55 protein-coding genes, 1 tRNA gene and 1 pseudogene (2 of these 57 only partly in view) are annotated in these 55,680 nt (G+C 62.1%); 46 read left to right on the forward strand and 11 right to left on the reverse strand.

Annotated elements, in window-relative coordinates; all coding sequences use genetic code 11:
• The 8 genes from ilvN to ACRHIG_RS12260 all read left to right on the forward strand — a co-directional run.
• Positions 1–469, forward strand: partial view of an acetolactate synthase small subunit gene (ilvN, locus tag ACRHIG_RS12225; RefSeq protein WP_010399754.1) — the 3' portion only. Its footprint begins 23 nt before the window's first position; the window shows 469 of its 492 coding nt (coding positions 24–492); its start codon lies beyond the left edge, outside the window; the stop codon is at positions 467–469.
• Between the two features lie 74 nt (positions 470–543).
• On the forward strand, positions 544–1,560 hold the full coding sequence (gene ilvC / locus ACRHIG_RS12230; RefSeq protein ID WP_034750044.1) for a ketol-acid reductoisomerase: 1,017 nt from the start codon (positions 544–546) through the stop codon (positions 1,558–1,560).
• A complete protein-coding gene (locus tag ACRHIG_RS12235) occupies positions 1,518–2,120 on the forward strand; it encodes a hypothetical protein (RefSeq protein WP_489630302.1) in 603 nt (200 codons plus the stop codon). Before ilvC ends, ACRHIG_RS12235 begins: the two co-directional genes overlap by 43 nt.
• A 164-nt stretch (positions 2,121–2,284) precedes the next feature.
• On the forward strand, positions 2,285–3,523 hold the full coding sequence (locus ACRHIG_RS12240) for an MFS transporter (protein WP_489630303.1): 1,239 nt from the start codon (positions 2,285–2,287) through the stop codon (positions 3,521–3,523).
• 205 nt (positions 3,524–3,728) lie between these two features.
• Positions 3,729–4,496 carry an SIMPL domain-containing protein gene (locus tag ACRHIG_RS12245; protein WP_489630304.1) on the forward strand — a complete coding sequence of 256 codons (768 nt, stop codon included), beginning with the start codon at positions 3,729–3,731 and terminating at the stop codon, positions 4,494–4,496.
• Between the two features lie 133 nt (positions 4,497–4,629).
• On the forward strand, positions 4,630–5,385 hold the full coding sequence (locus tag ACRHIG_RS12250; protein WP_489630305.1) for an SIMPL domain-containing protein: 756 nt from the start codon (positions 4,630–4,632) through the stop codon (positions 5,383–5,385).
• A 157-nt stretch (positions 5,386–5,542) separates the two neighbouring features.
• Positions 5,543–6,394 carry a CDP-diacylglycerol--serine O-phosphatidyltransferase gene (gene pssA, locus ACRHIG_RS12255; protein ID WP_086136413.1) on the forward strand — a complete coding sequence of 284 codons (852 nt, stop codon included), beginning with the start codon at positions 5,543–5,545 and terminating at the stop codon, positions 6,392–6,394.
• Between the two features lie 48 nt (positions 6,395–6,442).
• Positions 6,443–7,987, forward strand: coding sequence for a 2-isopropylmalate synthase (locus tag ACRHIG_RS12260; protein ID WP_489630306.1), 1,545 nt, complete (start codon positions 6,443–6,445; stop codon positions 7,985–7,987).
• A gap of 76 nt (positions 7,988–8,063) precedes the next feature.
• On the opposite strand, the gene bamE is transcribed toward ACRHIG_RS12260, so the two are convergent.
• Positions 8,064–8,561: an outer membrane protein assembly factor BamE domain-containing protein gene (bamE, locus tag ACRHIG_RS12265; RefSeq protein ID WP_489630307.1), complete on the reverse strand. Its 498-nt coding sequence runs from the start codon at positions 8,559–8,561 to the stop codon at positions 8,064–8,066.
• Positions 8,562–8,746: 185 nt separating this feature from the next.
• On the opposite strand from bamE, the gene rpsO reads away from it, so the two are divergent.
• The 34 genes and pseudogenes from rpsO to ACRHIG_RS12435 all read left to right on the forward strand — a co-directional run bounded on the left by rpsO (position 8,747) and on the right by ACRHIG_RS12435 (position 40,675).
• Positions 8,747–9,016, forward strand: coding sequence for a 30S ribosomal protein S15 (rpsO, locus tag ACRHIG_RS12270; protein ID WP_010399743.1), 270 nt, complete (start codon positions 8,747–8,749; stop codon positions 9,014–9,016).
• A 220-nt stretch (positions 9,017–9,236) separates the two neighbouring features.
• The gene (gene pnp / locus ACRHIG_RS12275) at positions 9,237–11,354 is read left to right on the forward strand and encodes a polyribonucleotide nucleotidyltransferase (protein WP_071322777.1); all 2,118 of its coding nucleotides are present in this window, start codon (positions 9,237–9,239) and stop codon (positions 11,352–11,354) included.
• A 206-nt stretch (positions 11,355–11,560) separates the two neighbouring features.
• On the forward strand, positions 11,561–12,256 hold the full coding sequence (locus tag ACRHIG_RS12280; protein WP_489630308.1) for a hypothetical protein: 696 nt from the start codon (positions 11,561–11,563) through the stop codon (positions 12,254–12,256).
• Positions 12,257–12,265: 9 nt separating this feature from the next.
• A complete protein-coding gene (locus tag ACRHIG_RS12285) occupies positions 12,266–12,562 on the forward strand; it encodes a hypothetical protein (protein WP_489630309.1) in 297 nt (98 codons plus the stop codon).
• 143 nt (positions 12,563–12,705) lie between these two features.
• Positions 12,706–14,652: a methyl-accepting chemotaxis protein gene (locus tag ACRHIG_RS12290; RefSeq protein ID WP_489630310.1), complete on the forward strand. Its 1,947-nt coding sequence runs from the start codon at positions 12,706–12,708 to the stop codon at positions 14,650–14,652.
• Between the two features lie 154 nt (positions 14,653–14,806).
• A complete protein-coding gene (locus ACRHIG_RS12295; RefSeq protein ID WP_489630311.1) occupies positions 14,807–15,016 on the forward strand; it encodes a hypothetical protein in 210 nt (69 codons plus the stop codon).
• A gap of 108 nt (positions 15,017–15,124) precedes the next feature.
• Positions 15,125–15,886: a GIN domain-containing protein gene (locus ACRHIG_RS12300; protein ID WP_475415388.1), complete on the forward strand. Its 762-nt coding sequence runs from the start codon at positions 15,125–15,127 to the stop codon at positions 15,884–15,886.
• A gap of 60 nt (positions 15,887–15,946) precedes the next feature.
• Positions 15,947–16,555: a tetratricopeptide repeat protein gene (locus ACRHIG_RS12305; RefSeq protein WP_475415387.1), complete on the forward strand. Its 609-nt coding sequence runs from the start codon at positions 15,947–15,949 to the stop codon at positions 16,553–16,555.
• Between the two features lie 69 nt (positions 16,556–16,624).
• On the forward strand, positions 16,625–17,605 hold the full coding sequence (locus ACRHIG_RS12310; RefSeq protein ID WP_489630312.1) for an NAD(P)H-quinone oxidoreductase: 981 nt from the start codon (positions 16,625–16,627) through the stop codon (positions 17,603–17,605).
• Positions 17,606–17,678: 73 nt separating this feature from the next.
• Positions 17,679–18,428, forward strand: coding sequence for a triose-phosphate isomerase (gene tpiA / locus ACRHIG_RS12315; RefSeq protein ID WP_489630313.1), 750 nt, complete (start codon positions 17,679–17,681; stop codon positions 18,426–18,428).
• Positions 18,429–18,456: 28 nt separating this feature from the next.
• A complete protein-coding gene (gene secG, locus ACRHIG_RS12320) occupies positions 18,457–18,861 on the forward strand; it encodes a preprotein translocase subunit SecG (protein WP_034749996.1) in 405 nt (134 codons plus the stop codon).
• A gap of 191 nt (positions 18,862–19,052) precedes the next feature.
• Positions 19,053–19,137 (forward strand) — tRNA-Leu (locus tag ACRHIG_RS12325).
• Positions 19,138–19,313: 176 nt separating this feature from the next.
• A complete protein-coding gene (locus tag ACRHIG_RS12330) occupies positions 19,314–19,673 on the forward strand; it encodes an NADH-quinone oxidoreductase subunit A (protein WP_010399734.1) in 360 nt (119 codons plus the stop codon).
• Positions 19,674–19,676: 3 nt separating this feature from the next.
• Positions 19,677–20,153 carry a NuoB/complex I 20 kDa subunit family protein gene (locus ACRHIG_RS12335; protein WP_010399733.1) on the forward strand — a complete coding sequence of 159 codons (477 nt, stop codon included), beginning with the start codon at positions 19,677–19,679 and terminating at the stop codon, positions 20,151–20,153.
• A 17-nt stretch (positions 20,154–20,170) separates the two neighbouring features.
• Positions 20,171–20,764: an NADH-quinone oxidoreductase subunit C gene (locus ACRHIG_RS12340; RefSeq protein ID WP_489630314.1), complete on the forward strand. Its 594-nt coding sequence runs from the start codon at positions 20,171–20,173 to the stop codon at positions 20,762–20,764.
• The gene (locus ACRHIG_RS12345; RefSeq protein ID WP_010399731.1) at positions 20,764–22,017 is read left to right on the forward strand and encodes an NADH-quinone oxidoreductase subunit D; all 1,254 of its coding nucleotides are present in this window, start codon (positions 20,764–20,766) and stop codon (positions 22,015–22,017) included. The genes ACRHIG_RS12340 and ACRHIG_RS12345 overlap by 1 nt, the downstream gene beginning before the upstream one ends.
• A gap of 12 nt (positions 22,018–22,029) precedes the next feature.
• Positions 22,030–22,509 (forward strand): NADH-quinone oxidoreductase subunit NuoE, encoded by a 480-nt coding sequence (gene nuoE / locus ACRHIG_RS12350; protein WP_035820520.1) that lies wholly within the window; start codon positions 22,030–22,032, stop codon positions 22,507–22,509.
• Positions 22,506–23,801 (forward strand): NADH-quinone oxidoreductase subunit NuoF, encoded by a 1,296-nt coding sequence (nuoF, locus tag ACRHIG_RS12355; RefSeq protein ID WP_010399729.1) that lies wholly within the window; start codon positions 22,506–22,508, stop codon positions 23,799–23,801. Before nuoE ends, nuoF begins: the two co-directional genes overlap by 4 nt.
• Positions 23,802–23,823: 22 nt before the next feature.
• Positions 23,824–26,157: an NADH-quinone oxidoreductase subunit NuoG gene (nuoG, locus tag ACRHIG_RS12360; protein ID WP_489630315.1), complete on the forward strand. Its 2,334-nt coding sequence runs from the start codon at positions 23,824–23,826 to the stop codon at positions 26,155–26,157.
• Positions 26,157–27,239 carry an NADH-quinone oxidoreductase subunit NuoH gene (gene nuoH, locus ACRHIG_RS12365; RefSeq protein WP_475415382.1) on the forward strand — a complete coding sequence of 361 codons (1,083 nt, stop codon included), beginning with the start codon at positions 26,157–26,159 and terminating at the stop codon, positions 27,237–27,239. Before nuoG ends, nuoH begins: the two co-directional genes overlap by 1 nt.
• A gap of 14 nt (positions 27,240–27,253) precedes the next feature.
• Positions 27,254–27,742, forward strand: a complete 489-nt coding sequence (gene nuoI, locus ACRHIG_RS12370; protein ID WP_010399726.1) for an NADH-quinone oxidoreductase subunit NuoI — start codon at positions 27,254–27,256, stop codon at positions 27,740–27,742.
• Positions 27,743–27,808: 66 nt separating this feature from the next.
• The gene (locus ACRHIG_RS12375; RefSeq protein WP_034779507.1) at positions 27,809–28,441 is read left to right on the forward strand and encodes an NADH-quinone oxidoreductase subunit J; all 633 of its coding nucleotides are present in this window, start codon (positions 27,809–27,811) and stop codon (positions 28,439–28,441) included.
• A complete protein-coding gene (gene nuoK, locus ACRHIG_RS12380; RefSeq protein WP_010399724.1) occupies positions 28,438–28,746 on the forward strand; it encodes an NADH-quinone oxidoreductase subunit NuoK in 309 nt (102 codons plus the stop codon). The genes ACRHIG_RS12375 and nuoK overlap by 4 nt, the downstream gene beginning before the upstream one ends.
• Positions 28,747–28,792: 46 nt before the next feature.
• Complete coding sequence (nuoL, locus tag ACRHIG_RS12385) at positions 28,793–30,886, forward strand: NADH-quinone oxidoreductase subunit L (protein ID WP_489630316.1); 2,094 nt, start codon at positions 28,793–28,795, stop codon at positions 30,884–30,886.
• A gap of 29 nt (positions 30,887–30,915) precedes the next feature.
• Positions 30,916–32,415 carry an NADH-quinone oxidoreductase subunit M gene (locus tag ACRHIG_RS12390; RefSeq protein ID WP_489630317.1) on the forward strand — a complete coding sequence of 500 codons (1,500 nt, stop codon included), beginning with the start codon at positions 30,916–30,918 and terminating at the stop codon, positions 32,413–32,415.
• Between the two features lie 16 nt (positions 32,416–32,431).
• Positions 32,432–33,934 (forward strand): NADH-quinone oxidoreductase subunit NuoN, encoded by a 1,503-nt coding sequence (gene nuoN, locus ACRHIG_RS12395; protein ID WP_475415379.1) that lies wholly within the window; start codon positions 32,432–32,434, stop codon positions 33,932–33,934.
• 3 nt (positions 33,935–33,937) lie between these two features.
• Entirely contained in the window at positions 33,938–34,267 is a 330-nt protein-coding gene (locus tag ACRHIG_RS12400) for a DUF2818 family protein (protein ID WP_475415378.1), read from the forward strand.
• 59 nt (positions 34,268–34,326) lie between these two features.
• Complete coding sequence (locus tag ACRHIG_RS12405; RefSeq protein ID WP_489630318.1) at positions 34,327–34,899, forward strand: NUDIX domain-containing protein; 573 nt, start codon at positions 34,327–34,329, stop codon at positions 34,897–34,899.
• An 8-nt stretch (positions 34,900–34,907) separates the two neighbouring features.
• Positions 34,908–35,603, forward strand: a complete 696-nt coding sequence (locus tag ACRHIG_RS12410) for a hypothetical protein (RefSeq protein WP_489630319.1) — start codon at positions 34,908–34,910, stop codon at positions 35,601–35,603.
• 12 nt (positions 35,604–35,615) lie between these two features.
• A pseudogene (ispD, locus tag ACRHIG_RS12415) lies at positions 35,616–36,327 on the forward strand (2-C-methyl-D-erythritol 4-phosphate cytidylyltransferase).
• Positions 36,328–36,344: 17 nt separating this feature from the next.
• Complete coding sequence (gene ispF / locus ACRHIG_RS12420) at positions 36,345–36,845, forward strand: 2-C-methyl-D-erythritol 2,4-cyclodiphosphate synthase (RefSeq protein ID WP_489630320.1); 501 nt, start codon at positions 36,345–36,347, stop codon at positions 36,843–36,845.
• 218 nt (positions 36,846–37,063) lie between these two features.
• Positions 37,064–39,025: a PKD domain-containing protein gene (locus ACRHIG_RS12425; RefSeq protein WP_489630321.1), complete on the forward strand. Its 1,962-nt coding sequence runs from the start codon at positions 37,064–37,066 to the stop codon at positions 39,023–39,025.
• Between the two features lie 114 nt (positions 39,026–39,139).
• Entirely contained in the window at positions 39,140–40,315 is a 1,176-nt protein-coding gene (locus ACRHIG_RS12430) for a PQQ-dependent sugar dehydrogenase (protein ID WP_489630322.1), read from the forward strand.
• 57 nt (positions 40,316–40,372) lie between these two features.
• A complete protein-coding gene (locus ACRHIG_RS12435; RefSeq protein WP_489630323.1) occupies positions 40,373–40,675 on the forward strand; it encodes a hypothetical protein in 303 nt (100 codons plus the stop codon).
• Positions 40,676–40,685: 10 nt separating this feature from the next.
• Here ACRHIG_RS12435 and ACRHIG_RS12440 read toward each other — a convergent pair whose 3' ends face one another.
• Positions 40,686–41,900 carry an MFS transporter gene (locus tag ACRHIG_RS12440; RefSeq protein ID WP_489630324.1) on the reverse strand — a complete coding sequence of 405 codons (1,215 nt, stop codon included), beginning with the start codon at positions 41,898–41,900 and terminating at the stop codon, positions 40,686–40,688.
• A gap of 90 nt (positions 41,901–41,990) precedes the next feature.
• On the opposite strand from ACRHIG_RS12440, the gene ACRHIG_RS12445 reads away from it, so the two are divergent.
• Positions 41,991–42,512, forward strand: a complete 522-nt coding sequence (locus tag ACRHIG_RS12445) for a TetR/AcrR family transcriptional regulator (RefSeq protein ID WP_489630325.1) — start codon at positions 41,991–41,993, stop codon at positions 42,510–42,512.
• A gap of 106 nt (positions 42,513–42,618) precedes the next feature.
• On the opposite strand, the gene ACRHIG_RS12450 is transcribed toward ACRHIG_RS12445, so the two are convergent.
• Positions 42,619–42,957, reverse strand: a complete 339-nt coding sequence (locus tag ACRHIG_RS12450) for an MmcQ/YjbR family DNA-binding protein (RefSeq protein ID WP_475415370.1) — start codon at positions 42,955–42,957, stop codon at positions 42,619–42,621.
• Between the two features lie 515 nt (positions 42,958–43,472).
• Between ACRHIG_RS12450 and ACRHIG_RS12455 the strand changes: the two genes are divergently transcribed.
• Positions 43,473–44,129, forward strand: a complete 657-nt coding sequence (locus ACRHIG_RS12455) for a CCXG family PEP-CTERM protein (RefSeq protein WP_475415369.1) — start codon at positions 43,473–43,475, stop codon at positions 44,127–44,129.
• A 92-nt stretch (positions 44,130–44,221) separates the two neighbouring features.
• Here the strand turns inward: ACRHIG_RS12455 and ACRHIG_RS12460 are convergent, their stop codons facing one another.
• From ACRHIG_RS12460 to ACRHIG_RS12485, 6 genes are all read right to left on the reverse strand, one after another.
• Positions 44,222–45,202, reverse strand: a complete 981-nt coding sequence (locus ACRHIG_RS12460; protein ID WP_475415368.1) for an FHA domain-containing protein — start codon at positions 45,200–45,202, stop codon at positions 44,222–44,224.
• The gene (locus ACRHIG_RS12465; RefSeq protein WP_489630326.1) at positions 45,199–46,551 is read right to left on the reverse strand and encodes a S1 family peptidase; all 1,353 of its coding nucleotides are present in this window, start codon (positions 46,549–46,551) and stop codon (positions 45,199–45,201) included. The genes ACRHIG_RS12460 and ACRHIG_RS12465 overlap by 4 nt, the downstream gene beginning before the upstream one ends.
• A 134-nt stretch (positions 46,552–46,685) precedes the next feature.
• Positions 46,686–47,339: a GTP cyclohydrolase II gene (gene ribA / locus ACRHIG_RS12470; protein ID WP_131687237.1), complete on the reverse strand. Its 654-nt coding sequence runs from the start codon at positions 47,337–47,339 to the stop codon at positions 46,686–46,688.
• Between the two features lie 221 nt (positions 47,340–47,560).
• Positions 47,561–49,804 (reverse strand): PhoX family protein, encoded by a 2,244-nt coding sequence (locus ACRHIG_RS12475; RefSeq protein WP_489630327.1) that lies wholly within the window; start codon positions 49,802–49,804, stop codon positions 47,561–47,563.
• A 156-nt stretch (positions 49,805–49,960) separates the two neighbouring features.
• A complete protein-coding gene (locus tag ACRHIG_RS12480) occupies positions 49,961–50,347 on the reverse strand; it encodes a DoxX family protein (RefSeq protein ID WP_489630328.1) in 387 nt (128 codons plus the stop codon).
• 27 nt (positions 50,348–50,374) lie between these two features.
• Positions 50,375–51,076 carry a pirin family protein gene (locus ACRHIG_RS12485; RefSeq protein WP_489630329.1) on the reverse strand — a complete coding sequence of 234 codons (702 nt, stop codon included), beginning with the start codon at positions 51,074–51,076 and terminating at the stop codon, positions 50,375–50,377.
• A 166-nt stretch (positions 51,077–51,242) separates the two neighbouring features.
• On the opposite strand from ACRHIG_RS12485, the gene ACRHIG_RS12490 reads away from it, so the two are divergent.
• Both ACRHIG_RS12490 and ACRHIG_RS12495 read left to right on the forward strand, forming a co-directional pair.
• Complete coding sequence (locus ACRHIG_RS12490; RefSeq protein ID WP_475415363.1) at positions 51,243–52,169, forward strand: LysR family transcriptional regulator; 927 nt, start codon at positions 51,243–51,245, stop codon at positions 52,167–52,169.
• Between the two features lie 153 nt (positions 52,170–52,322).
• Complete coding sequence (locus tag ACRHIG_RS12495; protein WP_475415362.1) at positions 52,323–54,479, forward strand: putative bifunctional diguanylate cyclase/phosphodiesterase; 2,157 nt, start codon at positions 52,323–52,325, stop codon at positions 54,477–54,479.
• 8 nt (positions 54,480–54,487) lie between these two features.
• Here the strand turns inward: ACRHIG_RS12495 and ACRHIG_RS12500 are convergent, their stop codons facing one another.
• Positions 54,488–55,021, reverse strand: a complete 534-nt coding sequence (locus ACRHIG_RS12500) for a DUF4256 domain-containing protein (RefSeq protein ID WP_489630330.1) — start codon at positions 55,019–55,021, stop codon at positions 54,488–54,490.
• A gap of 64 nt (positions 55,022–55,085) precedes the next feature.
• Positions 55,086–55,680: the 3' portion of a LysR family transcriptional regulator gene (locus ACRHIG_RS12505; RefSeq protein WP_489630331.1), read on the reverse strand. 314 nt of this gene lie beyond the right edge of the window; only the last 595 of its 909 coding nucleotides appear in the window; its start codon lies off the right edge, out of view — the gene reads right to left on this strand; it ends in the stop codon at positions 55,086–55,088.

The raw sequence follows: 55,680 nt of genomic DNA on the forward strand, positions 1-55,680 counted from the left end.
GCTGGAAAACGAAGCGGGCGCCCTGTCGCGCGTGGTGGGCCTGTTCTCGGCACGCGGCTACAACATCGAAACATTGACGGTGGCGCCGACGGAAGACTCGACCCTGTCGCGCATGACCATCGTCACCAGCGGTTCGGATGACATCATCGAGCAGATCACCAAGCACCTCAACCGCCTCATCGAGGTAGTCAAGGTGGTGGACCTGACCGAAGGCCAGCATATCGAACGCGAGTTGATGCTGATCAAGGTCCGTGCCGTGGGCAAGGAGCGCGAGGAAATGAAGCGCACCGCCGATATCTTCCGTGGCCGCATCATCGATGTCACGGAAAAGACGTACACGATCGAACTGACCGGCAACAAGGTCAAGCTCGACGCGTTCATCGATTCGATCGACCGCGCCGCCATCCTGGAAACCGTCCGCACGGGCGGTTCCGGCATCGGCCGCGGCGAACGCATCCTCAAAGTATAAAAATATAAGTAGCACTACGCGGCCCGCGGGCCGCATTTAAAACAACAACGCATCATCAAATTATAGGAAATACCATGAAAGTTTTTTACGACAAAGACGCTGACCTCTCCTTGATCAAAGGCAAAAACGTCGCCATCATCGGCTACGGTTCGCAAGGCCACGCGCACGCGCAAAACCTGAACGATTCGGGCGTCAACGTCACCGTCGGCCTGCGCAAGGGCGGCGCTTCGTGGACCAAGGTCGAGCAAGCGGGCCTGAAAGTGGCGGAAGTCAACGACGCCGTGAAAGCGGCCGACGTCATCATGATCTTGCTGCCGGATGAAAACATCGCCCAGGTCTACAACGAAAACATCGCGCCGTTCGCCAAGCAAGGCGCCGTGCTGGCCTTCGCCCACGGCTTCAACGTGCATTACGGTCAAGTCGTGCCACGCGCCGACCTGGACGTGATCATGGTCGCGCCGAAAGCGCCGGGCCACACCGTGCGCGCCACCTACACCCAGGGCGGCGGCGTGCCCCACCTGATCGCCGTGTACCAGGACAAATCGGGCATCGCCCGCGACATCGCCCTGTCGTACGCCTCGGCCAACGGCGGCGGCCGTGCCGGCATCATCGAAACGAATTTCCGTGAAGAAACCGAAACCGACTTGTTCGGCGAACAGGCCGTGCTGTGCGGCGGCGCCGTGGAACTGATCAAGGCCGGTTTCGAGACCCTGACGGAAGCGGGCTACGCGCCTGAAATGGCGTACTTCGAGTGCCTGCACGAATTGAAGCTGATCGTCGACCTGATCTATGAAGGCGGCATCGCCAACATGAACTACTCGATCTCGAACAACGCCGAATACGGCGAATACGTGACCGGTCCTAAGGTCGTGACGTCGGCCACCAAGGATGCGATGCGTCAATGCCTGAAAGACATTCAAACGGGCGAATACGCGAAGAGCTTCATCCTGGAAAACAAGGCAGGCGCACCGACCCTGATCTCGCGCCGCCGTCTGACGTCCGAGCACCAGATCGAAGAAGTGGGCGCGAAACTGCGCGCCATGATGCCTTGGATCGCGAAGAACAAGATGGTCGACCAGTCGAAGAACTAAGCATTTACCGTTCTTTACAGGAAGCCGGCGCAAGCCGGCTTTTTTATGTGCAGGCGTTTGGCCGCCAACATCCGTTACAATCAGGCCCATTCAACCATACCGTCAGCACCATGCTTGTTTTTTCTAAAGTTTTTGTAGGGAATCTTCATGCGGTCAAGCGCCCCATCTCGGTTGCCATCAGCTGCTGGTTTCTGATCCTCAGCTCGTTGTTATCGCTGGCCTCGGCTTACCTTGGCCGCAACGATCCCGCCATGCTGGCCGGGATGACACACGGCGCGATTCCCGTCGAGGCGCAATACGTGATGATGCTCTTCAGCCTGGGCCTGACCCTGGTGACAGCCCTGGCCATGCTGCAAAGGCAGCGTGGCGCGCGCACCGTCTATCTGGTGTGGGGCGTGATCGACATTGCGTTCTGTCTGGCGACCTTGCCGCTGAAGATGAACGTCTTGCCTGGTGCGCTCATGTTGGCCGTCACCTGCGCCTTCCTGTACAGTCCGAAATCGAATGCCTGGTTTTCGCCGCGCAAGGCGGCCAATGATGCCTGCATGACGCCAGCTTGAGGTGCGCACGCTTTTGCTGCGTTTGCTTTACAATTCCGCCCTTCCTTTGCAGTTTCCTGTGGACTGCATCTGTTTCGGTATCTGCCGACCGCAACGCGCATCACCGCTTTTGTAGCACGCCAGGCGCTGGTTGATCAGCCGCTTGCGCAATCTGAAGGACCCCTATGACCGACCGCATCACCGCCGCAGTGCCCATGCCGGGCACTGCCGAATCTTCCATTTCCGAACGGCTTCCCGTGCTGGCCTTGCTGGCCCTGGCCATGACGGCGTTTCTCGCCCTCCTGTCGGAAACCTTGCCGGCCGGCTTGCTGCCGCAGATTGCCAAGGACCTCAATATTTCCGAAGTCATGACGGGCCAGCTGGTCACCGTGTACGCCATCGGTTCCATATTGACGGCGATTCCCCTGACGGCGCTGACGAGCAGCTGGCGCCGGCGCAATGTCCTGTTGCTGGCCATCATCGGCTTTTTGATCTTCAATACGGCGACGGCCCTGGCGCCCAACTACCTCGTCGCCCTGGTGTCGCGCTTCGTGACGGGCATGGCCGCCGGTCTGGCCTGGGGCTTGATGGCCGGTTACGCGCGCCGCATGGTGTCCGTCGAGCAGCAGGGCAGGGCGATGGCCATCGCCATGATCGGCACGCCGCTGGCCCTGTCGCTGGGCGTGCCGCTGGGCACCCTGATGGGCGGCGTGCTGGGCTGGCGCAGCATCTTCGGCATCATGTCCGGCCTGGCCGTGGTGCTGGTCGCGTGGGTGTTGCTGGCCGTGCCCGATTATCCGGGGCAAAAGCAGGGCGAACGCCTGTCGATCCGCCAGGTGTTCATGACGCCGGGCGTGCGGCCGATTCTGGCGGTGATCGTCGCCTGGATGCTGGCGCATAACATTTTATATACGTATATCGCGCCGTTCCTGGCGCCGTCCGGCTTGCGCCCCCGCGTCGACCTGGTACTGCTCGTGTATGGCGTGGGCTCCTTGGCCGGCATCTGGCTGGTCAGCCAGCTGATCGACCGCTGGCTGCGCCCGCTCGTGCTGGGCTGCATCGCCGCCTTTGCCTTCGTGATGGTGGCGCTGGGCCTGGCGATGGACTCGCCCGCCGTGATCTATGTCAGCATGGCCATCTGGGGCATCACCTTTGGCGGCGCCGGCACCTTGCTGCAGACGGCGTCGGCGGACGCGGCCGGTGACGGCATGGACGTGGCGCAAGCGATGGTGGCGACCATCTGGAACGTGGCCATCGCGGGCGGCGGCCTGGCGGGCGGCATGCTGCTCGACGGCTATGGCGCGGCGTCGTTCCCGTGGGCCATGCTGGCCTTGCTGCTGGTGGCGTTGACCATCGCCTGGTGCGCGCACCGCCACAGTTTCAAGCCGGGCCGGCGCAGCGGCGGCGCGGTGCTGGGTCACTAATAACATTGTTATTTGAAATGGCAGTGTGTTGAAATGTGAGCAGATGTGACTGCCAAGCACATTTTGTGACGATTTGTTAATTTGCGCCACAGGAATGAATGAGGCGTTAGAATCTACACAGTTTGACAAGTTTCTCAGGCGAAAGGGATGGCAAAAGCCTCCCCTTCGCGGGCTGTCAGCCACATTAACTACCTAGGAGTACCCCATGACCGTGATGAAATCCGTCCTTGTTGCCGCCGCAGCCACCGTTGCCCTGAGCGCGCAAGCCCACGCACAAGCTCAAACCTTGCCGACTTCCGGCACCCTGGTGGTGGTCCCCGCATTTGGCGAAGTCAAGCATGTCAATGACCAGGTGGTCGCTACCCTGGCCGTCGAAGAACAGGACAAGGACAAGGCTGCCGCCGCGTCGAGAGTCAACCAGAAGATGAACAAGGGTATCGCCATCGTCAAGCAGGCCGATCCGTCGGCGGCCCTGAAATCGTACGGCTACTACACCTATCCCGTGTACCCGGAAGAGCGCCCATTGCCAGCCGGCGCCGTGGCCAAGCCGCGTTTGCCAACGGCCTGGCGCGTCGGCCAGTACCTGGAAGTGACGACGGCCAACCTGGCCTCCTTGCCAAAAACCGTGTCGGCGGCGCAAGGCGTGCTGACCCTGAATGGCTTGAATTTCGGCCTGAAGCCGGAAACCATCCGCTTGCTGGACGACCAGCGCATCGCCGCCACCTATAAAAACCTGAACGAGCGCGTGGCCGCCATCGCCAAGGCCATGGGCCGCAACGTCTCCGACGCCGTGCTCGATACGGTGGACTTCGAAGGTTCGGGCAACTACGCCACGGAAAGCCGTCCTGCCGCCGCGCCGATGATGATGCGTAGCGCCAAGATGGCCGAAGACAGCACCGTCGCCGAACCGAGCTTCGAGCCGGGCGAAACCACGCTCGACATGCGTGTCGTCGGCAAGGTCAAGTTCAAGTAAGCTGAAGTAAGCTGAAGTAAGCTGAAGTAAGCTGATCAATGCGGCGGGAAGATTGCCGCGTTAGCATGTTTTAAAAATCATGGGGCTGTTGGCCCCATGGTCGTTTTTGCCCCATTATTTTCAGGAGAACACCATGACCGTCATGAAATCGCTGCTGGCCGCAGCCGCCGCTGCCGTAGCCCTGGGCGCCCACGCCCAGACCTTGCCCACCGCCGGCACCCTCGTGGTGGTGCCGGCCAACGGCGAAGTGGTGCATGCGAACGACCAGGTGACCGTCACCCTGGCCATCGAAGAGCAGGACAAGGACAAGGCCGCCGCCGCCTCGCGCGTGAACCAGAAGATGAACCAGGGCACGGCCATCGTCAAGAAAGCCGACCCGCAAGCCGTGCTGAAGACCCAGGGCTATTACACGTATGCCGTGTACCCTGAAACGGCGCCCTTGCCGCCGGGCGTCTCCGCCAAGCCAAGGGTGCCGACGGGCTGGCGCGTGGGCCAGTACCTGCAGGTGACGACGACCAACCTGGCCGCCTTGCCGAAAACCGTTTCCGCAGCGCAAGGCGTGCTGACCCTGAACCGCCTGAATTTCGGCCTGGCACCCGCCACCGTGCGCAAGCTCGACGACCAGCGCATCGCCGCCGCGTACAAGAACCTCAATGAGCGCGTGGCCGCCATCGCCGGCGCCATGGGCCGCAACGTCAATGACGCCGTGATCGATACCATCGATTTCGAAGGTTCGGGCAACTATGCGCAGCGCGCCAACGTGGCAGGCGCGCGCGCCATGAGCGCCGATTCCATGGGCTATGGCGGCAGCCAGGTGGCCGAACCGAGCTTCGAACCGGGCGAAACGACCCTCAACATGGGCTTGGTGGCCAAGGTCAAGTTCAAATAAGGCTAGTATTGGTGTCAATATTGCCGGCTTGACGCCGCCGCGCTTTTCTTTGGCGGCGGCTCCTCTATAATGGCAACATCGGCAGGCGCACGCCGTGACAGTCTTGCGCCTGCCATCTGGCACCGAATCCCCTGCAGTACACAAGATATGGAACAACATGGCAAACTTCCCCCGTCGTAGAGGCAAGAACGGCACTCCCGCAGCATCCAAAGCGTCCCGCTTCAGTAAATTCGTGCGCCAGCCGGTGACCGATGGCACTGGCAAGAAAACCTTGCGCCGCCGCGGCATCTATCTGTTGCCGAACGCCTTCACGACGGCAGCCCTGTTTTGCGGCTTCTACGCCATCGTCATGGCCATGAACCAGAAGTTCGAACACGCGGCCTGGGCCATCTTCATCGCCATGATCCTCGACGGCCTAGATGGCCGCATCGCGCGCCTGACGAATACGCAGAGCGAATTCGGCGCCCAGTACGACAGCCTGTCCGACATGGTGTCGTTCGGCGCCGCGCCGGCGCTGGTGATCTACGAATGGTCGCTGCGCGGCATGGGTAAGCTGGGCTGGCTGGCCGCCTTCGTGTATTGCGCCGGCGCCGCCCTGCGCCTGGCCCGCTTCAACACGAACATCGCCGTGGTCGACAAGCGCTTCTTCCAGGGCTTGCCCAGCCCGGCGGCGGCCGCCATGGTGGCCGGTTTCATCCTGCTGATGAACGACCTGGAATTTGCCGGCAACCAGCTGGCCTGGGTGTCGTGGACGATCGCCCTGTTCTCCGGCCTGACCATGGTCACCAACGTGCCGTTCTACAGCTTCAAGGATGTGAATTTCCGCAAGTCCGTGCCTTTCATCGTGGTATTCCTGTTGGCATTGTTCTTCGCGCTCATTTCCATCGACCCGCCGAAAGTGCTGTTCCCGATTTTCGTCGCCTATGGCCTGTCCGGCTACGCCGTGTTTTTCTGGCGCATGGCGAAGGGCAAGCCCGTCAGCATCATCCAGACCGACCCCGAGCATTGATGCGCCGAGTCGGTAGCGTCGCCAGTCTTCAGCCAGCCAGGAGCAGCCATGAACACCAGCAACCGACTCATCATTTTTGACACCACCCTGCGCGACGGCGAGCAATCGCCGGGCGCTTCCATGACGCGCGAGGAAAAGCTGCGCATCGCCAAGCAGCTCGAGCGCATGAAGGTCGACGTGATCGAAGCGGGCTTTGCCGCCGCCTCGCAGGGCGACTTCGAGTCGATACGGGCGATTGCCGGCGCCGTGCGCGAATCGACCATCTGTTCGCTGTCGCGCGCCAACGACCGCGACATCGCCCGCGCCGCCGAAGCGCTGGCGCCAGCCGAACGCAAGCGCATCCACACCTTTATCGCCACCTCGCCGCTGCACATGCAGATGAAGCTGCGCATGACGCCCGAGGAAGTCTTGTTGCAGGCGCAGAACGCCGTGCGCTACGCGCGCCAGTTCACGGACGACATCGAATTCAGCCCCGAAGACGGCAGCCGCTCGGACGAGGATTTCCTCTGCCGCGTGCTGGAGGGCGTGATCGCCGAGGGCGCCACCACCATCAATTTCCCCGATACGGTGGGCTATGCCGTGCCTGAAATCTTCGGCAATACCATCAAGCGCTTGCGCGAACGCATACCGAACTCCGATAAAGCCATCTGGTCTGTCCATTGTCATAACGACCTGGGCCTGGCTGTGGCCAATTCGCTGGCCGGCGTCATGATCGGCGGCGCGCGGCAGATCGAGTGTACCGTCAATGGCCTGGGCGAGCGGGCCGGCAATACGGCGTTGGAAGAGGTGGTGATGGCGCTGCGCACGCGCGCCGCCTATTACAACCTGACGGTGGGTATCGATACGACGCAAATCGTGGCCGCCTCGAAAATGGTGTCGCAGATCACGGGCTTTGCCGTGCAGCCGAACAAGGCCGTCGTGGGCGCGAATGCCTTTGCGCACGCGTCCGGCATCCACCAGGACGGCATTTTAAAGGCGCGCGAGACGTATGAAATCATGCGCGCCGAAGACGTGGGCTGGACGGCCAACAAGATCGTCCTCGGTAAACTGTCGGGCCGCAACGCCTTCAAGCAGCGCCTGCACGAGCTGGGCATCGCGCTCGACTCCGAAGCAGAAGTCAACGCCGCCTTCCTGCGTTTCAAGGAGCTGGCGGACCGCAAATCCGAGATCTTCGACGAAGATATCATGGCCCTCGTCAGCGAGGAGCAGCAGGCGCAGGAGAGTGAGCACTACCGTTTCATTTCCCTGACGCAGCAATCGACGACGGGCGCCGTGCCCCATGCGCGCGTGGAATTTCTCGTCGGCGGCGAACAGCGCAGCTGCGAAGGGCGGGGCGACGGCCCCGTCGACGCCACCGTCAACGCCATCGAAAGCGCGGCCGCCAGCGGCGCGGAACTGGTCTTGTTCTCCGTCAATGCCATCAGCACGGGCACGCAGTCGCAGGGCGAAGTCACCATGCGCCTGTCGCGCGACGGGCGCATCGTCAACGGCGTGGGCGCCGACCCCGACATCATCGTCGCGTCGGCCAAGGCGTATTTGTCGGCGCTGAATAAATTACACGCGAAAGACGAGCGCATCGACCCGCAGCCGTAAGCCGGGGTCAGACCCGCCGGGTCTGACCCCAGAATTTGCATTTGGGATAGGCGCTAGTCTTGGTGCAAGACGCTCGTCACCAGAAAAAGCGGCGCTCTTCCTTGGCCGGATCGGGCCCGTTCATCATCATGCGCACGATGCCGTCGTGGTCGAAGTGCACGTGCATCATGGAATCCCACACGCCCGATTCCTTGTAGCGGTAGGACCAGACGTGGAGCTTGGGCAGCGGCAGGTAGGATGTTTCCGTCGGGCGCCCCAGGATGTGCAGCACGTCTTGCTGGGTCGATACGCCTACCTTGATGCGGGCAAAGCCTGGCGTGTCGAGCACCTGTTCGTAGGAAATCAACCTGTCGTCGGGACCGAAGCGGGCCATATATGTGTACTGGCCGTACGGCCCCGTCGCGTATTCGAGTTCCGGCCCCGTGGGCAGCTGATAGATATTCGTCGGACGGCCCAGGCGCGCTTCCACGGCGGCGCGCGGCTCACCCGGCTGCGGCGGCGGGACGTTCCAGCTGGCGCAGCCGGTCAGCGCGGCAAACAGCAGCGGCGTTGCTAATTTGAGCAGTTTTTTCATGTTTGACCTCCTGAAATGCAGGAAAACCCTATCATGCACCGAGAAAAGCGCGCACGGCAGGATACAGGCGGGCATTTTTCCGATATACTTGCGCGTCTGGTTGGAAGCCTAGGCCAGTATTTTAATAATCGTAGTTCACGGTGGATAGGGTTCAGACTCTGTGCACCGCATGTGAAAGGTTTATCATGACAGTAGAAAACATCAACAAAGCCGCTATCATCGCGGACAACGCACGTGGTCAAAACGACACCGGCTCCCCTGAAGTGCAAGTTGCACTGCTGACAGCTCGCATCAACGAACTGAACGGCCACTTCAAAGCCCACTCGAAAGATCACCACTCCCGCCGCGGCCTGATCATGATGGTCAACCGTCGTAAGAGCCTGTTGTCCTACCTGAAGGCTAAAGACGCTACCCGTTATCGCGACCTGATCGCTAAACTTGGTCTGCGCAAGTAATTTTTGCCGTACAAGGTTTATACAGAAATGCCTGCGCCAGTTCGCTGACGCGGGCATTTTGTCATTTGAATTCCGGATTTATGTCGAGAAGTACAGTATTCTCTACCGATATCATGTTTTAAAAGTAAAGTAGTAAAGGCGGCAACGGTGTTTCCGCCGCCTGTGGTGAGGTGAACGACAGCCCCTGAAAATCTGTCGGCAATTAGAAAAGGGATACCCCATGTTTAACAAAGTTACGAAAACCTTCCAGTACGGTCAACATCAAGTGACCCTGGAAACCGGCGAAATCGCTCGTCAGGCATCCGGCGCAGTGCTGGTGTCGATCGAAGATACCGTCGTTCTGGCAACGGTGGTGGCACGCAAAGATGCCAAGCCAGGCCAGGATTTCTTCCCTTTGACGGTTGATTATGTCGAGAAAACCTATGCTGCCGGTAAAATCCCGGGCGGTTTTTTCAAGCGCGAAGGCCGTCCTTCCGAAAAAGAAACACTGACATCGCGTCTGATCGACCGTCCTATCCGTCCGCTGTTCCCGGAAGGCTACCTGAATGAAGTGCAAGTCATCATTCACGTGCTGTCGGTCAACCCTGAAATCGATCCGGACATCGCCGCCATGATCGGCGCATCGGCCGCCCTGTGCGTGTCGGGCGTGCCTTTCAACGGTCCTATCGGCGCCGCGCGCGTCGGCTACGCCAACGGCCAGTACATCCTGAACCCGACCGTCCAGCAACTGAAAACGTCGGAAATGGACCTGGTTGTCGCCGGTACCGAAACGGCCGTGCTGATGGTCGAATCGGAAGCGAAACAGCTGTCCGAAGAAATCATGCTGGGCGCCGTGGTCTTCGGCCACGACCAGATGAAAGTCGTCATCGACGCGATTCACGACCTGGTGCGTGACGGCGGCAAGCCGGAAGTGGAATGGGCGCCTGCGCCGAAGAACGAAGCACTGATCGCCCGCGTCGCGCATTTCGCCAACGCCAAGATCAATGACGCGTATCAAACCAAGGACAAGCAGGAACGTACGGCCAAGCTGAAGGCGGCAACGTCGGAAGTGATCGCCGACCTGTCGGCCGAAGCGGCTGCCGCCGGCGGCGCGTCGATCGACAGCGCGGAAGTGAACAACATCCTGTTCGACATCGAAGCGAAAATCGTGCGTACGCAGATCCTGGATGGCGAGCCACGCATCGACGGCCGCGACACGCGCACCGTGCGTCCGATCTCGATCCGCACCAGCGTGCTGCCACGCACCCACGGTTCGGCCCTGTTCACGCGCGGCGAAACGCAGGCGCTGGTCGTGGCAACGTTGGGCACAGCCCGCGACAGCCAGAAGATCGACGCGCTGATGGGCGAGTTCACCGATTCGTTCATGCTGCATTACAACATGCCTCCGTTCGCCACCGGCGAAACGGGCCGTGTCGGTACGCCGAAACGCCGCGAAATCGGCCACGGCCGCCTGGCCAAGCGCGCGCTGATCGCCGCCCTGCCAGCCGCCGAAGAGTTCAGCTACTCGGTGCGCCTGGTATCGGAAATCACGGAATCGAACGGCTCCTCGTCGATGGCTTCCGTGTGCGGCGGCTGCCTGGCACTGATGGACGCCGGCGTGCCGATGAAAGAGCACGTGGCCGGTATCGCCATGGGCCTGATCAAGGAAGGCGGCAAGTTTGCCGTGCTGTCCGACATCCTGGGCGACGAAGATCACCTGGGCGACATGGACTTCAAGGTGGCCGGTACCCGCAACGGTATCACGGCGCTGCAGATGGACATCAAGATCATGGGCATCACCAAGGAAATCATGCAAGTGGCACTGGCGCAAGCCAAGGAAGGCCGTGAGCACATCCTGGGCGAAATGCAAAAAGCCATGCCGCACGTCAAAACCGAACTGTCCGATTTCGCACCGCGTCTGATCACCATCAAGATCAACCCGGAAAAAATCCGTGACGTGATCGGCAAGGGCGGCGCCGTGATCCGCGCGCTGACCGAAGAGACGGGCACCCAGATCGACATCAGCGACGAAGGCGTGGTCACCATCGCTTCCGTCGACGCGCAAGCCGGCCAGGAAGCCAAGCGCCGCATCGAAGAACTGACCGCTTCCGTCGAAGTGGGCAAGACCTACGAAGGCACCGTGCTGAAACTGCTGGACTTCGGCGCCATCGTGCAAGTCATGCCAGGCAAGGACGGCTTGCTGCACATCTCGCAGATCGCCAACGAGCGCGTCAACGCCGTTGCCGACTACCTGAAAGAAGGCCAGCTGGTGCGCGTCAAAGTGCTGGAAACGGACGACCGCGGCCGCTTGAAGCTGTCGATGAAAGCTGCAGAAGGCAACGAAGCGCCAGCCGCTTAAGTCAGACTGACTGCGGCCTCGGCCGCATGCTCAACAACCGCCGGTGCGCAAGCCCTGGCGGTTTTTTTATGCATATCGCTTGCGCTGTATCGAAGGTGTGTGCCGACGCATGCACCGGCCTTGATCCAGCGCGTATCGGCCGCCGTCGCGCCTTGTAGATTCGGAGTGGGACTTTCCCTCGAACGAGTCTTCCAAGGAGATGCAGCATGCGCACATTCTGCGGGCTGGCCGCCGCCTTTCTGCTTGCCGTCGCGCCCGGCGTCCGGGCACAGCTGGACAACGTACCCACGCCGGTGCCGTTGCCCATCCCCATCGCCGCCGCGTCCGCGTCCATGCCGGCGCAAGACCTTGACGCCTTGCGCGCCGTGCATGCGCGCGAAATCAATGACCTCAGCACGTTCAGGACGGCGGGCTTGCCGCGGGACGCAATCGACGCCTACCTCGAGAGCGGGCCGGGACAGCAGTTCCTGCGCGAGCTGCGCGCCGCCGATCCTGCCGCCTCGGCCGACACCATCTATGCGCGGGCGGTCGAGCAGCTCGCTTCCGGCAGCACCGTGCCCGACTTGCAAGCCATGTCAGCCGCATTGGTAAAAATCGTGCCGCATGGCCAGAATGTGTCGCCGTATTCGCCGTATTTCACTACCAGCGCGCAATTGCAGCTGGCTTCTGGCCGCTGCGCCACCCTGGCCGACTGTTTCGGCTTGCCCTTGAAGAGCGAGGCGCCGCTGTATGATGTGTATCAGATCATGCCCAAGGGCACCGTCAACGTATTCGTCAGCGAGGTGGCGCCGACGGAAGAGCTGGGCGGGCTGGTACGGCGCAAGGGTGGGGCGCAGCAGTATTTATTGCCCAACCGTAGTCTGTGGTCGGCACCCGTGCTGATCGGCACGATCAAGAATTGAGGAGAGATGATGGATCAGCAGCGTTTGCAAGCCCATGCCGCGGAACTGGAGCAGTTGCTGGCCCGCCTGGCGCCCGCCGACGGCGAGGTGGCCGACCTGCGCAGCGCGCTCGAGCCGCTGCTGGCCCTGGCTGGCAGCGGTGCCTTGAGCGCGCCGCTGCCGTGGGGCGATATCCCCGGCGGGCGCTATTTTACGGAAGGCGGCTTGCGCCGGTACCCCGAGCTGGAACAGGCATTTGCCCGCTTCCGCATCGAGGCGACGGGTGGCGAATCGCCGGCTCTGCGCAAGCTGCGCGGCGAGATATAGTTAATATTTTATTAATGTATAGTTAATATAAGGTATCAATTGTTGTTTATGGGTAATCGATAGTCGGTATTGCTTGACGACAAATTCTTATTCCCCGACCATGGCGCATCCCTCCCGATTTTCTCTTTTTTATTGGATGCACCATGTTGTCCTCCCTTAAGGCGCGGCTGATCGCCATCGCCGTTTCCATCGTCGTGCTGGCCATGCTGGCCGTCGCCATCGCCAATTTCTTCACCACGCGTTCAAGCACCCTGGCCGCGCTCGACACGCAGATGCTGCAGTTGTCGCACAGTCATGCGCAAGCCATCGCCGAATGGCTGCGTTCCAAGCAAGCCGTCGTGGGCTCGCTCAAGCAGGGCGCCACGGCGGCCGATCCGCTGCCGGCCCTGAAGGCGGCCGAGCAGGCAGGCACGTTCGACATGGCGTATATCGGCTTTGCCGACAAGCACGCCGTCTTCTCGCAGGAGCGCAAGCGCGCCGCCGACTACGATCCCACGGCGCGGCCCTGGTACAAGCTGGCGTCCGAAGTGGGCGGCCCCATCATTACGGCGCCGTATATCGGCGCCAGCACGGGCAAGCTGGTGGTGACGTTCGCCGAGCCGCTGGGCGGCAAGGGCAGCGTGACGGGCGTGATGGCGGCCGACGTGATGATGGATGCGGTGGTGCAAAACGTCGCCTCGATCAAGCCGACGGCGGCCAGCTATGCCTTCCTCGTCGATGGCGGCGGCAAGATCATCGCCCATCCGGACGGCAAGCTGACGCTGAAGCCGCTGGCCGAGCTCGATCCAGGCCTGAGCGCGCAGGCGCTGGCCGATATCGAAAAGAGCGGCGACGGCGCCGCCATCCGCCTGGACGGGCGCGACGGCATCTTGCATGTGAGTAAGGTTCCAGGCAGCGACTGGCTGCTGGCGACCGTGCTCGACCGTACGGAAGCGACGCAAGCCTTGAGCTCCATGCTGCGCGCCTCGGCACTGACGGCCTTGCTTGTGCTGGCCCTGGCCGCCACGGTACTGAGCGTGCTGGTGGCGCGCGCCTTGCGCCGCCTCGGCTTGGTGCGCGATGCGATGGAAGCGATCGCCACGGGTGACGGCGACCTGACCAGCCGCCTTGATGCGCAAGGCACGGACGAGCTGGCGCAGATCGCCAAGGCCTTTAACTTGTTCGTCGAAAAGATCGCCACCGTGCTGGTGCAGATCCGCAGCATCAGCACCCTGGTGCGAAGCGAGTCGGCCGATATTGCCGCCGGCAACGCCGACCTGTCCTCGCGCACGGAAGCGCAGGCGGGCGCGCTGGAAGAAACGGCCAGTTCGATGGATGAGCTGACCTCGACCGTCAAGCAGAACGCGGAAAACGCGCATGCGGCCAACGAATTGGCCGTGTCCGCTTCGGAAGTGGCGGCCAAGGGCGGGCGCGTGGTGCAGCAGGTGGTGGGCACCATGGCAGGCATCCAGGAAAGCTCGCGCAAGATCGTCGACATCATCGGCGTGATCGACGGCATCGCCTTCCAGACGAATATCCTGGCCCTGAACGCGGCCGTCGAGGCGGCGCGCGCGGGCGAGCAGGGCAGGGGCTTTGCCGTGGTGGCGTCCGAAGTGCGCAACCTGGCGCAACGCTCCGCTGGCGCGGCGAAGGAAATCAAGGAATTGATCGGCGACTCGGTGGAGAAGGTCGATGCGGGCGGCCGCCTCGTCGATGAGGCGGGTCAGACCATGGATCAGGTGGTGGCCTCGGTGCAGCAATTGACGACCATCATGAGCGAAATCACGGTGGCCAGCCGCGAACAGAGCGCCGGCATCGGCGAGATCAATACGGCCGTCACGCACATGGATACCATGACACAGCAGAATGCCGCCCTCGTCGAGCAGGCGGCGGCCGCGGCGGAAAGCCTGCAGGAGCAGGCCGTGGATCTGGCGCAAGCCGTCGGCATGTTCCGCCTGGGCGATGCCGGCCCTGCCGCCGCGCCCGCGCCCGTGACGCGCCTCAAGGCGAAGCCGGCTGCTCCGGCGCCACGCGCGCCGGCCCGCGCGCTGTCGCCGGTCAAGCCCGTCAAGGCGGCCAAGTCCGGCGCCGACGAGTGGGAAGAGTTTTAAGCTGCAAGCGTAGCGATCTGCGCGTTCATCCGCGTTTTTGTCAGGCCAGCCTGCCAAAAGCGCAGTTCGTCGCAATCGGCGTGCCGGCCGGGAGCGGTATGGCTATAGTGACACCATACCGCAAGCCCACTGCCAGACACCCGAGGAGAACAACATGAACGTCGCTAAAAACATGGAAATCATTGCCGTTGCCGCCGCCATCCTGCTCGGCGCCGGCTGTTACGCCATCGCTCCGGCCGCCCCGGCCCTGCAAGTGGCCAGTTCCACGGCCAGCCTGACCGCGCCAGCGAACAAGGCTGCCATGCAAGTGGTGGTGGTCAAGGCCAGGCGCCTGAGCGCCGCCGAGAAAGCCCGTTTCGCATAATCATTGCCAGTCATTTTCCGCGCTGCTAGAGTGCAAGGCGCGATGCAATGCCGGTCTCCCCAGGCGGACGACCAGATACATAAAAACAAGATACCGAGGATGCACTACATGAAAAAGATACTGCAACTGGCGCTGCTGTTCCTGGCGACACTGGGCCTGGTGCGCGGCGTGGCCGCCGAGACCCGCTTGCTGGAAATGCGCAACGTCGACGCCCGCGTGGTGCGCGTCAAGCTCGATGGCGTGATGGAAGTGCGCATTCGCCAGGGCAACGTGCCTTCGCTGAGCATCACTGCCGACAAGCGCTATATCGCCGATGTCAGCACGGCGCAAAGCGGTGACACGCTGCACATCGAAACGGAAGTGCGCGGCTTCAAGCTCGGCCCCACGTCGATCCGCGCCGACCTGGTCTTGCCGAACTTGCGCGAGCTGAGTTCGGAAGGCTTCGGCAGCACCGACATCACGGGTTTCAAGGGCGAGGAACTGACCCTGTCGCTGGAAGGGGCGGGCAGCATCAAGCTGGTGGGCGACTACCGCAAGCTCAATGCCAGCCTGGGCGGCGTGGGCAGCATGCAGCTCTGGATCGGCAACAATGAGCGCGCGGAGCTGGACTTGCAGGGCGCCGGTTCCGTGGTGCTGGGCGGACGCGGGCGCATGCTGAAGGCCAGCCTGGGCGGCCTGGGCAGCCTGAATGCGCAACAGTTCGAAGTCGATGCCGTCAACCTGGAATTGAGCGGCCTGGGCAATGCCACGGTGAATGCCCATACGAATGCCAAGCTGAACCTGAGCGGACTCGGTTCGGTGGTGGTGTACGGCAAGCCGGCCAACCGCGACGTCAGCGTCGAGGGCCTGGGCAAAGTTAGCTGGAAGTAAGGGGCTCCTGCCTTGGGCAGGATAGGAAAAGAAAAAGCAGTCAGACCACATCCCATTCCGATGAAAAAACTGATCATTACATTACTCATGCTGTTGACGATACAGCTACCCGCGCGGGCTGGCTTCGTCGAAGGCGCCAGCGCCTACAACAACAAGAATTACGCGCTGGCTTATAAGGAAATATTGCCCCTTGCGAAGACCGGCAATGCCGATGCCCAGCACTTGCTGGGCTTGATGTATTACATGGGACGGGGCTTGCCGCAGGATTACAAGCAAGCGATGTTCTGGCACCGCAAGGCGGCCGAGCAGGGCAAGGCCGACGCCCAGTACGTGGTGGGCGCCATGTATTACACGGGCAACGCCGTGCTGCAAGACCACAAGCAGGCCGTCAGCTGGTTCCGCAAGGCGGCCGAGCAGAACCATGCCGAGGCGCAGCAGGTGCTGGGCCTGATGTACCGCTATCACATGGGCGGCGTGCAGCAGGACAATGTCATCGCCTACATGCTGTGGAACCTGGCGGCCGCGAATGGCAACGCGAATGCGGCCGACCAGCGCGCCGCCGTGGTGCGCAAGATGACGCATGAGCAAGTCGAGGAAGGGCAGGCCCTGTCGGCGAAATGGAAGCCGGGCACGCCCTTGCCGCGCCAGTCGAAGACGGGCGGCGCTTAGGAGGGACCCTCCCTGCAAGGGTGGACGGCTTGGCGTACAATCGCCGTTTCCCCTTGAAAGAGTCCCGCCATGCGTGCAGTTGCCATCAGCCAGCCAGGTCCCGCCGACGTTTTGCAGATCGCCGAACGTCCCATGCCGCAATATAAGGCGGGCGAACTGCTGATCAAGGTGCACGCGGCCGGCATCAACCGCCCCGACGTGCTGCAGCGCCTGGGCAAATATGCGCCGCCAGCCGGCGCCTCGGACTTGCCTGGCCTGGAAGTGGCGGGCGAAGTCGTCGATGGCGACTTTGCCAATACCGGATTCAAGAAGGGCGACCTGGTCTGCGCGCTGGTGCAGGGCGGCGGCTATGCCGAATACTGCGCCGCACCCGCCGGCCAGTGCCTGCCCTTGCCCAAGGGCTTGACGGCGCTGGAAGGTGCGTCTTTGCCGGAAAACTTCTTTACCGTCTGGAGCAATGTGTTCGACCGCTGCGCGCTGGCGGACGGTGAAACGTTATTGGTGCAGGGCGGCACCTCGGGCATCGGCGTGGCGGCCATTCAATTGGCGGCCGCGCTCGGTCACCGCGTGTTTGCCACGGCCGGCAGCGACGAGAAGGCGCGCGCCTGCGAGGCGCTGGGCGCCGAACGGGGTATCAATTACCGCACGGAAGACTTCGTCGCCGTCGTCAAGGAATTGACCGCCGGTAAAGGCGTCGACGTCATCCTCGACATGGTGGGCGGCGACTACCTGCCGCGCGAAATCGATTGCCTGGCCGACGATGGCCGCATCGGCCTGATCGCCGTGCAGGGCGGCACCAGGGCGGAGCTGGACCTGGGTGCCTTGCTGCGCCGTCGCCTGACGGTGACAGGCTCCACCTTGCGTCCCCGTTCCGTCGCCTTCAAGGCGGCCATCGCGCACCACCTGCGCACGACCGTCTGGCCGCTGATCGAAGCGGGCAAGATCAAGCCCGTGATCCATCAAACTTTCCCGTTAGAAAAAGCCAACGAGGCGCATGCCTTGATGGAAGCGAGCACGCACGTGGGCAAGATCATGTTGCAAGTTGCCTGAAACGGGGCACTGCCTGTTTGACCGGCATCGGTGCCGGAGTTAGAATGACGGGTTATTAAGAATTTAGGCTACTATGCGTCGCAAACTCGTCGTCGGAAATTGGAAAATGAACGGCAGTCGCACCTCGAACGCGGTGTTATTGTCTGAAATAGTTGCTGGCTTGACCGCCTCTGGCGCCGCCAGCGCCGTCTGCGTGCCCGCGCCCTACCTGGCGCAGTGCCAGGCGCAATTGGCGGGCACGGCGCTCGGCTGGGGTGCGCAGGATGTTTCCGCGCATGCCAGCGGCGCCTACACGGGCGAAATCTCGGTCGCCATGCTGCAGGATTTCGGCTGCGGCTATGTGGTGATCGGGCATTCCGAGCGCCGCGCCTACCACGGCGAGACCGATGCGCAGGTGGCGGCCAAGACGGTTGCCGCGCTGGCGGCGGGCATCGTGCCTATCGTCTGCATCGGCGAGACCCTGGCGCAGCGCGAAGCGGGCCAGACCAATGCCGTGGTGGAGCAGCAACTGGGCGCCGTGCTGGCGGCGATTTCCGCCGACGACGTGGCGAAACTGGTGCTGGCCTATGAGCCGGTCTGGGCCATCGGCACGGGCAAGACGGCCACGCCGCAAATGGCGCAGGACGTGCATCAGGTATTGCGCGCCCAGCTGGCAGAAAAGAATGCGGTAGCGGCCGCCGGCGTGCAGATCCTGTACGGCGGCAGCATGAAGCCGGAGAACGCAAAAGAATTGATGGCGATGCCGGATATCGATGGCGGTCTGATCGGTGGAGCAGCATTGAAGGCGGCGGATTTCCTGGCGATTATTCACGCCGCCGATTGAATTAATTTAAACTGAGAATGGAATTGCAATGAACATGATGTTCAATCTGGTAGTGGTAGTACAGGTTATTTCGGCATTGTCGATTATCGCGCTGGTGTTGCTGCAGCACGGCAAGGGCGCCGATATGGGCGCCGCCTTCGGTTCGGGCGCCTCGGGCAGCCTGTTCGGTGCGACGGGTTCGTCGAACTTCATGTCGAAATCGACGGGCGTCGCCGCCGCGATCTTCTTCGGCGCCACGCTGGCCCTGTCGCTGATGGCCAATCAGCGCGCCACCACGGTGGGCGGCGGCGTGATGGACAAGGTCGTCAAGCCGGTGCCGGTCACGGGCGCGGGCGCGATCCCGACGACGGTGCCTGCGGCAGCTCCGGCAGCCAGCGCTCCGGCAGCGGCGGCACCGGTCGCCAGCACCCCGGCCGGCGCGATTCCGAAGTAATTCTGCAGGAACTCGATGCCTCATCGAGAGTAATTCTCATTACGGGCAGATTATTGCTCAATGTTTTAGCAGCGCGGCAGGAAAAAATCGTGACGCGCTGGAAGATGTAAAAATTTATCGTTTTTATCTGTGTTTTGATGCATTTGTGCATTAACTTTAGCGCCAAAGCAGAGTAGAATACGGGCCTTACCGCCGACGTGGTGAAATTGGTAGACACGCTATCTTGAGGGGGTAGTGGCGCAAGCTGTACGAGTTCGAGTCTCGTCGTCGGCACCAGAAATCAGAAGCCAGCAACGGCGCACGAGCCATGGCTCGTACAAAGTTGCTGGCTTTTTTACGAGGATGTGTCGTTCGATCCTGGTCTTAGCTTTGATTGGGGTCGTGCGTTAGATACGCTGCAAATGATCGCAGCGTCCTCATTTAACCGATCGTTCAATATAAGCTCATCAATCGTGAACCTCGAAAATTACTTCCCCGTCCTGCTGTTCATTATTATCGGCCTCGGTGTCGGTATCGCTCCCCAGCTCCTGGGGCGCCTGTTAGGCCCTAACAAGCCTGACGCAGCAAAACTCTCCCCGTACGAATGTGGTTTTGAAGCATTCGAAGACGCGCGCATGAAATTCGATGTGCGCTACTATCTGGTCGCAATCCTGTTTATTTTGTTCGATCTGGAAACGGCATTCTTTTTCCCATGGGGCGTTGCAATGCGCGACCTGGGCTGGGCCGGTTTCGTCACGATGATGGTGTTCATCGCTGAATTCGTGGTCGGATTTTGGTACATTTGGAAGAAAGGTGCCCTTGACTGGGAATAAGCCATGGCTATTGAAGGCGTATTAAGCGAAGGTTTCATCACCACCTCGGCCGACAAGCTGATCAACTGGGCGCGCACCGGGTCTATGTTCCCGATGACGTTCGGTCTGGCCTGCTGTGCGGTCGAAATGATGCATGTGGGCGCAGCCCGCTACGATATGGACCGTTTCGGCGTCGTGTTTCGTCCGTCGCCGCGTCAGTCCGACGTCATGATCGTTGCCGGTACCCTGTGCAACAAGATGGCGCCGGCCCTGCGCAAGGTCTACGACCAGATGGCAGAGCCACGCTGGGTCATCTCGATGGGTTCCTGCGCCAATGGTGGCGGGTACTACCATTACTCCTATTCCGTGGTGCGCGGTTGCGACCGCATCGTGCCCGTCGACGTGTATGTGCCTGGCTGTCCTCCGACCGCTGAAGCCTTGCTGTACGGCATCATGCAGTTGCAGAACAAGATCAAGCGTACCAGCACGATCGCACGCTAACCGGGTCGCTTCAGATTATGACAACACATTTAGAAGTATTGCAAAACGCCCTCGGCACTGCCCTGGGCGATCGCGTTAGCACGACGGTTGCGCTGGGCGAAGTCACCTTGCAGGTCAAGGCCGAGGACTACCTGGCCGTAATGCAGACCCTGCGCGACGATCCGGCCCTGCATTTCGAGCAATTGATCGATCTGTGCGGCGTCGACTACTCGACCTATGGCGACGGCAGCTGGGATGGCCTGCGTTACGCGGCCGTGTCGCACTTGCTGTCGGTCAAGCACAACTGGCGCGTGCGCGTGCGCGTGTTCGCGCCGGACGACGACATGCCGCTGCTGCCCTCCGTGGTCGGCATCTGGCGCGCCGTCAACTGGTACGAGCGCGAAGCGTTCGACCTGCTGGGCATCCTCTTCGAAGGCCACAACGACTTGCGCCGCCTGCTGACCGACTACGGTTTCATCGGCCATCCGTTCCGCAAGGATTTCCCCGTCTCCGGCTATGTCGAGATGCGTTACGATCCGGAACAAAAGCGCGTGATTTACCAGCCCGTGACGATCGAGCCGCGGGAAAACGTGCCGCGCGTGATCCGCGAAGAACATTACGGGATGAAATAATGGCTGAGATTAAGAACTACACCCTGAACTTTGGGCCGCAGCATCCGGCCGCGCACGGTGTGCTGCGCCTGGTGCTGGAGATGGATGGCGAAGTCATCCAGCGCGCCGACCCGCATATCGGCCTGCTGCACCGCGCCACCGAAAAGCTGGCCGAACAGAAGACCTACCTGCAATCCGTGCCGTACATGGACCGTCTCGACTATGTGTCGATGATGTGCAATGAACACGCGTACGTGATGGCCATCGAAAAGATGCTGGGCCTGGAAGTGCCCCTGCGCGCGCAATACATTCGCGTCATGTTCGACGAGATGACGCGCATCCTGAACCACCTGATGTGGCTCGGCACCCACGCGCTGGACGTTGGCGCCATGGGCCCGTTCCTGTATTGCTTCCGCGACCGCGAAGACTTGTTCGACGCCTACGAGGCGGTATCGGGCGCGCGCATGCACGCGGCCTACTACCGTCCGGGCGGCGTGTACCGCGACCTGCCGGACGCGATGCCGCAGCACAAGGCCTCGATCATCCGCAACGCCAAGGCGATTTCCAAGCTGAATGAAAACCGCCAGGGTTCCCTGCTGGACTTCATCGAAGACTTCGCGCGTCGCTTCCCGAATTCCGTGGACGAGTACGAAACATTGCTGACCGACAACCGTATCTGGAAACAGCGTACCGTCGGCATCGGCGTGGTCTCGCCGGAAGATGCGCTGGCCATGGGCTTTACGGGCGCCATGCTGCGCGGCTCGGGCGTGCAGTGGGACTTGCGCAAGAAACAGCCGTACGAAGTGTACGACCTGATGGATTTCGACATTCCTATCGGCACCAACGGCGATTGCTACGACCGCTACCTGGTCCGCGTGGAAGAGCTGCGCCAGTCGAACCGCATCATCAAGCAATGCGTGGAGTGGCTGCGCAACAATGAAGGTCCTGTCATGACCAGCAACCGCAAGGTGGCGCCTCCGGGCCGCGTCGACATGAAGACCAACATGGAATCGCTGATTCACCACTTCAAGCTGTTCACGGAAGGTTTCCACGTGCCGCCAGGCGAGGCCTACAGCGCCGTGGAACATCCGAAGGGCGAGTTCGGCGTGTACCTGGTGTCCGATGGCGCCAACAAGCCGTACCGCATGAAACTGCGCGCGCCAGACTACGCCCACTTGCAGTCGCTCGACGAGATGGCGCGTGGGCACATGCTTGCCGACGCCGTGACCATCATCGGGACGCAAGATATCGTGTTCGGCAGTATTGACCGCTAAGAGGCAAAAAGTATGTTGTTATCAGAGCAATGCTATAAGAAAATTGACCGCGAGCTGGCCAAGTACCCGGCCGACCAGCGTCAGTCGGCCGTCATGGCCGCGCTGGCCCATGCCCAGGATGAACTGGGCTGGCTGGCGCCGGAAACCATGAAGGAACTGGCCGATTACATCGGCATGCCGGCGATTGCCGTGCAGGAAGTGGCCACGTTCTACAATATGTACAACGTGAAACCCGTGGGCAAGCACAAGATCACCGTGTGCACCAACCTGCCATGCGCCCTGTCGGGCGGCGTGCGCGCTGCAGAGTACCTGAAGCAGAAACTGGGTATCGATTTCCGCGAAACCACCGCAGACGGCCAGTTCACCCTGGTCGAAGGCGAGTGCATGGGTGCTTGCGGCGATGCGCCTGTCTTGCTGGTCAGTAATAAAACCATGTGCAGCTGGATGTCGAACGAGAAAATCGACGCCATGCTGGAGGAACTCAAGAAATGACGTCACTCCACAACCGCCATATCGATCCATTGATCCTGAAGGATCTGGATGGCAAGAACTGGCATTTGCAAGATTATGTGAACCGCGGCGGCTACAGCGCCCTGCGGCGTATCCTGGAAGAGAAAATCACGCCGGAACAGATCATCGCCGACCTCAAGGCGTCGTCCTTGCGCGGCCGTGGCGGCGCGGGTTTCCCTACCGGCTTGAAGTGGAGCTTCATGCCGCGCCAGTTCCCGGGTCAGAAATACCTCGTCTGCAATACAGATGAAGGCGAACCGGGCACTTTCAAGGACCGCGACATCATTCGTTACAATCCCCATGCCCTGATCGAAGGCATGGCCATTGGCGCTTATGCGATGGGCATCACCGTGGGCTACAACTATATCCACGGCGAGATCTTCCAGGAATACCTGCGTTTCGAAGAAGCGCTGGAAGAGGCGCGCGCCGCCGGTTTCCTGGGCGACAAGATCATGGGCAGCGAGTTCTCGTTCCAGTTGCATGCGCACCATGGTTATGGCGCCTACATCTGCGGCGAAGAAACGGCCCTGCTGGAATCGCTGGAAGGCAAGAAAGGCCAGCCGCGCTTCAAGCCGCCTTTCCCTGCCTCGTTCGGCCTGTACGGCAAGCCGACGACGATCAACAACACGGAAACCTTCGCGGCCGTGCCCTTCGTGCTGAACATCGGTCCAGAGAAATACCTGGCGATGGGCAAGCCGAACAACGGCGGTTCGAAGATCTTCTCGATCTCGGGCGACGTGGAAAAACCGGGCAACTACGAAGTGCCGCTCGGCACCCCGTTTGCGACCCTGCTGGAACTGGCAGGCGGCATGCGCGGTGGCAAAAAGATCAAGGCCGTGATTCCTGGCGGCTCGTCCGCGCCGGTGATCCGCGGCGACATCATGATGCAGACCGACCTGGACTATGACTCGATCGCGAAAGCCGGTTCGATGTTGGGTTCGGGCGCCGTCATCGTGATGGACGAAACACGCTGCATGGTGAAGGCGCTGGAACGCCTGTCCTACTTCTACTTTGAAGAATCGTGCGGCCAGTGTACGCCTTGCCGTGAAGGCACAGGCTGGATGTACCGCATGGTGCACCGCATCGAGCAGGGGCAGGGTCGTCCAGACGACCTGGACATGCTCAACTCGATCGCCGACAACATCCAGGGCCGCACCATTTGCGCGCTGGGCGATGCGGCTGCCATGCCGGTACGGGCCTTCATTAAGAATTTCCGTGAAGAATTTGAATATCATATCGAGCACAAGCATTGCTTAGTGCCCGCATATATCTAAGCTGCGTCAGGTAACGATCACCATGGTTGAAATCGAAATAGACGGCAAAAAAGTCGAAGTCCCTGCTGGTAGCATGGTGATGGACGCCGCCAACAAATTGGGAACCTACATTCCGCACTTCTGCTATCACAAGAAATTGTCGATCGCAGCGAACTGCCGCATGTGCCTGGTCGAAGTGGAAAAGGCGCCGAAGCCTTTGCCCGCTTGCGCGACCCCGGTCAGTGCCGGCATGATCGTGCGCTCCGCCAGCGATAAAGCTGTGCAGGCGCAAAAGTCGGTCATGGAATTCTTGCTGATTAACCACCCGCTCGATTGCCCTATCTGCGATCAGGGCGGCGAATGCCAGTTGCAAGACTTGGCTGTGGGTTACGGCAAGAGCGAATCGCGCTACAAGGAAGACAAGCGCGTCGTCACGCCGAAGGAAGCCGGTCCGCTGGTTTCCATGCAAGAGATGTCGCGCTGCATCCAGTGCACCCGCTGCGTGCGTTTTGGCCAGGAAGTGGCCGGCGTGATGGAGCTGGGCATGATCGGCCGCGGCGAACACTCGGAAATCGTGTCCTTCGTCGGTCAGTCGGTCGACTCCGAACTGTCGGGCAACATGATCGACCTGTGCCCGGTCGGCGCACTGACCTCGAAGCCGTTCCGCTACAGCGCCCGTACGTGGGAACTGTCGCGCCGCAAATCGGTCAGCCCGCATGACGGCCTGGGTTCGAACCTGATCGTGCAAGTGAAAGCTGGCAAGGTCAAGCGCGTACTGCCGCTGGAAAACGAAGCCGTCAACGAGTGCTGGATCTCGGACAAGGACCGTTTCTCGTACGAAGCGCTGGACAGCGCCGAACGCCTGACATCCCCGATGCTGAAACAAGGCAACGAGTGGAAGGAAGTCGATTGGCAGACCGCGCTGGAATACGTGGCGCACGGTTTGAAAAATATCAAGCACGAGCATGGCGCCGACGCCATCGCCGCGCTGGCAACGCCGCATTCGACCGTCGAAGAGCTGGTCCTGCTGCAAAAAGTCGTCCACGGTCTCGGTAGCGAGAACGTCGACTTCCGCCTGCGCCAGACCGACTTCGCGCTCGATGCCAGTGTGAAACCATGGCTGGGCATGCCGATCAGCGAATTTGGCCAGATCAAGCGCGCCTTCGTCATCGGCTCCTTCCTGCGCAAGGATCACCCATTGCTGGCCACGCGTTTGCGCGCGTCCGTCAAGGGCGGCGCCAAGCTGTCGATCCTGCACGCCTCCGACGATGATCAACTGATCACCATCGCCAACAAGATGATCGCAGCGCCAAGCGATTGGCTGGCGGCCTTGTCGGAAGTGGTCGTCGCTGTTGCTAAAGCGAAAGAAATCGCCGCGCCAGCCGGTTTTGAAGCGCTTGTTGCTTCCGACGTGGCCGTCGCCATCGCCGCCAGCCTGATGGCCGGCGACCATGGCGCCGTGCTGCTGGGTAACGCGGCAACGCAACACCCGCAAGCGTCGCAACTGCATGCTGCCGCGCAATGGATCGCCGAACAGACGGGCGCCAAGCTCGGTTACCTGACGGAAGCGGCCAACACGGTAGGCGCGCACCTGGTCGCCAAGCCGCGCGCCAACGTGCAAGCCGCCTTTGCCGTACCGAAGAAAGCTTACGTGCTGCTGCACGCCGAGCCGGAACTCGACGCCGCCAATCCACAGGCGGCCCGCGCCGCCCTCGATGGCGCCGACATGGTCGTGGCGATGTCGGCCTTCAAGCACGGCATGGATTACGCCGATGTCTTGCTGCCGATCGCTCCGTTCGCTGAAACTTCGGGCACCTTCGTCAACTGCGAAGGCCGTGCGCAAAGCTTCAACGGCACCGTCAAACCGCTGGCGGAAACCCGTCCAGCCTGGAAAGTGCTGCGCGTCCTGGGCAACATTCTGGGCCTGGCCGGTTTCGACTACGACACCTCGGAAGCGATCCGCGACGAAGCATTCGGTGCCGGCGTGACCGATCTGTCGGCACAGCTGAACAATATTGCCAAGAACGCACCGGAAGCGGCAAGCTACGCACCGGCCTCGCCAAAGCTGCAACGCATCGCCGACGTGCCGATCTACTTCGCCGACGCGCTGGTGCGCCGCTCCGAACCGCTGCTGCGCACGGTCGACGGCGCCGCGCCGCAAGCCCATCTGTCGCCGGCATTGGCCGCACAGCTGGGCATCAAGGCGGGCGACAAGGTCAAAGTGGCGCAAGGCTCCGGCAGCGCCATCCTGGTGGCGGCACTTCATGCCGGCCTGCCAGCCAATGTGGTCAAAGTGTCGGCGGCGCATGCCTCGACGGCCAGCCTGGGCGGCATGTTCGGTGACATCACAGTTGAAACAGCAGAGGGGAAAATCTGATGGCTCTGCCTGAATTTGTAAACGTCATCAACAGCAGCGGTCAGGATCTGCTGGGCGGCACGTGGCCGTTCTTCTGGACCCTGATCAAGATCCTGTGCGTGCTGTTGCCGCTGATGGGCCTGGTTGCCTACCTGACCTTGTGGGAACGCAAGCTGATCGGCTGGATCCAGATCCGCGTGGGCCCGAACCGCGTGGGCCCCTTGGGTTTGCTGCAGCCGATCGCCGATGCGCTGAAACTCTTGTTCAAAGAGATCATCATCCCGTCCAAGGCCGCCAAGGGCCTGTTCGTGATCGGCCCGATCATGACCATCATGCCGGCCCTGGCCGCCTGGTCGGTCGTGCCGTTCGGTCCGCAAGCCGTGCTGGCCAACGTCAACGCCGGCTTGCTGATGCTGCTGGCGATTACCTCGATGGAAGTCTACGGCATCATCATCGCCGGCTGGGCGTCGAACTCGAAGTACTCGTTCATGGGCGCCATGCGCGCGTCGGCACAGATGATTTCGTATGAAATCCCGATGGGCTTCGTGATGGTCATCGTGCTGATGGTCTCGGGCAGCCTGAACTTCATCGACATCGTCGGCGGCCAGCAGATCGGCTTCTTCGCCGACAAGGGCGTCAATTTCATGTCGTGGAACTGGCTGCCGCTGCTGCCGATGTTCGTCATCTACCTGGTGTCGGGCCTGGCTGAAGCCAACCGTCACCCGTTCGACGTCGTCGAAGGCGAGTCGGAAATCGTTGCCGGCCACATGGTCGAGTACTCGGGCATGGCCTACGCCATGTTCATGCTGGCCGAATACGCCAACATGATCCTGATCGGCGCCCTGGCTTCGATCATGTTCCTCGGTGGCTGGTCCGCACCATTTGCTTTCCTTGAGTTCTGGGGTGGTTTCGGCGGCTTCTTCTGGTTGTTCGCCAAGACCTTCTTCATCGTGTCGGTGTTCATCTGGGTACGCGGTACGTTCCCACGCTACCGTTATGACCAGATCATGCGCCTCGGCTGGAAAGTGTTTATCCCGTTGACGCTGGTCTACCTGGTCTTCGTCGCTGCCTGGATGCAGACATCCTGGAATATTTGGAAGTAAGAGAGTGCATACGAATGGATAAGGTAAAAGATTTCTTCAGCAGCCTCTTGTTAGGCGAGCTGATCAAGGGCATGGCGCTGACAGGCAAGTACATGTTTTCGCGCAAGATCACGGTGCAATTCCCGGAAGAGAAGACACCGATCTCGCCGCGTTTCCGTGGCTTGCACGCGCTGCGCCGCTACCCGAACGGCGAGGAACGTTGCATCGCCTGCAAACTGTGCGAAGCGGTTTGCCCGGCGATGGCCATCACGATCGAATCGGAACAGCGTGACGACGGTTCGCGCCGCACCACGCGTTACGATATCGACTTGACCAAGTGCATCTTCTGCGGTTTCTGCGAAGAGTCCTGCCCGGTCGATTCGATCGTCGAGACGCAAATCCTGGAATACCACGGCGAGAAACGCGGGGATTTGTATTACACGAAAGAGATGTTGCTGGCCGTAGGCGATCGTTATGAAAATGACATCGCCGCTGCGCGCGCCGCCGACGCACCTTATCGCTGATGGATGCGCCGCAGCTGACCAGCTGCGGCGCGCCCCTCGTTCATCTGTACGTCTATTGGGTTTTTTATGGACTTTAAAACAATTTTGTTTTACGCCTTCGCGCTGATCTTGATTCTGGCAGCGACGCGCGTCATCACGGCCCGTAATCCGGTCCACGCAGTACTGTTCCTGGTACTGTCCTTCTTCTCGGCAGCGGGCATCTGGATGCTGCTGCAAGCTGAATTCCTGGCCATCGTGCTGGTATTGGTGTATGTCGGCGCCGTGATGGTGCTGTTCCTGTTCGTGGTCATGATGCTCGATATCAATATCGACCGCATGCGCGAAGGCTTCTGGGGCTATCTGCCATTGTCCGTGACGGTGGGCGTGATCATCGTGCTGGAAATGGCCGCCGTCCTGTGGCACGGTTTCCGCAACTTTGCGCCTAGCATCGCGCCGGTGAACGTCAACCTGGGCGGCACCAAGGAACTGGGCCTGCTGATCTACACGAAATATGTGTTCGCCTTCGAAATCGCCGCCGTCGTGCTGCTGGTGGCCATCGTAGCCGCCGTCGCACTGACCCTGCGCAAACGCAAGGACACCAAGCATTTTGCTCCAGGCGATGCCGTGCGCGTCAAGCGCAACGACCGCCTGAAGATCATCAAGATGGACGCGGTCGTCGAGCGTCCTGCGGCTGAGCCGGAAGTTAAGGAGGCACCATGACATTATCGCTCACACATTTTCTGGTCCTGGGCGCGATCCTGTTCGCAATCTCGATCGTCGGTATTTTCCTGAACCGCAAGAACATCATCGTATTGCTGATGGCAATCGAATTGATGCTGCTGGCGGTGAATATGAATTTCATCGCGTTCTCCCATTTCATGGGCGACGCGGCCGGTCAGATCTTCGTTTTCTTCATCCTGACGGTTGCCGCCGCTGAGTCGGCTATCGGTCTGGCTATTCTGGTGGTGATGTTCCGTAATCTGGATACCATCAACGTCGAAGACCTGGACAGCCTCAAAGGCTGATGTTTTTCAGACTCGATCTCTCGAATAATAACGATTAAGGTTCATCATGGCGGGGCAACTCCTCAACCCTAACCTCCTTCTTGCCGTACCGCTGGCGCCGCTGGCCGGTGCCGCGATTGCAGGCTTGCTTGGCACCCAGTTCCTGGGTAATTTGGTCGGACGCAAGACGTCGCATACCGCGACGATCCTGGGCGTACTGATTGCGTTCATCCTGTCCGTGCAGACATTGCTGGCAGTGATGGATGGCGCGACATTCAATGGCACGATCTATAACTGGATGACGATCGGCACCCTGAAGATGGAAGTGGGCTTCCAGATCGATTCGCTGTCGGCGATGATGATGTGCGTGGTCACCTTCGTTTCCCTGATGGTGCATATCTACACGATCGGCTACATGAAGGACGACGAAGGCTACAACCGCTTCTTCGCCTACATCTCGCTGTTCACGTTCTCGATGTTGATGCTGGTCATGGCCAACAACTTCCTGCAACTGTTCTTCGGTTGGGAAGCCGTGGGCCTGGTCTCTTACCTGCTGATCGGTTTCTGGTACCAGCGTCCGACGGCCATCGTGGCCAACATGAAGGCTTTCCTGGTCAACCGCGTGGGCGACTTCGGCTTTATTCTGGGCATCGGCCTGCTGCTGGCCTATGCCGGCACCATGAACTACCAGGAAGTATTCGCCAAGAAAGACGAACTGGCCCTGCTGACGATGCCGGGCACCGACTGGGCCCTGCTGACCGTTGCCTGCATCTGCCTGTTCATCGGCGCGATGGGCAAATCGGCGCAGTTCCCGCTGCACGTGTGGCTGCCTGATTCGATGGAAGGTCCTACCCCGATCTCGGCACTGATCCACGCCGCGACGATGGTGACGGCCGGTATCTTCATGGTCTCGCGTATGTCGCCGCTGTTCGAACTGTCCGACACGGCACTGTCCTTCATCCTGGTGATCGGCTCCATCACGGCGCTGTTCATGGGCTTCCTGGGCATCATCCAGAACGACATCAAGCGCGTCGTCGCTTACTCGACCCTGTCGCAGCTCGGTTACATGACCGTGGCGCTCGGTTCGTCCGCGTACTCCGTGGCCGTGTTCCACCTGATGACGCACGCATTCTTCAAGGCACTGCTGTTCCTGGGCGCCGGTTCCGTCATCATCGGCATGCACCATGACCAGGATATCCGCAACATGGGCGGCCTGCGCAAGTACATGCCGATCACCTGGATCACTTCCCTGATCGGTTCGCTGGCCCTGATCGGCACGCCGCTGTTCTCCGGTTTCTACTCGAAAGACAGCATCATCGAAGCTGTCGAAGCGACGCACATCTGGGGCGCTGGCTTTGCCCAGTTCGCCGTGCTGGCTGGCGTGTTCGTCACCGCCTTCTACTCGTTCCGCATGTATTTCCTCGTCTTCCACGGCAAGGAACGTTTCGGCCAGGCGCATGCGCACGGTCATGACGACCACCACGCGCCTGCGGCCAAGCACGATGCCCACGCGCATGACGACCATCATGAAGAGGAAGAGGACGACCACGGCCACCACGGCCTGGAACCTGGCCAGAAGCCGCATGAGTCCCCGTTCGTCGTCTGGTTCCCGCTGGTGATGCTGGCGATCCCTTCCTTGATCATCGGTTACCTGACGATCGGCCCGATGCTGCATGGCGATTTCTTCAAGGGCGTGATCTTTGTCGGCGAAAACCATCCAGCAATGGAAGAGTTGTCGCATGAATTCCACGGCGCAATGGCGATGGCGATCCACGGCCTGTCGACGGCACCGTTCTGGCTGGCATTGTCCGGCGTGGTGGCAGCCTACTACTGCTACATGGTCAACCCGCGTGTACCGGCCTGGTTCTTTGCCAAGTTCCACGCGATCCACACCCTGCTGGACAACAAGTACTACATGGACAAGTTCAATGAAGTCGTGTTCGCCGGCGGTGCCCGCTTGCTGGGTAATGGCCTGTGGAACTTCGGTGACAAGAAGCTGATCGACGGTTTCGTCGTCAATGGCAGCGCCAAGGTTGTCGCCTGGCTGTCCTCGCTGTCGCGAGTGTTGCAGACCGGCTACATCTATCACTATGCATTCGTGATGATCCTGGGCGTGCTGGGCTTCCTGATCTATTTCCTGCCATTCTGGCCCGCTAAGTAAGCTGACCTGATAAAAGAATACTGAGAACCATGATGCAGTCTACGATTTCTACACTACCTCCTTACCTGAGTCTGTCGATCTGGGTGCCGATCATTTGCGGCGTCCTGATCCTGGCTCTCGGCCGTGACAGCAAAGCGGGCTTTACCCGCTGGCTGTCGCTGGCTGGCGCCGTGCTCAGCATGCTGTGCACCTTGCCGCTGATCCAGCATTTCGACAACGCCGCACACGGCATGCAATTCGTCGAAAAAGCACCGTGGATTGAAACCTTCAATATCTGGTACTCGCTGGGTATCGACGGCCTGTCGCTGTGGTTCGTGCCGCTGACGGCCTTCATCACGGTCATCGTCGTCATTTCCGCTTGGCAAGTGATCGAGAAGCGCATCGCCCAGTACATGGGCTCCTTCCTGATCCTGTCGGGCCTGATGATCGGCGTGTTCTGCGCGCTGGACGGCTTGCTGTTCTACTTCTTCTTTGAAGCAACCCTGATCCCGATGTTCATCATCATCGGTATCTGGGGCGGTTCGAACCGCGTGTACGCGTCGTTCAAGTTTTTCCTGTACACCTTCTTCGGTTCGCTGCTGACCCTGGTTGCCATCATTTACCTGCGCAATGTGTCGGGCACCTTCGACATCCTGGCCTGGCACGCGTTCAAGCTGACGATGAACGAACAGATCTTCATCTTCCTGGCCTTCCTGATGGCGTTTGCCGTCAAGGTGCCGATGTTCCCCGTGCATACGTGGTTGCCGGACGTCCACGTGGAAGCGCCGACGGGCGGTTCCGCCGTGCTGGCCGCCATCATGCTGAAACTGGGCGCCTACGGCTTCCTGCGTTTTTCGCTGCCGATCACGCCGGACGCCAGCCACTACCTGTCGGGCTTCATGATCACCCTGTCGCTGATCGCCGTCATCTACATCGGTCTGGTTGCCCTGGTGCAAACCGACATGAAAAAACTGGTCGCCTATTCGTCGATCGCGCACATGGGTTTCGTCACCCTGGGCTTCTTCATGTTCAACGACATTTCGGTGCAGGGCGGTATCGTGCAGATGGTCTCGCACGGCTTCATCTCCGGCGCGATGTTCCTGTGCATCGGCGTACTGTATGACCGCATGCATACCCGCAACATCGCCGACTACGGCGGCGTCGTGAACCGCATGCCGAAATTTGCCGCCTTCTTCGTGCTGTTCTCGATGGCCAACTGCGGTCTGCCAGCCACGTCCGGCTTCGTCGGCGAGTTCATGGTGATCCTGGGCGCGGTGAAATACAACTTCTGGATCGGCCTGCTGGCTGCAACGGCACTGATCTGGGGCGCGGCGTACTCGCTGTGGATGGCCAAGCGCGTGGTGTTCGGCAAGATCAAGAACAAGCACGTGGCCGAATTGACCGACATCAACAAACGTGAATTCTTCATGCTTGCTGTGCTGGCCATCGCCGTGCTCGTGATGGGTCTGTACCCAGCCCCGTTCACCGACACGATGCAAACTTCGGTTGCCGACCTGCTGCAGCATGTCGCCATCAGCAAGTTGCCTTAAATAGAAGACCGATAACATGACTAATGCACCTAATCTGGTACCGCTGTACGCGGAAATCTTTCTGCTGATCGCCACGTCGGCGCTCTTGCTGATCGATATGTTCTTGCCTGCGGCGAAGCGTTCGATCACCTATGCGCTGTCCTTGCTGACCCTGGCCGGCTGCGCCTTGCTGACCGTGGGCGACTTCAACGCGGGCACCACCGTCTACACGTTCCACAACATGTTCGTGTCGGACCCGATGTCGCAGCTGCTGAAACTGTTCTCGTACGGCGCCGTGGCGTTGACCCTGATCTACTCGCGTGCCTATGCCACCGACCGCAGCATGCTGTCGGGTAACCTGGGCGGCGAGTTCTACGTGCTGGCCCTGTTTGCACTGCTGGGCCAGATGATCATGATCTCGGCCAACAACTTCCTGATCATCTACCTGGGTCTGGAACTGATGTCGCTGTCGCTGTACGCGCTGATCGCTCTGCGCCGCGACAATGCCAAGGCCACGGAAGCGGCCATGAAATACTTCATCCTGGGCGCACTGGCTTCCGGTTTCATGTTGTACGGTATCTCGATGCTGTACGGCGCCTCCGGCACGCTGGACCTGGGCGAACTGCGCGTGGCGCTGGAAAACGGCAAGACCAATGGCACCATCATGGTCTTCGGCCTGGTGTTCCTGGTAGCCGGCCTGGCCTTCAAACTGGGCGTCGTGCCATTCCACATGTGGGTGCCTGACGTGTATCAAGGTTCGCCGACGGCCGTGACCCTGCTGCTGGGCGCGGCGCCGAAATTGGCCGCGTTCGCCATCACCCTGCGCTTGCTGGCCGAAGGCTTGCTGCCGATGGCGCATGACTGGCAGCAAATGCTGCTGGTGCTGGCCGTGATGTCGCTGGCCATCGGTAACTTCACCGCCATCGCGCAAACCAATTTGAAGCGCATGTTGGCGTACTCGACCATCGCGCAAATGGGCTTCGTGCTGCTGGGCTTGCTGTCCGGCACCGTCGATGCGCCGAACAACACCCTGAACGCGGCCGGCGCAGCCACCGCCTACGGCGCCTCGATGTACTACGTCATCACCTATGTGTTCACCACGTTGGGTACCTTTGGCGTGATCATGTTGTTGGCACGTAATGGTTTCGAAGCAGATGAACTGGCCGACTTCAAGGGCCTGGGCAAGCGCAGCCCGATCTTCGCGCTGGTGATGACCCTGTTCATGTTCTCGCTGGCCGGCGTGCCGCCGCTGATGGGCTTCATGGCCAAGTACTCGGTGCTCGCTTCCGTGCTGGCCACGGGCCAGCTGTGGCTGACCATCGCCGCCGTGCTGTTCTCGCTGATCGGCGCCTTCTACTACCTGCGCGTCGTCAAGATGATGTGGTTCGACGAGCCGAGCGACAGCAACGCGCTGGTCGTGCATGGCGACATGCGCGTCGTGCTGGCCCTGAACGGCGTGTTCGTTCTGGCCCTTGGTGTGATGCCTAACAGCATCCTGGCTGCCTGCGCGACCGCCATCACCAAGACCCTGGCGTCCTGACCGATGGATGTCACCGCTTCGAGCTGGCTGGTGATCGCCCTGGGCATCCTGGGCGCGAACCTGCCTTTCCTGAACGAGAAACTGTTTGCCGCCGTGCCGCTGAAAAAGGCGGCGCAGGCAGACGGGGGCAAAGGCTGGCGCAAGCCGCTGGCGCTGCGCCTGCTGGAGATGGTGATTCTGTACTTCATCGTCGGCGCCGCGGCGTTCGCGCTCGAAGCGCGCATCGGCAACGGTTTCCCGCAGACGTGGGAGTTCTACGCCATCACGGGATGCCTGTTCCTGGTGCTGGCTTTCCCAGGTTTCGTGACTCGTTATCTGCGTAAACGCCGCTAGGCACCATCCTCCGAAAGCGGCGCCTCTGGCGCCGTTTTTTATTGAACATAAGGAAATGTATGGATACCCAAGCCACTGATACGCAATTGATTGAAACCAAGGTCGACGGCGAGCTCGTCTACCAGGGCGGCTTCCTGCGCGTGCAGCGCGACCGCGTTGCACTGCCAGATGGCAAGATCACGGCGCGCGAATTCGTTTTGCATCCGGGCGCCGTCGTGATCCTGCCGCTGCTCGACGACGGCACGGTGCTGATGGAACGCCAGTACCGCTATCCGCTGGACCGGGTCTTCATTGAATTCCCGGCCGGCAAGATCGACGCGGGCGAGTCCCACCTGGCCTGTGCCCAGCGCGAATTGCTGGAAGAGACGGGCTACACGGCGACCGACTGGCAATTCGTTTCCACCATTCACAACGCCATCGCCTATTCCGACGAGCACCTGGAACTGTTTTTGGCGCGTGGACTCGTGGCGGGCGAACGCCAACTCGATGAAGGCGAATTCCTGGAGACGTTTACGGCCACCGTGCCGCAGTTGCTCGACTGGGTCAGGGATGGCACGATCACGGACGTGAAAACCGTCATCGGCATCTTTTGGCTCGACAAGATCACCAGCGGCGCCTGGCAAGCGGCCTGATTCCCCACATGCGCGCGGCTCTCTTCCTGCTGCTGGCGTCGGCCTGCCTGGACACGCTGGCGGCAGCGCGCACGCCGTTCCAGGTGCGCTGCGAAGACACGATCAGCAAGACGGTGTCCGTGCTGACGGCGCAGCAGAACGGCTACAGCATCGATACGCATCTGCCGTACAAGGCGCTGACGGTGATGAAGGGCACGGCGCGCGCGAATACCTGGGTGCTGGGCCTGACGAAGACGGATTCGCGCGTGGCCATCGCCCTGGCCGGTCCCATGCTGCAAGACCCGGCCAGCGGCTATGAATGCGTGGCGCCGCAGATTACCGTGAGCCTGACGTATGCGCCCGTGGTGATCTACATCGGCCGCGAATTTGCGCCCGGCACGTGCGCGTATGATGAGATACTCGCGCACGAGCTGCGGCACATGAAAACCTATATGGATCACTTGCCGCGCGTGGAAAAGACCGTGCGCGCCGCGCTGGCCAAACGCTTCGAGGCGCGGCCCCTGTACGCGCCCAGCGGTACGGCCAAGGCGGCGCTGGCGCGCGAGATCGATACGGGCTGGTTGCCGTATATCAAGGCGGAAATGCGCAAGGTGGAAACCTTGCAGGCCGCCATTGATTCTCCGCAAGAATATGCGCGCCTGGGCAAGGCGTGCAAGGGAGAAATCCAGAACATCCTGGCGGGCAAGGCAACGCCCGCCAACTAGACAAGGAATGGCATGACAGCAGCACCGAATAGCGTCCGTTACTTTGCCCTGATCCCCGCCGCCGGCGTGGGCGCGCGCATGGAAGCGGGCAGTCCCAAGCAATATTTACAGATCGCCGGCAAGCCCATGCTGCGCCACGCGCTCGACGCCTTTCTCGCCAGCCCCCTGATCGCGCATACCTATGTCGTCGTCAGCGCCGACGATGGCGTGATCGACACGGTCGTGCCGGAGCAAGGGGCAGGGGGGCATATCGGTGCTGCGCTGCGGCGGCGCCACGCGCATGGAAACGATATTGAACGCCCTGCAAGCCTTGCACGGCTGCATCGATGCCCATGACCAGGTGCTGGTGCACGATGCGGCCCGTCCCGGCCTGACGCCGGCGCTGATCGCAAAACTGATCGCGGAAGTGGGCGACCATGCGGCCGGCGGCTTGCTGGCCTTGCCCGTGGTCGATACCGTCAAGCGGGCCGGGCCGGGCAGCCTGTCGGCGCAGACGGTGCCGCGCGACGGCCTGTGGCTGGCGCAGACGCCGCAAATGTTCCGCTATGCCTTGCTGCACCGGGCACTATCCGAAGCGCCCGATCCGCAAGCGATCACGGACGACGCCAGCGCCGTCGAAGCGCTGGGCCTGGCGCCGAAACTGATTGAGGGCCACCCGCGCAACCTGAAGGTGACCCTGCCGCGCGACATCCACACGGCCGAGCTGTATTTGGCCCATCCTTGAATTCCAGAGAGACCCGCATGAACACAACGACACCCGACCTCCCTTTCCGTATCGGCCAGGGCTATGACTGCCACGCGCTGGTGGAAAACCGCGACCTGATCATCGGCGGTGTGAAGATTCCCCATCACCTGGGCCTGCTGGGCCATTCCGACGCCGACGTGCTGCTGCACGCGATCACGGACGCCATCTTCGGCGCGGCCGCGCTAGGCGACATCGGCCGCCATTTTCCCGACACGGACGCGCAGTTCAAGGGCGCCGATTCGCGCACCCTGCTGCGCGAAGCCGTGCGCCGCGTGCAGGCGACGGGCTATGTGGTCGGCAATATCGACGCCACCATCATCGCCCAGCGCCCGAAGATGGCGCCGCACATCGCCGCCATGTGCGCGAACGTGGCCGCAGACCTCGGTGTGACCGTGGGCCAGGTCAATATCAAGGCCAAGACGAATGAAAAGCTGGGCTACCTGGGCCGCGAAGAGGGCATGGCGGCCGAAGCCGTGGCTTTGCTGCTGCGCGCCTGAGCTAACCCTGCCGTCTTTTTAATGATTCTTGAAAATTAATATTTCCAAAGTGGAATTTAGTGAAAATTTAACGTTATTGTCATGATAATATTTGTCCGCTTTTTCGGACGCGACAAGACGTCACTTTATAACCACGGGAAATATTGAGAGAACGGAATCATATGCGTAGTCGTATGCAGGGACCAGCAGTGCGCTGTTTGATAGCGGGTATGTTGGCCATGGCCATGTTGGCCGGATGTGGCGGCGGTGGCGGCGGCAGTGAAACTGCGCCGCCGCCCGTAGCGGCCGTGCCGCAGCCTGCCATCCTGTTTGCCGGTGCCGTGTCGGCGGCGGCAGAAGGCGCCGATGCTGTCGGCAGCATGGGCGGGCAGATTGAACTCGATGCCGGCAGCAGCAAGGATAGCGACGGCGGGACGCTGAGTTTTGCCTGGAGTCTGGTCTCCAAGCCTGCCGGCAGCGGCCTGAACATGGGTGCTGTCGCGACCCCCAAAATGAACTTCCAGCCCGACGCCCTGGGCACGTATATCTTCAAGCTGCGCGTGACGAATAGCAAGGGCGGCTTTGCGGAAAAGAACGCCACCGTGCTGGTGAATAACCGGGTGCCGAATGCGGTGGTGGTGGTCAATGCGACGTTTACGGCGCAGCCGCTCGTGAAGGATGCCGTGAGCGTCTCGGCAGGTTCCGGCATCGTCCTCGATGCCACCGGCAGCACCGACGCGGACGGCGACAAGGTGACCACAACGTGGGAGCTGATCCAGAAGCCGGCCGGTAGCAGCGCCGCGCTGTTTGTCGCGGGGCAAACCGCGCGTTTCTCGCCGGACGTGTTGGGCCTGTACAAAGTGCGCGCCCGCGGCGCGGACGGCAAGGGCGCGTATGCCGAGACGGTGTACCAGTTCGATGTCAACAACAACATTCCGACGGGCGTGATCCAGGGCACGGTGGCCGTGGTCAGCCGCAACAACCAGACCGTGCCCGTCGGCCAGCCGGTGGTGACCAGCGGCATCCTGAGCTATGACGAGGGTGGCGCGCAATTGACCTATGCCTGGGCGGTCGACAGCCGGCCTGCCGCTTCTGTTGCCGTGCTGGGCGCAGCAGCGACTGCCATACCATCGTTCACGCCGGACGTGGCCGGCGCTTATGTGCTGTCCTTGACGGTCAGTAATGGCCGGCAAACGGCGGTGGCCTACCTGAAGTTCAATGCCGTTATCGCATCCTATAGTGTCGTGGCCTTGCCTTTCACGCCGCAGGATGTGCGCTACAGCAAGGGACTCGATCGCCTGGTCATGATCAGCACCGATCCTGACGCCGTGAAAATCACCAACCCGGTTGATGGCGTCACTACCAGCATCAGTCTGCCAACCGCGGTCAAGTCGTTTAATCTGAGTCCGGACGGTAAGCTGGCCGCGGTATTGCATGAAGGCGTGGTCAGTCTGGTTGATCTGGTGGCAGGGCAACTGCTGCGCTCTACAGGCACAGACGGTACGCAGACGGAGGTATTCACGACCAATGATGGCATCGTTTTTCTGATGGGCCAATCTGTCGGCACGTCGTCGCGAGCGGCCATTACTGTGCTCAATGGGCGTACCGGCCAGGTCCTGCCTGGACTTGATTATGCCAACGGCTTCTATGGGACGCTGCGTGGCGTTTTTGCGGTATCCAAGAACAAGGCATTTGTAGCGCAGGGATATTCATCCGCTATCTCGTATTTCTCCATAGACCCGCAAAGCAACGCGATTCAGGCCAGTGCCTATGCCTATGTCGACTACCCGGCGGTGGCCCCGCTGTTCTTGTCGCCCAAGGAAGATCTGCTGTTTACGGCGGCTGGCACGTACTTCAGTACCGACACGCTGAAATATGTCGGCCGCTTCATCCTCAGTTCGGCTGGTAACACTGTGCTGTCAATGAGTCACTCGCCCGTGAAGGCGGAAGCGCTGCTCATGGAAACATCGTACAGCTATATGTATCCGGTTGGCGATGTGACCTACCAAGCAAGCTACAAGCGTTTCAGTGGCGAGTTGTTGTTCCCTGATGGTAGCGTCACCTTGCCCGTCATTGGCGGCGAACAAAGTTATGGCATCGGCATCTTCCATACGGCCGCTGGCGAGCCTGTGGCGCTGGTGCAGACCGGTGGCGCACAGAAAAACACGCCGCGCGTCAAGTACCATCTGATCTATCGTTGATAGTCGCTGTCAGGCGGCGCGCCCGCCTGGCAATCTGTGCTATTTTTAGAAGGCGGCGCGATGGCACAGACCATCCCGGCCGCCTTTTTCATAGCCGACACAGGAGAATCCCGGATGCCAACCATCAAGCGCACATACCTTGCCACCGCACTGCTGCTGGGAGCCTTCGCCGCTTGCGCCGTGCCCGCCCACGCCGAACTGCAAGCCACGGGCGAGCCGCCCGCCGCCAGACAGGGCTGGAAAGCCGAGACCGTCGCGCAGGGCGTGCGCCAGCCGTGGGGCATCGCCTGGCTGGGCGAGGGGCGCGCGCTGGTGACCAGCAAGCAGGGGACACTGCATCTGCTCAATGGCAAGACTTTTACCGACGTGGCGCTGGAAGGCATGCCGGCCGTCTTCACGGGCGGGCAGGGCGGCTTGCTCGACATCGTGCTGCATCCGCAGGATGCGGGCAAGCCGAACCCGCGCGTCTACATGACGGTGTCGACGGGCACGAATGACGCGAACCGCACGACCCTCGTGCGCGGCGTGTTCGACGGCAGGAAGGTGACGGGCATCCAGACCCTGTTCAAGGTCGCCACCGACAAGAGCGGCGGCCAGCATTTCGGTTCGCGCCTGTTGTGGCTGCCGGACGGCACCTTGCTGATGAGCGTGGCCGATGGCGGCAATCCGCCGCTGCGCATCGGTGACCGCCTGGCGCGCGAGCAGGCGCAGAATCTGGCCACGCACCAGGGTTCCATCCTGCGCCTGACGGAAGAGGGCAAACCGGCGCCCGGCAATCCCTTGGCCGCCAAGGGCGCCTTGCCGGAAATCTGGTCGTACGGCCACCGCAACGTGCAGGGCCTGGCGCTCGACCCCGTGTCCGGCCGCGTGTGGGCTACGGAACACGGCCCGTACGGCGGCGACGAGCTGAACCTGGTGGTGGCGGGCGGCAACTACGGCTGGCCGTTGCAAAGCTATGGTGCCGACTATACGACGCATGAGCCCGTCGGCAAGCATGAGGTGCCCGGCATGCTCAATCCCAGCGTGGCCTGGGTGCCGTCGCCTGCTCCGTCGGGCCTGGCCGTCTATACGGGCGACAAGATCGCCGCCTGGCGGGGCAGCATCTTCAGCGGCGGCCTGGCGGCCAAGGATATCCGCCGCATCGCCGTCGATGCGAACGGCAAGGTGACGGCGCAGGACCGCCTGGCCATCGGCGCGCGCGTGCGCGACGTGCGCCAAGGGCCGGACGGCTACCTGTATGCGCTGACGGACGAAGACAACGGCCGCCTGCTGCGCATCGTGCCGCAGTAATACGCCAGGCGCCATCTTCGCTTAAGATGGCGCCTTTATTTCATTCAAGGTGGCGGCATGGCCCGTGATACTTATGCATACCGGCATGTTGCCGTCGAATCCCGCGCCATTGATGGCCGCGTGGAAATCCGCCCCGTGCCGGGCCAGGCCTTTTCGCCCGAGCTGGCGGTGCAGTGCTCGCGCCGCCTGTCGGACCTGCAGCGTTATCCGCTGGGCAGCCGCTTCTTGTTGTTCGCCAAGCTGACGGACCGCCTGGGCGGCACGCCCTTCCTGTATGCGTATCACGGCGATGCGGACGTGCCCATGACGCCGGCCGAAGTGACGAAATTCCTCGGCGAATTCCGCCGCGGCCGCATCTGAAGGCACGCTCCTACGACGCTGGGCACGCCGCGCCGGCCTTGGCGCCGGCCTGCGGCTTGCCGAAGAGCGCGATCGTCAAGGCGCAGCCGAGGGCGAACAGGCCGCCCACCACCATCGCGCTGGACACGCCCAGCCGGTCGACGGCCATGCCGCCGAGCAAGGCGCCCGACGCCAGCGATACTTGCACAATCGCAACGAACAGCGCGCTGCTGCCTTCCATCAAGTGGGGCGCCGCCTTGAACATCCACGTCTGCACGGCGATCGGCATGGCGCCGAAACCGAAGCCCCAGACGGCCACCAGCAGCATGGCCGTCACGGAATGGCTGCCGAACGCGGCCAGGGCCAAGGTGGACAGGCCCAGCACGGCGCCCGTCGCCATCAGCGCGGCCCGTTCGTAGCGCCCGGCCGCCCAGCCGCCCACGAGGTTGCCGATGAAGCCGGAAGCGCCGTACACGAGCAGCATGGCGCTGACCGTGCCGGCCGCCAGGTGCGAGATCTGCGTGAGGAAGGGGGCGATATACGTGTAGGCGGCGAACTGGCCCGTGAAGAGCATGGCCGTGGCGATCAGGCCCAGCCTGGCCTTGCGGATGCCGAAAATCATCGGCAACTGGCGCAGGCGGATGGCCTGCGTCGGCGGCAGCCTGGGCAGCAGCAAGAGCTGGCCGATGAAGACCAGCACGGCAATGGCGCTGGCCGCGCCGAAAGCCACGCGCCAACCCACCAGCTCGCCCACCAGCGCGCCGGCCGGCACGCCCGCCACCGTGCCCAGCGAGACGCCGGCGAAGATGATGGACATGGCGCGCGACGCATGCTGCGGCGCCACCAGGCGCGGGCCGATGGCGCTGCCGATGGCCCAGAAACCGCCCACGCCCACGCCCAGCATGGCGCGGCCCAGCAGTATCGCCCCATACGATGGCGCCAGCGCCACCAGCAGGTTCGAGGCGACGAGCAGGGCCGTCAGGGCCAGCAGCACGATGCGGCGGTCCAGCCGGCCCGAGCCGACGGTGACGAAGATGGCGGCAAAGGCGGCAACGATGCCGGGCGTGGTGATCATCAGTCCCGCCTGGCCCTTGCTGATGGCCAGTTCGGCGGCCATGGCCGGCAGCAGGCCGACGGGCAGGAATTCGGAGGTGACGAGGGCGAAGGCGCCGATGCCGACCGATAAGACGGCCAGCCACGGCGCCACGGTGGTATCGTCGGCAGAGGTGTTGGAAGGTGTGTGCATAGGGTTCCTGAAAAGCCGGGAGGTTTTTAACCGGTCGGTATATAATCGGGGCAGGCAGACAGTGTTGTCAATAATTTTTTACCGAACGGTATGAAACAAGATAAAAAAGAGGAAGTCGTCAAGGCGAAAACGGGGCGGCCACGCACCTTCGACGCGGACGAGGCGCTCGATTGCGCCATGAAGGTGTTCTGGGAAAAGGGCTATGAGGGCAGTTCGCTGCCGGAATTGACGAAAGCCATGGGCATGAACCGGCCCAGCCTGTATGCCGTCTTCGGCAACAAGGAGCAATTGTTCCACAAGGCGCTCGAGCGCTACAGCGATACGCGCATGCGGTTTTTCGATGCGGCGCTGGAACAGCCGACGGCGCGCCAGGTGGTGGAAGCCCTGCTGACGCAGTATGTCGACGCGCAAACCATGCCGGACGGCCCGCACGGCTGCATGGGCGTCAATGCGGCGCTCGCCTGCAGCGACGATGCCTTGCCGATCCGCGATGAATTGTTCGCGCGCCGGCTGCGCGGCGAGATCAAGTTGCGCGACCGCTTGCGGCGCGCCAAGGAAGAGGGGATTTGCCGCCCGATTCCTGCCCGGAGCAGCAGGCGCGCTTTGTCGTGACCCTGTCGCAGGGCATGGCCATCCAGGCGGCGGCGGGCGTCTCGCGGGAACAGTTGCAGCAGATGGTGGGTTTGCTGTTGCGCAATTGGCCGATGTAACAGGCGCCTTACCCGGCCTGGTCGATGGTCTTGGCCAGGTCGCTGGGCGCCTTGCGGCGCCAGGCGGCCGTCAGGGCGGCGGCCAGCATGTCCAGCTCGGCGTCCGCCAGGCATACCGTGATGCCGGCCAGGCGTTCGCCCCACCAGAGTTTCTCGCAGCCGGAGGGCGTGATGACGGTGGCGATATGCGCCGCTTCCGCATCGAGCAGCACGTTGATGTGCTCGTCATCGGGCAGGGTGGCGAAGATCTTCCCGCCCACGCGGAAGGCTGGACGGTCGTGGTGTTCTTCCTCGGTCGTGTCGGGAAACGACAGTGCCAGATAGCGTAGTTCTTCCAGGTCGACCATTCCTCTTTCCCCCTCATCGGACAGATAGCAGCGTGACTACATTTTGCCATGCTGTTTCGCCCCGTGGTGCAGCGGCATGCGAAAAGAAATGCGCGCGATGCGACAGTGCCGGCCTGGTCTGTGGTACCGCCGCGACACGCCGCGCACCGCAGATGGCCGTCGCGCCGGAGTGGAACACGCCTTTTTTCTGCCTCCGGATGAGTGCTTGCCAGAAAAATATCTTTCATGGTTAAAAGAAAAATAATTTTCTTCTAGGGAATTTACGCTAGAATAGTTTCAACGTCTTACCTGACCCGTCAACTGTCTGGCCTTGTCCCGGGAACCCGAACCCTTTCCAGGACGCTTGCGGTGCCGCCATGGCACGCTGCAAGTCCGCGCTGTTACGCGGAAGTTCACGCCCCCGACCGCTCATTCCCGCAATCCCCAGCGCTTTGCCGACACGCCTCAATGCAGCGTGTATTCAGCTCCAGCGCTCCTTGCTGCGCCCACTGAATACTTACTTACTGGATACCATCATGAAAAACTTGCCTAAAATCGCTCTGTCCCTGATCGCCGTCGGTGTGTTTGCCCACGCGAACGCCAGCACCATCACCGTTTCCACCGGCTACTCGGACGCTGGCGCGCAAAGCTCCGCCGCCGCCTATGAGTCCGTGGTGAATGCCGCCGTGGCCACGCCAGGCGCCGGTTATGGCTCGACGACGATTGCCAGCTACGATAACTTCAACAACAGCGGCCTGTTCGGCAGTGGCTCGAACATCGCCTTCAAATCCGTCATCAACTTTGGTGTCAGCGCGGCCGACGCGGGCGCCTGGAGCTTCCGCAGCGGTGTCGATTTCGGCAAGGGCGGCGCCCTGTTCCTCGACGGTGTGGCGCTGGACTTCAAGAGCAACGACATGTGGTGGGCAGGCAACTACGACAATGGCAGCCAGTTCTTCAGCGGTTCGAGCATCCTGGCGGCCGGCAACCATACCTTGAGCATCTATGGCCTGGAAGACTGCTGCGATGGCGGCCAGCAAGCGCAGTTCAAGGCGGGCAACAATAATTTCGTCAGCTTTGGCGCCAACGATGGCTTGATCTCGGCCGTTCCTGAGCCGACCACCTACGCCATGCTGCTGATCGGCCTGGGCTTGCTGGGCTTTACGGCGCGCCGCAAGCAGGAAGCCAAGTTCTAAGTTTGTATCGCCGATCTCGCCGCGCCTGATGGCGCGCGATAAAAAGCCCGCCGGTCTGTCAGGACACGGCGGGCTTTTTGCATGCTGGCGCGTTAATCGCCGCTGTCTTCGTCTTCGTCGGCGCCCTTGGCCGCCTTGCCCCGTTCGGCATCGACGGCGCGCTGCAGGCTGGCCGCATCGCGGAAGAAGGCGTCCGTCGTGTGATCCGGGCTCAGGCGCAAGGCCGGCGGGTAGAGCGCCGACATGTACGCCTCGTCGGCCAGGCGGCCGCTGATCTGCAGGTTGCTCAGCAGGATCAGGCTCGAGCCAAGGATGGCCAGCACCACGGCGACGAGGCCGAAGCGGCGCGGATGCTGCGGCTTGATCGTGCGCAAATGGTAGTAGATCATGGCGCAGACGATGACGATGAACATATGCCGTCCGTAGCGCGTCAGCGCTTCGAGCGAGAGCGCATACGCCGCCACGTTGCTTGCCAGTTCCCACACTTCCATGGCCAGCAAGCCGCAGCCGATGATGAACAGGTGGCGGCCGAAGCGCGCCATATGGCCGAACAGGCGGTTCGCCACGGCCCAGATGGAAGCCCAGACGAGGCCGCCACCGAGCGCATACGCGATGACCATCAGGTAGGAAATCGGGTCGAAGGCGTCCGCATCACTTAACCAGTTGCTGAAGGCGGCCGAGGCGCCGATCATGGCCAGGCCGGCGACGGCGGGGCGCAAGCCTTCCCAGTCGTGCCTGGTCGTGTCGCTCAGTTCGGGCGCCACCGGATGGTCGCTGGCGCGCACGCGCAGGCGCGTGTGGCCCAGGCGCACGATGCTGTTGCCGTTCAGGGACACTTGCGGTTGCCGCTGTCCCCGGTGGATCACGCCATTCTGGCTGCCCAGGTCGCGCAGCAGCAGGCCGCCTGCGCCATCGTCCTCGACAATGGCGTGCTCGGCCGCCGTATGCGCGTCGTCGAGGATGAAGTCGTTGTCATAGCCGCGCCCGATGCGGATCGGCAGGGATTCAATGCGCTGGCGCTGCCGCACTTCGCCATTTTCGGCGAGGATTTCGATGTAATAGGGAGGCTTCATGGCTTGCGGCTGCTTTCCCGCGACAGCGCTTCGAGGAAGGTGCGCGTGACGCGCAAGCCGTTGGCGTAGGACACGCCGCGCGCGTCGATGCGGCTTTGCAGGCTCATGAGCGGCTCATCGGTACTGGCCGCCAGCAGGGCAAAGTCGTACAGTCCCGTAAATTTGCGGTAGGCGCGCACGCACAGGACGGCGCGCAGGGGCAGGGTGGTGTTCTTGACGAACTGTTCGGTGCAATGGGGGCCCGTCAGGTGCGCGCTCTTGTAGCTGCCGAAACTTTCATTCTTGAACGAGGCGCTGGCCAGCTCGGAAAAGCGCAGCGGGCCCAGTTCGCTGCTGCGCAGAAATTCGTGGCGCATCGACACTTGCCCCGTCTGCAGGGCGCCGGAAATGAAGATGGCCGACTCCATGGCGCAGCTGGTGTTGTCGAGCATGTAGGGCTTGTCGGACTTGACGTTGGAGCGGCCCCAGCAGCGCATCTGGTCGGACTCGCGCACGGGCACGCGGTAGGGGCCCATGGTTTTCAGGCTCAACGGTGTGTCGAGCAGGCGCGCCAGCATGACGTCCTGGTGCGCCAGCAACTGCGCCGTCACCAGCGGCTTGAAGTCCTTCGGCGGCTTGCCTTGCAGGGCGACCTTGGCCAGCAATTGCTGCGCATAGCGGGCCGGCACGAGGAAACTGACGAGTTCGCCGTCGAGGCGTTTCGACACGTTCACGCCCGCGACGTCGCCATTCGCGGTGACGCTGGGGCCGCCGCTCATGCCGGAATTGATCGGTCCCGTAAACATCAGCTGGTCGTAGAAGCTGCGCGTGACGACGCCGTTATACGAGCCTTCCGAAATGGCGAAGCCCAGGTCCAGCGGGTTGCCCATCGAATACAGGTACTGGCCCTGCGTCAGCGGTGCCAGCGTCTCCGGCATCTTGAAGAAGCCCGTGCCGTGGCGGTCCACGCGCAGCACGGCCAGGTCGTGCAGCACGTCGACGGCCAGCAACTCCACATTGCCGCGCTGGCCGCTGGTGTCGACCCATTCGCCCACATAGGTGTCGGGGTCGAGCGCGAATTGCGACACCACGTGATAGTTGCTCACCACCAGGTCGCCCGTGCCGATCAAAAAGCCCGAGCCGACCGACGATTGCGTGCGGCCGTTTTTCAGCAGCACGCGCACTTGCAAAATATCGGCGCGCGCGGCCGTGTAGAGTTTTTGCGCGGCGGACGAGGGTGGCGGCAGGGCCGCGTGTTCGGTGGCCGCGGGCGCGGCGGTGGCCGGCGGCGGTTTTACGGGGGAGTCGAAGCGGTGGTGGCCGCGGCTGGCGCCGGTGGCGGGGCCGCGTGGGCGCCTGCGCCAGCGCACAGGCTGGCCAGCAAGCAGGCGAGGTTAGATAATTTCATGCATCCTTTGTGCGTGAGCAGCAGCGAAGCGGGCGCCCAGGCGGCGCGCCGCTGCACGCCGGCCCGGCAAGCCGGTGCGGCAAGCCGGTGCGGCAATTACAGGGCGCCGTCTTCCAGCGCCGGCGCCGTTTCCGGCGTCATCATATGGCCCAGCTTGCTTTGCTTGGTATTCAGGTAGTGCTGGTTGAACGCGTTGCGGTTGACCAGCAGCGGCACCCGTTCGGCCACCGTGATGCCCAGCGCTTCCATGGCGGCGATCTTGCGCGGATTGTTTGTCATCAAACGCAGGCTGCGGATGCCGAATTGCGCAAACATCGGCTGGCACAAGGTGTAGTTGCGCGCGTCGGCCTTGAAGCCCAGCTGTTCATTCGCCTGCACCGTGTCGGCGCCCGCCTCTTGCAGGCGATAGGCGCGGATCTTGTTGATCAGGCCGATGCCGCGCCCTTCCTGGCGCAGGTACAGCAAGATGCCGCGGCCTTCCTCTGCGATGCGTTTCAAGGCGCCTTCGAGCTGGGCGCCGCAGTCGCAGCGCTGCGAAAACAGCACGTCGCCCGTCAGGCACTCGGAATGCACGCGCGCCAGCACCGGTTCGCCGTTGCCGATGTCGCCCAGCACCATGGCCAGGTGTTCCTTGCCCGTGGCGTGCTCGACAAAGGCGTGCAGGGTGAACTGGGCCCACGGCGTCGGCAGTGCGCAGGAAGTCGTGTAATCCAATTCGCCTGTCGCCAGGAGGTCTGCGCCGCTTTGCATGGTTGTGCTCATATAAGTAATTATCAAAAATAAAAGGCGCGCGACACCACTCCGGTGCCGGCGCGCCTTGCCATCATACCAAAAAGCCGGGAAACGTTTTTCCCCGGCTGCCATTCGGTTGTTGCAATGTCTGGTGATGAACCTTACTTAAGGGCACTTCCTCCTTTTACAAGGTCGATGGCCGGCTTTGCCTGGCGGATGCCGCCGCCAGGCACGGGACATCAGCTGCCGATGCGTCCGCCATCGTTCTTGGTGATCACGATGGTGGCCGAGCGGGGACGCTTGCCGGCGCCATAACCGGCGTTGGCGGGCCACTGGCTCGTGTATTTGGACGGATCGCCGATATTCGCCAGCGCGGTGTTTTCGCCCGGATGCTGGATGTTGATGAACATGGTCTTGCCGTCCGGCGTTTCGCTGATGCCCGTGATTTCCGAGCCGACCGGCCCCACCAGGAAGCGCTTGAGCGTGTCGGCCGTGGGTTTCTTGCCGATGAAGGTGTCGACGGCCAGGTTGCCGCCGGCCGCCGTGGCGTAGTTCAGGGTGGACTTGGCGCCGTCGCCCACCTTGCCGGGGATGGCGGCGAGCATCATGCAGTTGGTCACGTCCGTGTACGCGCCATCGTCCGTCTGGATCCAGCAGATGCCCGTGTAGGGGCTGAAGGCCAAGCCGTCCGGGCTCGAGAAGTCCTGCTCGGCCGTCAGGTTCGACAGGTTGATCTTGCTGGCGTCGGCGCCGCTCTCGGCGCCAAACAGGTAGACATCCCAGGTAAAGCTGGTGGCCGCGGCCGCGCCCGTGCCTTCCTTGAAGCGGATGATGTGGCCGTTCGGATTGCCGTTCTGCGCGCTGCTGCCCTTCATGTCCGTGTAGGCGCGCGGGTTGGCGCTGTCCGGCGCCAGCTGCGACGAGCCGCTCGGATTGACGGTGCGGTTCGAGTTGTTGGTCAGCGTGTAATAGATCTCGCCGTTGGCCGGGTTGACCGAGCACCATTCCGGGCGGTCCATTTTTGTTGCGCCCACGGCGTCGGCCGCCAGGCGGGCGTTGACCAGCACGTCGGCCAGGTCGGCGAACTTGTAGGCGCCGTACGCCTGGATCTGCGCGTTCGACATGGCCAGTTCGATCCACTGGCCGGTGCCGTCGGCGGCCAGCTTGGCCACGTACAGCTTGCCCGAATCGAGGTATTTGTCGCCGGTGGCGATGCGGTCGGCCGGGTTGGCGTCCGCGGCGGCCCAGACGGCGGCCGTGACGAATTTGTAGATGTATTCGTTGCGCGAATCGTCGCCCATGTAGACGGCCAGCTGCTGGCCCACGGCCGGCACGCTGAAGGCGGCGCTTTCGTGCGCGTAGCGGCCCAGCGCCGTGCGCTTGCGGATCGCCTTGGTCTTGTCGTACGGGTCCATCTCGACGATGTAGCCCATGCCGTTCAATTCATTGCGGTAGTCGTCGCTGCCGTTGGCCGATGCGCCGATCTTGCTCAGGTTCCAGCGCGCGTATTTGTCGTCGCTGCCGCCCGTTTCCCAGCCGTGGCGCGAGGCGCCGCCCTGGCTGCGGCCATAGCGGTTCAGCGACACGACGGACTTGTCGCCGCGCGCGGCGTTGTCGGTGGACGAGCGCGTGAAGTAGCCGGCCCAGTTTTCTTCGCCGGAGAGGTAGCTGCCCCATGGCGACTTGCCCGTGCCGCAGTTGTTGATGGTGCCGCGCGTCTTGGTGCCGGTCGGCGAGTACTTGGTCACCACGAGGGCGTTGCCGCGCACGGGGCCGGCAAGCTCGATGTCCGTCAGCGGCGTGACGCGGCGGTTGAAGGCGGAATCGTTGACGGTGGCCCAGGCGCTGCCCGTCTTCCTGACTTCGACCACGCTCAGGCCGTGGACGGCCACTTCCTTGTCGACTTCGGCGGCGGGGCGCGGCAGCGTGGTGGTGCCGCCATTCACGTGCAGGAAGTGCGAGGACAGTTTTTCGTCCGTGGTCGCTTCGTGGTTCATCGCCAGCAAGCCCCGTTCGGCGCCGGACGCCAGCGGCGCGCCCGCGGCGGACAGGCCGTAGTATTCCATGCCGTCGTGGTGGTCGCCGGCGCGGTTGTCGAAATCCGTATCGCTGCCGTCGTTCTTGTAAGCTGGCGTCGCCGCGCGCAGCGAGTCGCCCAGCGCATACAGGGCGGTGGCCGTGTAGCCGGCCGGCACCGACACGACGTCGGCCAGGCTTTTCGGCACGGCCGTGAAGGCCAGCAGTTTTTCGGGCGTCGGCGTTGGCGTCGGCGTGACGGCCGCCGCATCGCTGCCGCCGCCACAGGCGGACAGGCCCATCGAACCCATGACGGCGGTAGCGGCCGTGACGGCGCTGCCGCGCAGCCAGTTGCGGCGGCTCAGGCGGGCGTTCAGGATGCTGTTGAAATGGTTGTCGTGGGACGCGTTGCTGTCGATGTCGTTCAGATCGGTGGCGCGGATGGCCAGATCGTTGGGCTTGTTCATGGGCTGCGATGTCCTGTGGTTGCGTGATTTAAGGGCAACCGCATGATAGTTGTTGAATGTGACAGCGCCATGTCAGCTTGATGACAAAATGGTGACAGGCTGCCGGCCGGGCGGACCCCGTACGTGACGGGCCCGTCCGGCCAGGCAACCTTGGCCTCACTTGGCCTGGCGAAAACCGCGCTCCACCAGCAAGAGCATGCCGCCGAAGATGGACAGGTTCTTCAGGAAGTTCGTCAACTGGTCCTGGAAGTGGGCCGCATCGGCGCTCCAGAAGGCGTGGAAGATGAGCGTCGTCGGGATCAGGAACAGCGCCAGGGCCAGCGCCGCCCAGCGCGCCTGCCAGCCCGTGATCAGCAGCAGGCCGCCACCCACTTCCAGGGCGATCACGCCCACCAGCAAGATATTGGCGATCGGCAAGCCCTGGCTGGCCATGTAGCCGGCCACGCCCGCAAAGCCGCCGATTTTCAGCAAGCCCGAAACAAAGAACAGCACGCCAAGGGCGGCACGGCCGAGGGGCAGCAATACGTTGGTTCTGTTTTCCATGATTTTCTCTTTCTTTGTATTTATTAATTATTTCGGTAAATCGAAGACCAGAAACTCTGCGTCCTCTGCTTGCGTGATGGTCACGGCCGCTTCCTGCGTCAATTTCAGCGCGTCGCCCGCCTTCAAGGGCGTGCCGTTGACGACCAGGCTGCCGCGGATCAGGTGCACGTAGGCGAGGCGGCCTTCGTCCAGCGCATGTTCGGCTTGCTCACCTTCCTGCAGGATGCTGGCGTAGATGGCCGCATCCTGGTGGATCAGCACGGAACCCTGGCGGCCGTCGGAAGAGGCGATCAAGCGCAGCTTGCCCCGTTTGCTTTCCGGCGTGAAGTGTTTTTCTTCATAGCTGGGGGGAATGCCCGTCACGTTCGGCTGGATCCAGATCTGCAGGAAGTGCAAGCCATCCGTCGCCGAATGGTTGAACTCGCTGTGGCGCACGCCGCTGCCGGCGCTCATGCGCTGCACATCGCCGTAGTGCAGCACGGAACCGGTGCCCATGCTGTCCTTGTGTTCGAGCGCGCCGTCGAGCACATACGAAATGATTTCCATGTCGCGGTGGCCGTGCGTGCCGAAACCCTGGCCTGGCGTGACCCGGTCTTCATTGATCACCAGCAAGGGACCAAAGCCCATGTGCAGCGGATCGTGGTAGCTGCCGAAGGAAAAGCTGTGGTGGGAATTGAGCCAGCCGTGGTTGGCGGCGCCGCGTTCTTCGCTATGACGAATCTGTAACATGGTGGACTCCGTTTCTAAAGGTTAATGTGCGATAATTTCGAAGGACCGTTGCCTGGCGCTATGCCCCGGCTTCTTTCTGCCCTTCGCTGTACGATGGAGAAAGTATAGGGCGCCCAGCCGAGAAAGAAAAACGGAAAATCTACCGAGCTATGATCGAAAAAATCGAATGTTAAGACTGAGCCTGGAAGCCCTGCAAATCGTCGACGCCATCGACCGCCGCGGATCGTTCTCGTCCGCCGGCAAGGAGCTGCATAAAGTCCCGTCTACCATTTCCTATACGGTGGCCAAGCTGGAAGACGACCTGGGCGTGCAGGTGTTCCAGCGCAATGGCCCGAAAGTCATGCTGACGGCGGCCGGCCAGGAATTGCTGAAAGAGGGCCGCTATCTGCTGAAGGCGGCGCAGGACCTCGAGCACCGCGTGCGCAGGGTGGCGTCCGGCTGGGAAACGGAATTGTCCATCGGTATCGATTCCATGTTTTCCGCCGTGGCCCTGGCCGATGACGTGCGCGCCTTTTACGATGTGGCGCAGCAGACGCGCCTGCGCCTGTCGCAAGACACCCTGTCGGGTACCTGGGAAGCGCTGCTGGACCGGCGCGCCGACTTGCTGGTGGGCGCGCCCGGCGACGGGCCGGCCGGCGGCGGCTATATCGCGCAGCCGATCGGCATGCTCGACTTCGTCTTTGCCGTGGCGCCCACGCATCCGCTGGCGCAGGTGCCGGAACCCTTGTCGCGCGGCCACCTGCAGCAGCACCGGGCCGTGGTGGTGGCCGATTCGGCGCGCCAGATGGCGCCGCGCACGGTGGGGCTGCTGCTGGGACAAGACGCCTTGAGCGTGCCCAACATGCAGGTCAAGTTCGATTACCAGGTGCTGGGGCTGGGTTTCGGCTTCCTGCCGGGACCATGCGCGCGGGCCGCCATCGCGCGCGGCTTGCTGGTGGAAAAGGCCGTGGAAGAACCGAAACCGTCGGAAACGTTTTACCTGGCCTGGCGCGTGGGCGAGGATGGCGCCGCGCTGCGCTGGTGGATGGCGCGCATGCGTGAACCGGATGTGTTTGCCCGCCTGGCGCAGCATCTGCCTGGCCATTCGGCGTAGGCCTTAAAATGTTGACATACGCCAACATTTTTAAGTTACCATATTCACAGTATTTCCGCCCGACCTCCACGCCCCACAGTGGGATTTTGATGATTACACACACCGCAGCGCCCCTGAAACGTTCCCCTGACCTGGCCCAAGCGTGGGGTTGCCATGCTTGAGGCGAAGGTCGCGCTGTGCCTGCGCCTGGCCCAGGATGCCCGTGAACAGGCGGGGCCGCAGCAGGCCGCCACCCTGGCGCGGCTGGAGGAAGAGCTGGAGCGGCTGCGCGGCGCCAGCCGGCCCGTGGTGCGCGTGGCGCCGGCCGACGCCTTGCTGGAAATCGATCCCGACGGCTTTTTGATCGGCTGGAACCATGGCGCCGAACAGATGTTCGGCTATTCCGAACTGGAAGCGCTGGGTCAGCACATCCTGTTCCTGTATCCGGAAGACGACGCGGAAGCGAGCGTGCTGGAGCTGCATTTCACCCAGGGCGACGTGGCCACCGATGTGCGCCGGCGCAAGAAGTCGGGCATGGTGACGTGGCTGCGCATGCACCGCCACGTGATCCACGACCAGGCGGGCAAGGGCTGCGGCATGGCCGTGCGCCTGTCGGCCATGAGCGAGCCGCTGTCCGACGTGGACAAGGTCAGGTTGCATGCACGCATCATTGAAGATAGCGAGCAAGCCGTGCTGATCACGGATGCGGAAGAGCGCATCGTCTCGATCAACAGCTCGTTTTCCCGCATCACCGGCTATTCGCCGGCCGAGGCCATCGGCCGCACGCCCGATCTGTTGCGCTCGGGCGTGCACGACCCCGACTTCCGCGCCAAGGTGCGCGCCGCCATGCGCGGCCACGGCTCCTGGCGCGGCGAGATCATCGGCAAGCGCAAGAATGGCGAACTGTTCCCGCAAGACGTCACCATCAGCGTCGTGCGCGACGAGTACGGCGAGATCAGCCACGTGTTTTCCCTGTTTTCCGATATCTCGGTGCACAAGGATGCGGAAGCGCGCATGCAGCGCATGGCCAACTACGACAGCCTGACGGGCTTGCCCAACCGCTGCCTGCTGAACCAATTGGTCGACCAGGGCCTGGCCGAAGCGAAACGGCAAGGCACGCATGGCGCGCTGATGGTCATCGACATCAGCCGCATCGGTTCCATCAGCGATACCCTGGGCCATGAAGTGGGCGACCAGCTGGTGATCGCCATCGGCCAGCTGTTCCGCGGCGCCCTGCGCGACGCCGACATCCTGGCGCGCGTCGACAACAGCAAATTCGTCGTGGCCCTGCTGCACATCGAAAAGCGCGAACACGCGGCCAACGTGGCGCAAAAGCTGCTCAACCTGCTGGAAGCGCCGATCAATATCGATGCGCACGCGCTGCACGTGGGCGCCAGCATCGGCATCACCGTGTATCCGGAAGACGGCCTGGAAGCGCCGGCCCTGTTCCGCTTTGCCGACGTGGCCGTGTCCAAGGCGGGGCAGACGATTGAATCGACCTTCCTGTTTTACCGCGAAGACATGAACCGCAGGGCAAAGGAACATTTGCGCCTGGAAAGCGAAATGCGTTTGGCCCTGGGCGACAAGGAACTGGAATTGCATTACCAGCCGAAGGTGAGCCTGGCCAGCGGACGCATCGTGGGCGCGGAAGCCTTGCTGCGCTGGAAGCATCCGATGCGCGGCATGGTCTCGCCCGGCGTCTTCATCCCCGTCGCCGAGGAAACCAGTTTGATTCTGGAACTGGGCACCTGGGTGCTGGACGAGGCCTGCCGCCAGATCCGCAGCTGGGAAGACCGGGGCCTGCACATGCCGGCCATCGCCGTCAACCTGTCGGCGCGCCAGTTCGATGAACAGTTGCCGGCGCGCATAGCGGCCGTGCTCGAGCGCTACGGCGTGCGGCCCGACCAGATCATGCTGGAAATCACGGAAAGCCTCTTGATGCGCGGGGCCGACAAGGTGATCGACATCATGAACCAGCTGGTGGCCATGGGCCTGGCGCTGGCGCTGGACGACTTCGGCACCGGCTATTCCAGCCTGGCGTACCTGAAGAAATTTCCCATCAGCACCCTGAAAATCGACCGCTCCTTCGTCATCGGCTTGCCCTTCGAGGAAAACGATTGCGCCATCGCCCGTGCCATCGTCACCATGGCGCAGCAGCTGCGCCAGGAAATCGTTGCCGAAGGGGTGGAAACGGCCGAGCAGATGCGCTTCCTGCGCGAACTCGGCTGCGACCAGTTGCAAGGTTATCTGTTCAGCCCGGCCGTGCCGGCGGCGGAATTCGAAGTGATGCTGGGCGAGGGGCGGCAGTTGCGGCTGGAAGAGCTGGCCTGAGGGGCCGGTCAGACCCGCAGCAGTCCGCGAAAGCCCCGGCTCGCATAATACGATTCGGCGCCGTTGTGATACACGAAGACCTGGTCATAGCGGCGGTCGCAAAACAGGGCGCCGCCCAGCGCCCGGATGCTGTCCGGCGTCGCGATCCAGCTCGAGGTCTTGCGGTCGAACGGTTCCAGCTCCTGCAACTGCCGGTACTGCGCCTGCGTCAGCAAGGCGATGCCCATCGCTTGCGCCATGGCGAGCGCGCTGCCAGCCGGCTTGTTGGCCTTGCGCGCAGCCAGAGCCGCCTCGTCGAAACACAGGCTGCGCCGGCCGATCGGGCTTTCTGTTGAGCAATCGCAAAACGTGACGGCGTCCGTCTCGCCGGCGTGCCCGATGACGTCCGGTTCGCCGCCCGTGTCTTCCATGTGCTGCAATGCTGCCAGGCTGGCGGGAGCGGCGTTCAAGCGCGCCAGCACCTTGTCCCAGGTCCATCCCGGATGGCGGTGCATGTGCCGGCTGAAGCGGGTTTGCAAGGTGCGGATCAAGTCGTCATGCATGGCGCGGCTCCCTGGGGTTTCAACGATATGGCCGATTATAAGACGCGATGCCGGCGGGCGGCGCTCATCCCAGCTGCACTTTTTCCAGCAGATAGTCGAGCATCACGCGCACCCTGGCCGGCACTTGCAGGCCCGGTCCCACGAAGACGGCGTGCACGAGTTCCTTGTCGCCCGGATTGTAGTCCTGCAGCACGGGTATGAGTTGGCCTTGCTCGATGTCGCGCTGTACGTGCTGGCGCGAAAAGCGTCCCAGGCCCATGCCCGCCAGCACCAGCTGGCGCATGCTTTCGCCATCGCTGACGCAGGTATTGCCCTGCGGCGCCACCTGCAGTGTATTTCCCTCCCCATCGAGGAAGGGCCAGGTTTCGTTCTGGCAGCGGAAGTTGAACGCCAATAAATTATGTTCAGATAATTCCTGCGGCGTGCGCGGCAGGCCGCGGCGCGCCGCATAAGCTGGTGACGCCACCACCACCATCGCGTCTTCGCCGAGTTTACGCGCCACCAGGTTCGATTCCTTCAGCTTGCCCGTGCGGATGGCGATGTCGGTGCGGTCTTCCAGCAGGTCGACGATGGTGTCGCTGACGACGACGTCAAGCACGATGTCGGGATAGCGCTGCGCGAACTCGGGCAGGATGGGCAGCAGATGGCGCACGCCGAAC

It is taken from the genome of Janthinobacterium sp. C22 (assembly GCF_057919405.1).

What these genes read in the sequence shown, in the direction of transcription:
- ilvC (WP_034750044.1), top strand. Translation starts at nt 544, where the DNA reads ATGAAAGTTTTTTACGACAAAGACGCTGACCTCTCCTTGATCAAAGGC.
- ACRHIG_RS12240 (WP_489630303.1), top strand. Translation starts at nt 2,285, where the DNA reads ATGACCGACCGCATCACCGCCGCAGTGCCCATGCCGGGCACTGCCGAA.
- ACRHIG_RS12245 (WP_489630304.1), top strand. Translation starts at nt 3,729, where the DNA reads ATGACCGTGATGAAATCCGTCCTTGTTGCCGCCGCAGCCACCGTTGCC.
- ACRHIG_RS12250 (WP_489630305.1), top strand. Translation starts at nt 4,630, where the DNA reads ATGACCGTCATGAAATCGCTGCTGGCCGCAGCCGCCGCTGCCGTAGCC.
- pssA (WP_086136413.1), top strand. Translation starts at nt 5,543, where the DNA reads ATGGCAAACTTCCCCCGTCGTAGAGGCAAGAACGGCACTCCCGCAGCA.
- ACRHIG_RS12260 (WP_489630306.1), top strand. Translation starts at nt 6,443, where the DNA reads ATGAACACCAGCAACCGACTCATCATTTTTGACACCACCCTGCGCGAC.
- bamE (WP_489630307.1), bottom strand. Translation starts at nt 8,561, where the DNA reads ATGAAAAAACTGCTCAAATTAGCAACGCCGCTGCTGTTTGCCGCGCTG.
- rpsO (WP_010399743.1), top strand. Translation starts at nt 8,747, where the DNA reads ATGACAGTAGAAAACATCAACAAAGCCGCTATCATCGCGGACAACGCA.
- pnp (WP_071322777.1), top strand. Translation starts at nt 9,237, where the DNA reads ATGTTTAACAAAGTTACGAAAACCTTCCAGTACGGTCAACATCAAGTG.
- ACRHIG_RS12280 (WP_489630308.1), top strand. Translation starts at nt 11,561, where the DNA reads ATGCGCACATTCTGCGGGCTGGCCGCCGCCTTTCTGCTTGCCGTCGCG.
- ACRHIG_RS12285 (WP_489630309.1), top strand. Translation starts at nt 12,266, where the DNA reads ATGGATCAGCAGCGTTTGCAAGCCCATGCCGCGGAACTGGAGCAGTTG.
- ACRHIG_RS12290 (WP_489630310.1), top strand. Translation starts at nt 12,706, where the DNA reads ATGTTGTCCTCCCTTAAGGCGCGGCTGATCGCCATCGCCGTTTCCATC.
- ACRHIG_RS12295 (WP_489630311.1), top strand. Translation starts at nt 14,807, where the DNA reads ATGAACGTCGCTAAAAACATGGAAATCATTGCCGTTGCCGCCGCCATC.
- ACRHIG_RS12300 (WP_475415388.1), top strand. Translation starts at nt 15,125, where the DNA reads ATGAAAAAGATACTGCAACTGGCGCTGCTGTTCCTGGCGACACTGGGC.
- ACRHIG_RS12305 (WP_475415387.1), top strand. Translation starts at nt 15,947, where the DNA reads ATGAAAAAACTGATCATTACATTACTCATGCTGTTGACGATACAGCTA.
- ACRHIG_RS12310 (WP_489630312.1), top strand. Translation starts at nt 16,625, where the DNA reads ATGCGTGCAGTTGCCATCAGCCAGCCAGGTCCCGCCGACGTTTTGCAG.
- tpiA (WP_489630313.1), top strand. Translation starts at nt 17,679, where the DNA reads ATGCGTCGCAAACTCGTCGTCGGAAATTGGAAAATGAACGGCAGTCGC.
- secG (WP_034749996.1), top strand. Translation starts at nt 18,457, where the DNA reads ATGAACATGATGTTCAATCTGGTAGTGGTAGTACAGGTTATTTCGGCA.
- ACRHIG_RS12335 (WP_010399733.1), top strand. Translation starts at nt 19,677, where the DNA reads ATGGCTATTGAAGGCGTATTAAGCGAAGGTTTCATCACCACCTCGGCC.
- ACRHIG_RS12340 (WP_489630314.1), top strand. Translation starts at nt 20,171, where the DNA reads ATGACAACACATTTAGAAGTATTGCAAAACGCCCTCGGCACTGCCCTG.
- ACRHIG_RS12345 (WP_010399731.1), top strand. Translation starts at nt 20,764, where the DNA reads ATGGCTGAGATTAAGAACTACACCCTGAACTTTGGGCCGCAGCATCCG.
- nuoE (WP_035820520.1), top strand. Translation starts at nt 22,030, where the DNA reads ATGTTGTTATCAGAGCAATGCTATAAGAAAATTGACCGCGAGCTGGCC.
- nuoF (WP_010399729.1), top strand. Translation starts at nt 22,506, where the DNA reads ATGACGTCACTCCACAACCGCCATATCGATCCATTGATCCTGAAGGAT.
- nuoG (WP_489630315.1), top strand. Translation starts at nt 23,824, where the DNA reads ATGGTTGAAATCGAAATAGACGGCAAAAAAGTCGAAGTCCCTGCTGGT.
- nuoH (WP_475415382.1), top strand. Translation starts at nt 26,157, where the DNA reads ATGGCTCTGCCTGAATTTGTAAACGTCATCAACAGCAGCGGTCAGGAT.
- nuoI (WP_010399726.1), top strand. Translation starts at nt 27,254, where the DNA reads ATGGATAAGGTAAAAGATTTCTTCAGCAGCCTCTTGTTAGGCGAGCTG.
- ACRHIG_RS12375 (WP_034779507.1), top strand. Translation starts at nt 27,809, where the DNA reads ATGGACTTTAAAACAATTTTGTTTTACGCCTTCGCGCTGATCTTGATT.
- nuoK (WP_010399724.1), top strand. Translation starts at nt 28,438, where the DNA reads ATGACATTATCGCTCACACATTTTCTGGTCCTGGGCGCGATCCTGTTC.
- nuoL (WP_489630316.1), top strand. Translation starts at nt 28,793, where the DNA reads ATGGCGGGGCAACTCCTCAACCCTAACCTCCTTCTTGCCGTACCGCTG.
- ACRHIG_RS12390 (WP_489630317.1), top strand. Translation starts at nt 30,916, where the DNA reads ATGATGCAGTCTACGATTTCTACACTACCTCCTTACCTGAGTCTGTCG.
- nuoN (WP_475415379.1), top strand. Translation starts at nt 32,432, where the DNA reads ATGACTAATGCACCTAATCTGGTACCGCTGTACGCGGAAATCTTTCTG.
- ACRHIG_RS12400 (WP_475415378.1), top strand. Translation starts at nt 33,938, where the DNA reads ATGGATGTCACCGCTTCGAGCTGGCTGGTGATCGCCCTGGGCATCCTG.
- ACRHIG_RS12405 (WP_489630318.1), top strand. Translation starts at nt 34,327, where the DNA reads ATGGATACCCAAGCCACTGATACGCAATTGATTGAAACCAAGGTCGAC.
- ACRHIG_RS12410 (WP_489630319.1), top strand. Translation starts at nt 34,908, where the DNA reads ATGCGCGCGGCTCTCTTCCTGCTGCTGGCGTCGGCCTGCCTGGACACG.
- ispF (WP_489630320.1), top strand. Translation starts at nt 36,345, where the DNA reads ATGAACACAACGACACCCGACCTCCCTTTCCGTATCGGCCAGGGCTAT.
- ACRHIG_RS12425 (WP_489630321.1), top strand. Translation starts at nt 37,064, where the DNA reads ATGGCCATGTTGGCCGGATGTGGCGGCGGTGGCGGCGGCAGTGAAACT.
- ACRHIG_RS12430 (WP_489630322.1), top strand. Translation starts at nt 39,140, where the DNA reads ATGCCAACCATCAAGCGCACATACCTTGCCACCGCACTGCTGCTGGGA.
- ACRHIG_RS12435 (WP_489630323.1), top strand. Translation starts at nt 40,373, where the DNA reads ATGGCCCGTGATACTTATGCATACCGGCATGTTGCCGTCGAATCCCGC.
- ACRHIG_RS12440 (WP_489630324.1), bottom strand. Translation starts at nt 41,900, where the DNA reads ATGCACACACCTTCCAACACCTCTGCCGACGATACCACCGTGGCGCCG.
- ACRHIG_RS12445 (WP_489630325.1), top strand. Translation starts at nt 41,991, where the DNA reads ATGAAACAAGATAAAAAAGAGGAAGTCGTCAAGGCGAAAACGGGGCGG.
- ACRHIG_RS12450 (WP_475415370.1), bottom strand. Translation starts at nt 42,957, where the DNA reads ATGGTCGACCTGGAAGAACTACGCTATCTGGCACTGTCGTTTCCCGAC.
- ACRHIG_RS12455 (WP_475415369.1), top strand. Translation starts at nt 43,473, where the DNA reads ATGAAAAACTTGCCTAAAATCGCTCTGTCCCTGATCGCCGTCGGTGTG.
- ACRHIG_RS12460 (WP_475415368.1), bottom strand. Translation starts at nt 45,202, where the DNA reads ATGAAGCCTCCCTATTACATCGAAATCCTCGCCGAAAATGGCGAAGTG.
- ribA (WP_131687237.1), bottom strand. Translation starts at nt 47,339, where the DNA reads ATGCAAAGCGGCGCAGACCTCCTGGCGACAGGCGAATTGGATTACACG.
- ACRHIG_RS12475 (WP_489630327.1), bottom strand. Translation starts at nt 49,804, where the DNA reads ATGAACAAGCCCAACGATCTGGCCATCCGCGCCACCGATCTGAACGAC.
- ACRHIG_RS12480 (WP_489630328.1), bottom strand. Translation starts at nt 50,347, where the DNA reads ATGGAAAACAGAACCAACGTATTGCTGCCCCTCGGCCGTGCCGCCCTT.
- ACRHIG_RS12485 (WP_489630329.1), bottom strand. Translation starts at nt 51,076, where the DNA reads ATGTTACAGATTCGTCATAGCGAAGAACGCGGCGCCGCCAACCACGGC.
- ACRHIG_RS12490 (WP_475415363.1), top strand. Translation starts at nt 51,243, where the DNA reads ATGTTAAGACTGAGCCTGGAAGCCCTGCAAATCGTCGACGCCATCGAC.
- ACRHIG_RS12495 (WP_475415362.1), top strand. Translation starts at nt 52,323, where the DNA reads ATGCTTGAGGCGAAGGTCGCGCTGTGCCTGCGCCTGGCCCAGGATGCC.
- ACRHIG_RS12500 (WP_489630330.1), bottom strand. Translation starts at nt 55,021, where the DNA reads ATGCATGACGACTTGATCCGCACCTTGCAAACCCGCTTCAGCCGGCAC.